Origin of the sequence: Nocardioides sp. NPDC051685 (genome assembly GCF_044453405.1) — a bacterium.
In the GTDB taxonomy this organism is placed as follows: domain Bacteria; phylum Actinomycetota; class Actinomycetes; order Propionibacteriales; family Nocardioidaceae; genus Nocardioides.
Window position 1 is genome coordinate 275,705 of sequence record NZ_JBITCR010000006.1, and the last position, 50,974, is coordinate 326,678.

A 50,974-nucleotide genomic window follows, 5' to 3' on the forward strand; every position below is an offset into this window, starting at 1 on the left:
ACGTCACCGCGGTGACATCTCGGCCGACGCGAGTGACGCCTCGGCCGGCGGGGGTGACGCCTCGGCTATACGGGGGTGGCGGGGCCGCCCTCGACGGGAGCGGTGAAGTCGACGGTGCGCTTGGCGTTGGCGAGGGCGGTGACGGTGGCGGTGCCGATGGTGCCCTCGCGGTCGAAGACCTCGGCGGTGCCGACGGAGATGCCCTCGTGGGCGACGTGGTCGATGGTGGCGAGGCCGACCTCCATCCCGGCCGGTCGGCGGGCGAGGGCGAGCGAGATGTCGGTGTTGATCCACTCGACGCCGTTGCTGCCCCAGTTGGTGACCATCGAGGTCGCGTCGGCGATGGACGCGACGGTCTGGAACGGGGTCATCGGCTCGCCGGCGACGGTCGGAACCGCGACCTGCCAGGTGACGTGACGCCCCGCGTTCTGGTGCTTGCCGAAGTCGTCGGACCAGGGGTTCTCGGAGACGAAGAAGGGTACGTGCGGCTCGGAGGTCGGGGGTGCGACCGAGAGCGGCGGGGGAGTGGCACGCTCGGTCGCCGACCAGACCTCCCCGGCAGGGTTCTCGCCGGCAAGTAGGTAGGTGCAGGTCGCCCGCGCCACGACCTGCTCCGAGCCGTCCGCGGACGACTGGACCATCTCGGCATCGAGCAGCGCGATGCGGGGGCCGTTGCGTACGACGCTCGTGCGGATCCGCGTCGGCACCATCCGCGGCGGTCGGAACAGGTCGACGTGATAGCGCGAGGGCACCAGCTCAGCAGCGCGGCCCAGCAACTCGATCTGGTCCTCGAGCCCGCGGGCGATCAGGCCGCTGGCGGCCACTCCGTGCATGTGGTCCTCGGCCCACATGCTGCGAGCCATCGGCGTAGGCTCGAAGCCGTCATCGGTGCGCCGGAAGAATGCGAGATCCATGCGGACATTCTAGAACGTGTCCTAACTTCGGATTCAGTTGCGAAAACCGGGAAAGAGTAACGATTCCGTCATCACAACCGATCTAAAACCACGTACCATCGCATCAAAGCAGCCCCGATCGAAGAGGATGACGATGAGCACCACGCCTCCCTACCAGGTGACCGACCCCGCTACCGGCGAGGTGATCGAGACCTTCCTGTTCGCCACCGACGCCGAGGTGGAGGAGGCGTTGGCGCGGTCCCAGGAGGCGTACGCAGCCTGGCGCTCGACCCCGATCGAGGAGCGTTCCGCGATCGTGAAGCGTGCCGCGGACCTCTTCACCGAGCGCGCCGCGGAGCTCGGCAGGATCATCCGCACCGAGATGGGCAAGAAGGCCTCCTCGGGAGCTGGCGAGGCGGAGTTCTCCGGCGAGATCACCGCCTACTACGCCGACCACGGCCCCGAGCTCCTCGAGGAGACCGACCTGCCCGGCCACGAGGGCAAGGCCGTCATCCAGCGCCTGCCGCTCGGCCCCGTGCTCGGCGTGATGCCGTGGAACTACCCCTACTACCAGGTCGCCCGCTTCGCCGCGCCCAACCTCGTCGCGGGCAACACCGTGATCCTCAAGCACGCCGAGAACTGCCCGCGCTCCTCGGCCGCGATCGCGAAGATCTTCGAGGACGCCGGCCTTCCCGAGGGTGTCTACCAGAACCTCTACGCCACCCACGAGCAGATCGCGACGATGATCGCCGACCCGCGGGTCCGCGCGGTGTCTCTGACCGGCTCCGAGCGCGCCGGCACGGCGGTCGCCGAGGCCGCCGGGCGCAACCTGAAGAAGGTCGTCCTCGAGCTCGGCGGCTCCGACCCCTACATCATCCTCGACTCCGACGACATCGACGAGGCCGCCGAGACCGCCTGGGCAACCCGGATGGAGAACGTCGGCCAGGTCTGCAACGGCAACAAGCGGATGATCGTGAACGAGGGCGTCTACGACGACTTCGTCGCGGCCCTCACCAAGCGTGCGGCCGCGATGACGCCGCTCGAGGGCGAGGACGGCGACGACACCGTCTACTCCCCGCTGGTGGCCCGCAAGGCGGCCGAGGCGCTGCACGCCCAGATCCAGGACGCCGTCGACAAGGGCGCCACCCTCCACGCCGGCGGCGAGATCTCCGACGGGCCCGACGCGTTCTTCGCCCCTGCCGTCCTCACCGGTGTCACGCCGGAGATGCGCGCCTACACCGAGGAGCTCTTCGGCCCGGTCGCCGTCGTCTACAAGGTGAGCACCGACGAGGAGGCCGTCGAGCTGGCCAACGCCGTGGAGTACGGCCTCGGCGGCGCCGTCTTCTCCACCGACGAGGCGCGCGCGATCGCCGTCGCCCAGCGGCTCGAGGTCGGCATGGCCAACGTCAACACCCCGGCCGGCGAGGGTGCCGACGTCCCCTTCGGCGGCACCAAGCGCTCCGGCTTCGGCCGCGAGCTCGGGCCGCTCGGGATCGACGAGTTCCTCAACAAGCGGCTGTTCTACGTCGAGCGCTGACGGTCGTCGGAGCCTGTCGAGACCTGATGGTCTCGACAGGCTCGACCACCCGCGTCAGGCGACCTTCGCGTCCCAGTCGATCGCGTAGCGCTGCTCCTCCTCGGCCACGCGAGCCACCGCCGGCGCCCGGAAGACGAGCGGCAGCACCAGCGGCATCAACCGCCGTGCGAGTGGACCGGGCGCCTTCGCGTGGCTGATCTTCGCCCCGCGCGCCGCGATCTTCTCCACCCGCGTACGCCGCAGGCCCTCGTACGCAGCGAACGCCGACTCGACCGACGGCAGGTCGCGCAGGCAGCGGGCCAGCTGGATGCCGCTCTCGATCGCGAGCGAGGCGCCCTGCCCGGTGCTGTTCGACGGTGCGTGCACCGCGTCGCCCACCAGCACCATCCGGCCGCGGTGCCAGTGCGGCACCGGCGGCATGATGTGCAGCGCGCCGACCACCTGCAGCGACTCGGCCGACGTCGAGGCGGCCAGGAGCGCACCGGGGTCGTCGTCGGCGTACACCTCGCGGAGCGTGCGCAGCCACTCCTCGGGTGGTGTCCGGCGGGCTTCGGTGAGGCTGAGGTAGGGCGAGGGCAGGTTGACGCCCCATGCCACCCGGCCGTCGCCGTGGCGCCAGTAGAGGTAGTAGGCGCGCCGCCCGAACGCGAAGGTCATCGTCGCCGGCTCGACATCGAGGTCGACGTCGGCGTACCCACCGAAGCCGAGCAGCCCGGTGTAGCCGGCGCCGGGCGCGCCCGGGTCGATGAGCGTACGCACGGTCGAGCGCACCCCGTCGGCGCCGACGAGCACGTCACCGCGCGCCGAGGACCCGTCGTCGAAGTGCGCCACCACGCCATCGGCGTCCTCGGAGACCGAGACGAGCCGCCGCCCGTGCTCGAGACGTACGCCGGCCGCGACCGCCTGCTCACGCAGGACGCGGTGCAGGTCGGCGCGTTCGATCGCCTGCCGCGCCGGCAGCCCGGACGGCGAGGCGACCAGGTCGAACGTACGGCCGCCGATCGCCATCCGGGAGCGGGTGATCGGGGTGCCGGCGTCGAGCACACCGGTGGCAGCGCCGATGGTGTCGAGGGCGACGACGCCGTTCGGCTCGAGCGCGAGCAGGCCGCCGATGCCCTCGGTGGGCTCGGGGTAGGCCTCGTAGACGGTCGCCTCGATACCGGCCTTCGCCAGTGCGGCCGCGGTCACGGGACCGGCGACGCCGCCGCCGATCACGAGTGCTGATGAGATGGATGCCACGGTTCTACTCCTTGGTGAGGGACCGCGGCGTCGGGCGGATAGTCTGCTCAGTGCCATCCGAGCCGTGTCGCCGTTGCCGCGGTGCCGGTTCTTTTCGGTGGGCCTGGTGGCGGTGTTGCCGCACCGCCGCCAGGTCGTTCTTGGTTCAGTCCTGCTCGGCGCCCCGCTCCGCGAGCTCGGCGAGATCGGCCGGCATCGCACCGCTGCGGTGCCACTCCCGCCACTCCTCGACGAGCGGGTAGGTGCCCGAGGCGAGGTCGGCCTGCAGCGCACGGACCCAGGCGGCCTCGGCCTCGCGCATCGCGATCGCGTACTCCATCTCGACCAGGAAGAGGCGCGGGACCTCCGCCTCCTCGTACGCCGCCCGCAGCTCGCGCACCATCTGCTCCAGCGCGGTCAGCCGGTCGTGCAGCGCGTCGGCGACCTGGTCGGGGGTGAGCGCGGCCATCATCGAGAGCCCGGCGACGAAGCCGGACTGCTCGCTCACCGGGGTGGTGAGCAGCTCGCGGGTCCACTCGACCAGCTCCGTGCGCCCCGCCTCGGTGATGCGGTAGATCGTGCGCTCGGGGCGCGCGCCCTGGCGGTCGGTGCCGGCGACCTCGAGCAGCCCGTGCTTCTCGAGGCTCGCCACCACCGTGTAGAGCGAGCTCCACTTGATGTCGACGTCGTCGCCCTTGCCGCGGGCGCGCATGAGCGAGGCGATCTCGTAGCGGTGCATCGGCCGTTGCACCACGGTGCCGAGCACCGCGAGCCCGGTCAGGTTGTTCACCTTGCGTCGGGCCATCACTCACCTCCGTATATTCGTAGACGAATATACGGTCACGACTATGTCGTCGTCCAGTGAAATTCGGCACGGGTACTCGCACGTAGCGCCCCGGCGCGCGACGATGTGGCACGTGGCAACAGAAAAGGTGTGGTTCAAGAGCACGTCCGGGCCGAAGCTGGCCGGTCTGATCGACCTCCCGGAGGGTGAGGTACGCGGCTGGGGAGTCTTCAGCCACGGCTTCACTCTCGGCAAGGAGTCGCCGGCAGCTGCGCGGATCTGCAAGCAGCTCGCCGCCGAGGGCATCGGCATGCTGCGCTTCGACAACCTCGGGCTCGGCGGCTCCGAGGGCGACTGGGGCGACGGTTCCTTCACCCACAAGGTCGCCGACACCGTCGAAGCCACCCGTTTCATGGCCGAGCGCGGCACCCCGGCCGAGCTGCTCGTCGGCCACTCCTTCGGCGGCGCGGCCGTCCTGGCCGCGGCGACCGACGCGGTCGGGGTCGATGCGGTCGCCACCGTCGGTGCTCCGTTCCAGCCGGCCCACGTCGAGCACAACTACGACGCGGTGCTCTCCCGGGTGCTCGAGGACGGCCAGGCCCCGTGGATGGCCGGCGGCAAGTCGCTGATCCTGCGCAAGGCCTTCGTCCAGGACGTACGCCGCGCCGACCTGCGCCAGAAGATCATGCAGCTCAAGAAGCCGCTCCTGGTCATGCACAGCCCCACCGACACCACCGTCGGCATCGAGAACGCCTCCGACATCTTCAACACCGCCCGTCACCCGCGCTCCTTCGTGGCGCTGGAGGGCTCCGACCACCTCCTCACCAAGAAGGGCCAGGCCCAGCGTGCCGCCCGGATCATCTCGGCCTGGGCGGACCAGTACCTGATCGACTGAGTCGTAGCGCCGTAGCCGGGCCCTCCTCGGATAGGTTCGGCCCATGATCAAGAAGCCGAAGTTCCCGCTCAAGGAGCTGATCAAGGCGGGTCCGGCGGCACCGCAGGTGCTGGTCGGGCACCTGGTCGCCACCCAGGGCCCGGACATCGCCGAGAAGGTGGCTGCGGACCGCGCGGCGCCCGGCTTCGACCCTGAGGCGTACGTCGACGAGCTGATCCACAGGCACCGCTGGTTCGCCCGCCTGCAGGGTGCCGGCGGCGGCGCGATGATCGCGGTCGCCGAGGTGCCTGCCGTCATCGGTGGTCCAGCTGCGGTCGTGGCCGCCGCCGGCACGGCGATCCTGGGGGACCTGGTCGCGCTGGCGTGGATCGAGCAGCGCCTGGTGATGCACATCGCCTCGGCGTACGGGCACGATCTCGAGGACCCGGCCCGGATCGACGAGTTCCTCAGACTGGCCGGCGTGGATCTGCTCTTCGACGGTGGCGGCACCGCGGTGGGGGCCACCGGCAGCCGGTTCGGCGTCCGCGCCGCCTCCCGCTGGGCGACGAGCAAGACCGTCGAGGCGACCAAGTCGATGGCGCAGCTCGTCGGTGCGCGGGTGGCCCGGCGTGTCGTCCTGCGCGGCATCCCGGTACTCAACATCCCGCTCGGTGTGGTGCTCTCCGACGTCGCCACCAAGCGTCTCGGAAGGCGCGCACGCGAGTTCTACCGGGCTCGTCCGAGGCCGTCCTGACACCCGCGTTTGATCAATTGACAGAAAACGCCCAACGAGACTTCCACTAACAGGTGTGGGTGGGGTTACACTCGCTGCAAGCGCCCGGCTCGTGGACGTTCGTCGTGGGGACCGAATGAGTCACTGGCCCGGTCGATGAGGCGCCGATCGCGCGTATCCGCTGTTTGGCACGCGGTCGTCAGTCGTCTGCCATCGATCTGCGTGAGCCCTGGGAGGGCGACCGGCCGATGAGGGTCGGCATTTGGACATGCCACTCACCCGTGCGTGGCCCCAAGGAGGATTCAGTTGGCTCAGGGAGCCGCTACCCGGCGCAACAACCGGTCCGGCCGTTCGCGAAGCAACGGCAACGTCGGCAGGTCCGGGCAGAACGGTCGCCGCAAGGGCGTCCACAAGGACAACGAGGGCATCATCCCGGTGCTCGCTCAGGTCGTCCGTGAGGTGGAGTCGGCGGTGCAGCGCCGCTCGGCCATGCCCGACGTACGCACCAAGTTCCAGGTCGTCGCGCTCCTCGCCCGAGACGAGCGCCACCGTGTGCTCGAGGACGAGACCCTCAACGACGGACGACGCGCCGAGCAGCTCAAGCGTCTCGACGGGATCGCCACGATCCTCGCCAAGACCGCGACCATGGACTCGCGCCTGTTCGAGCTTCTCGCCGAGGACGCGGAGATCTCCGACGCCGCCGTCGACCTCAAGCACGAGCTGATGGCCCGTGGTGGCGTCGACGTCCCCGAGGACGAGGAGGAGGACGAGGACGAGACGCCCGCCGTCGTGGTCCCCGACAAGCGCGTGGTCCCGACGAGCGTCATCCAGCGCCAGCTCTCCAACCCGTTCCTGGTGCCCGACTTCACCAACGCCCGGCCGCCGGTCCACGCCCGCCGCCTGTCCGGCTGGGAGCTCCTCGGGCCGCTGTTCCGAAGCTTCGAGTACGCCGACTCCGGGCCCTCCTGCATGCCGCTGCCCGACCCGCCGGCCTACGGCCCCGGCCACGTCGACGCGCCCGGCACCCGCGAGCTCATGCACCACCAGGCCCAGCTGGTCGCCTCGGCGGCCGAGGGCCACCGCTCCTACCTCCTGGCCGACGAGCCCGGCCTCGGCAAGACCGCGCAGGCCCTGCTCGCCGCCGAGGCGGCCGACGCCTACCCCCTGCTCGTCGTCGTGCCCAACGTCGTCAAGGCCAACTGGGCGCGCGAGGTCAGCCTGTGGACGCCGTCCAAGAAGGCGACCGTCGTGCACGGCAACGGCGAGGACATCGACGGCTTCGCCGACATCATCGTGGTCAACTACGAGATCCTCGACCGCCACGTCGGCTGGCTCGGCGACTTCGGCTTCAAGGGCATGGTCGTGGACGAGGCCCACTTCATCAAGAACAAGTCCTCCCAGCGCTCCCAGCACGTGCTGGCCCTCTCGGCGAAGATCCGGCAGCGTACGGCCAACCCGCTGCTGATGGCGCTGACCGGCACCCCGCTGATCAACGACATCGAGGACTTCCGGGCGATCTGGCAGTTCCTCGGCTGGATCGACGACGTCAAGCCGCTCAACGGGCTGCTCGAGGGGCTCGAGGAGACCGGGCTGACCCCGCAGGACAACAGCTTCTACGGCGCTGCCCGCCGCGTCGTCGTCAACCAGGGCATCGTGCGCCGCCGCAAGATCGACGTCGCCAGCGACATCCCGGCGCGGCGCGTGGCCGACCTCCCGGTCGAGCTCGACGATGCCGAGGGCCGCTCGATCCGGGCCGCCGAGGCCGAGCTTGCCAAGCGGATGATGCAGCGCTACGACACCGCGATCGAGACCCGGGTGACCGGGGCCAAGCCGGCGCCGGGCGAGCTCGACCTCGAGCTGATCCGCCGCGTGGCCACCTGGGAGCGCGAGGACCAGGACGCCTCCACCGGCGAGAACGTCTTCGGCATGATGCGCCGCATCGGTCGTGCGAAGGCCTCCCTGGCCGCCGACTACGCCGCCCAGCTGGCCCGCAACGTCGGCAAGGTCGTCTTCTTCGCCAAGCACATCGAGGTGATGGACACCGCGCAGAAGCTCTTCGAGGAGCGCGGCATCCGCTACTCCACGATCCGTGGCGACCAGACCTCGAAGGCGCGCGAGAAGGCGATCGACGAGTTCATGAACGACCCCGAGGTCGAGATCATCGTCTGCTCGCTCACCGCGGCCGGCGTCGGCGTCAACCTCCAGGCCGCCTCCAACCTGATCCTGGCCGAGCTCTCCTGGACCGACGCCGAGCAGACGCAGGCGATCGACCGGGTCCACCGCATCGGCCAGACCGAGCCGGTCACCGCGTGGCGCATCATCGCGAGCCAGACCATCGACACCCGGATCGCCGAGCTGATCGACTCCAAGGCCGGCCTCGCCGCTCGTGCCCTGGACGGCTCCGACGAGGAGGTCACCGACTCCGCCGACGTGCAGCTCGAGGCACTGGTCTCCCTGCTGACCGACGCCCTCCGCAAGCGCGAGTCGGGCCGCCGGGGTCGCCGCGCCGCCTGAGGCCGACCCGGGACCCGACCAGGCCTCATCTCAGGGACAATCCTGAGGTGGGGCCTGGGTGCTGCGGCGTACGCTCGGAGCATGACGTTCTTGATCATCCTGCTGGTCGTCGCGGCGGCTGTCGGTGGATATGTGTTCCGGGTGCCGATCGTCGCCAAGCTGACCGGGCAGCCACGCAGCCGTATCGAGCGGCACATCGGCCCGAAGGCCAAGCGCCTTCCCTGATCCCCGCGGGGAATCCCTGGTGGGGCAGGTGCGTTGTGACGTACGTGCCCGCCGGCCGGCGCGCACACGACTCCAGACCGGAAGTGAGAGCCCCATGCCCACCGTCGAGCTCGGCGCAGAGAACTTCGAGAGCACCGTCAGCGACAACGAGATCGTCCTCGTGGACTTCTGGGCATCCTGGTGCGGCCCGTGCCGCCAGTTCAGCCCGATCTACGACGCCGCCTCCGAGGAGCACCCGGAGATCGTCTTCGGCAAGGTCGACACCGAGGCCGAGCAGGCGCTCGCCGGTGCCGCCAACATCACCTCGATCCCGACGCTGATGGCCTTCAAGAAGGGCAACCTCGTCTTCTCCCAGCCCGGCGCGCTGCCCGCGCCCGCGCTCAAGCAGGTCATCGACGCCGTCGTCGAGCTCGACATCGACAAGGCGCTCGCCGAGCACGCCTCGAAGGAGTCCGGCGAGTAAGACTCGTCGTGGCTCCGGGGCAGACATCGGGTTTGATAGCGCTGTGACCGAACCCGATAGCGCCGCCCACGAAGAGCTCCTCCGTCTGCGCGGCAGCATCGACAACCTCGACGCCGCTCTCGTCCATCTGCTCGCGGAGCGCTTCAAGTGCACCGAGCAGGTCGGCCGGCTCAAGGCGCGCGCGGGCTTCCCGCCGGCCGATCCCAGCCGCGAGGCGGTCCAGATCGAGCGGCTCCGCCGGCTCTCCGACGACGCCGGCCTCGACCCCGAGTTCGCCGAGAAGATCCTCAACGTGATCATCGCCGAGGTGATCCGCAACCACCGCCAGTTCGTCGAGGACTGAGCCCCTCAGCCGAGGACGCGGGCTAGGCCGTGTCTCCCAAATCCACGCCCGCTACGCGACGTTTCGCATCCGATCTGGCTGCGTTGCCGCCGCGCGACATCCTCCAGGATGCCTTCCCTCCGGAGGTCTGAACGAAGCGGCCTTTGCCAGATCGGCCCGAAACGCCGCTCGCGGCCGCCGTGTCTTTAGGAGACACGGCCTAGCCAGGCGTTCCAGAACCGGCGGTCGGGGTCGAAGCGGCGTACGAGGTCCTTGAAGTCGTCCCAGCGCGGAAAGCCGGCACCGGGATCGGTGGCGGCGAAGAGCTTGCCCCAGTGCGGCCGGGTGCCTGCCGGGAGCCGCTCCTCGAGGTCGGGCAGGAGCGCACCGACGCCGGCCGGGTCGGCGTTCCAGGTGAAGTGCAGCGCCAGCGTGTCGGTGCCGTAGGCGGGGGAGAGCCACAGCTCGTCGGCGGCGACGGCGCGGATCTCGCCGACCTGCAGCAGTGGCTGGACCCGGTCGGCGAGCGACCGGACGGCGTCGACCGCCTCCTGGGCGCGTTCGAGCGGCACCAGATACTCGCTCTGCAGCTCCGCGCCGACGCTCGGCTGGAACTCGAGCCGGAAGTGGGGCAGCCGCTCGTGCCACGGACCGGGCACGCCGAGCTGCTCGGTGCACGGCGCCGGGTCGAGGCCGGGGACGACGTGGCGAGGCTGGGTCGCGGGCACCGTCCCCGGGATCTCCGGGGTCGTCGCGCGGGACTTCACCCAGACCCGGCCGACGGACCCGTCCGGCTCGTCGCCCCATCGCGTGAAGATCGACACCGAGTAGGCCGCGGCGAGGATCTCGGTGAGGTGTTCTCGCAGGTCGGCGTAGGTGAGTCCGTCGTGGACCGTCTGCGCGATCTGGTAGGTCGGCGAGGTCAGCAGCTCGAGATGGGTCACGATCCCCAGAGCGCCGAGCCCCACCACGGCTCCGTCGAAGTCGGGTGACCCGGCCTCCAGGCGCACCAGGTCGCCGCGGCCGTCGACGATCTCCAGCGCGGTCACCGAGGTGGCCAGCGAGCCGTTGCGGACCCCGGAGCCGTGAGTGCCGGTCGCGATGGCGCCGGCGACCGAGATGTGGGGGAGCGAGGCGAGGTTGGGAAGCGCCCGTCCGTGCTCCTGCAGCCAGGCGGCGAGCTCGCCGTAGCGCATCCCGCCGGGAACGCGGACCACGTCGCCCGCCAGCGTCGGCGGCCCCGCCAGCCCCTCGAGCGACACCAGGACCCCGGAAGTGTCCGCGAGATCGGTGAAGGAGTGCCGAGACCCCAGCGCGCGCAGCCGTGGCTCGCGCAGCACGAGGTCGCGTACGTCGTCCACGGAACGCGGCCGCACGAGCTCGCGCGCGGTGTAGTCGTAGCTGCGAGCCCACGTCGATCCGGGCTCCTCAGGGGGGAGGCGCATATGACGGATCGTAGCGATGACATCCGCGTGTGTCGGTGGTCTACTGGACTCCGAGTACGTCGATCCGAGCACGTCGATCTGAGCGAGGGCAGATGAGCGAGCACGCAGCAGAGGCAGACCTCGAGGAGCAGGCGACCGATGTCGTCGAGGAGACCGTCGACGACGAGGCGCCGCTGGACGCCGAGGAGACGGTGACCTCGACACCTGACGACGTCGACGAGGCCGACTACGCCGAGCAGAAGCTCGACGCAGGCAGCCCTGACGACGACTACGACTACTAGTCCCCGGAGTCCCTAGGAGTTCTGCGGGAACCCCAGGTTGATCCCGCCGTGCGACGGGTCCAGCCACCGGGTGGTGACGGCCTTCTCGCGGGTGAAGAAGTCCAGACCCGCGGGGCCGTACGCCTTCGCGTCCCCGAACAGCGAGGCCTTCCAGCCGCCGAAGGAGTGATAGGCGACAGGCACCGGGATCGGCACGTTCACGCCGACCATCCCGACCTGCACCTCACGCTGGAACCGGCGGGCGGCACCGCCGTCGTTGGTGAAGATGGCGGTGCCGTTGCCGAACTGGCCGGAGTTGATCAGCTCCAGGCCCTCCTCGTAGCCGGAGACACGGACCACCGAGAGCACCGGACCGAAGATCTCCTCGGTGTAGACGGTCGAGGTGGTCGGCACGCGGTCGACGAGCGTCGGCCCGACCCAGAACCCGTTGGGATCACCGTCGACCTCGATCCCACGTCCGTCGACGACGACCTCGGCGCCGTCGGCCGCGGCAACGTCGACGTAGCTCGCCACCTTGTCGCGGTGGGCGCCGGTGATCAGCGGGCCCATGTCGGTGCCGCGGGTGCCGTCGCCGGTCTTGAGCGTTGCCATCCGGGAGGTGATCTTCGAGATCAGGGTGTCGGCGACCGAGTCGACGGCCAGCACCACCGAGATCGCCATGCAGCGCTCGCCTGCCGACCCGAAGCCCGCGTTGACCGCGGAGTCGGCGACCAGGTCGAGGTCGGCGTCGGGCAGCACGAGCATGTGGTTCTTGGCGCCGCCGAGCGCCTGGACGCGCTTGCCGGCGGCGGTGCCGCGCTCGTAGACGTAGCGGGCGATCGGGGTGGAGCCGACGAAGGAGATCGAGGCGACGTCGGGGTTGTCGAGGAGCGCGTCGACGGCCTCCTTGTCGCCGTGGACCACGTTGTAGACACCGTCGGGCAGCCCCGCCTCGGCCCACAGCTCCGCGATCCAGCTGGACGCGGTCGGGTCCTTCTCCGAGGGCTTGATCACGACCGTGTTGCCGGCCGCGATCGCGATCGGGAAGAACCACATCGGCACCATTGCGGGGAAGTTGAACGGGCTGATGATGCCCACCACGCCCAGCGGCTGCTTGAGCGTGGTCACGTCCACGCCGGAGGAGACCTGCTCGGAGACGGTGCCCTTGAGCAGGTGGGAGAGCCCGCAGGCGAACTCGACGACCTCGAGACCGCGGGCGATCTCGCCGGCGGCGTCCGAGAGCACCTTGCCGTGCTCGGCGGTCAGGATCTCGGCGAGCTCGCCCTTGCGGGCGTTGAGCAGCTCGCGGAACTTGAAGAGCACGGCGGTACGCCGCGTGAGCGAGGTCTCGCTCCACTCTTCGTAGGCCTTCTTGGCCGCGGAGACGGCGGTGTCGACGTCGGCGGCCGAGGCGAAGCGTACGTGCTTCTGGACGGTGCCCAGCGCGGGGTTGTAGACGTCGCCGAGACGGGTGCCGGTGCCGGGGTTGGTGGCGCCGCCGATCCAGTGGTCGAGGATGGGGAGATCGGTCATGTCATGGGTCCTTAGAGAGCTGTTTACAGCGAGCCGAGCACGTCGTCGTAGATCGAGATCGCCTCGGCGACCTCGTCGGGGGTGACGACGCACGGGGGCACCACGTGGATGCGGTTTTCCATGGTGAACGGGATCAGGCTGCGGGCGATCAGCTCGGACTTGATCCGGGCCATCGTCGCGGCCGGCAGCGGCTCCCGCGTCCCGCGGTCGGTGACCAGCTCGAGGGCCCAGAAGACCCCGGTGCCGCGCACCTCGCCGATCACGTCGTGCTTCTCGGCCAGCGCGGCGAGGCCGGGGGCGATGTGGTCGGTGCCGATGGTCGCGGCGTTGTCGACGATGCCCTCCTCGTTCATCGCCTCGATGGTCGCCACGATCGACGCCATCGCGAGCGGGTGGCCGGAGTAGGTGAGGCCGCCGGGGAAGACCTGGTCGTCGAAGGTCGCCGCGACCGGGTCGGAGATGATCACCCCGCCGGCAGGTACGTAGCCGGAGTTGACCCCCTTGGCGAAGGTGATCAGGTCGGGGACGACGTCGTAGGCGTCCAGGGCGAGCCACTCGCCGGTGCGGCCGAAACCGGCCATCACCTCGTCGAGGATGAGCATGATCCCGAACTCGTCGGCCAGGGCCCTGACCCCGGGGAGGTAGCCCGGCGGCGGGATCATGATCCCGGCGGTGCCGGGGATGGTCTCGAGGAGGATCGCCGCGATCGAGGCGGGTCCCTCTGACTCGATGACCCGCCGCAGGTGGTGCAGGGCGCGCTCGGCCTCCTGCTCCGGCGTGGTCGACCAGAACTCCGAGCGGTAGAGGTAGGGGCCGAAGAAGTGGACGTGGCCCCGGGCGTACTCGTTCGGGATCCGTCGCCAGTCGCCCGTCGCGACGATCGCCGCGCCGGTGTTGCCGTGGTAGGAGCGGTAGGTCGAGAGCACCTTGTCGCGGCCGGTGTGGATGCGGGCCATCCGGATCGCGTTCTCGACCGCGTCGGCGCCGGCGTTGGTGAAGAAGACCTTGTTGAAGCCCACCGGCGCGATGTCGGTGATCCGCTCGGCGGCCTCGCCACGAGCCAGGTTGGCCGTCGTCGGCGCGATCGTGGTCAGGGTCTCGGCCTGCTTCTTGATCGCCTCCACCACCCGGGGGTGCTGGTGGCCGATGTTGGTGTTGACCAGCTGGGAGGAGAAGTCCAGGTACGTACGCCCCGAGTGGTCCCACACCCGCGAGCCCTGGCCGCCGGCGATGACCAGCGGCTTCAGCGCCGCCTGGGCGGACCAGGAGTGGAAGACATGGGCCCGGTCGAGGTCGTAGGCGCGGGCATCGAGGACGGGGTCGGGGGTGACCCCGGCTGACGTGGTTTCGGCGCTGGTCAAGGCTTCCCCCTGGGATGCGTGGGCGGATCGGGATCGGCTCTCACTCTACGCCGGAAACGGCAACGTAGCCGCCGAACCGGAATACCGATTACGACGGTATATCAGGTCAGCGGCTACGTTTTCGTTACATAACGGTGCCAAACACGACTGAATCACGCGCCGCCTGCGGTCACCTCCACGTCCAACGGCTTGAAGTCGCTGCCCTTGGTGTCGACCTCGTCGCCGAGCTCATCGAGCGCCTTCTCGATGTACTCGTTGGAGTAGGCCGTCTCCGGCGGCGCCTTGGTGATCAGCTTCTCGCCCTTCTCGTTGGTCGCCGCGAGCGCGCCGTCGACGGTCTGCTTCCAGGCCCCCTCGTCGATGACCCCGATCCCGTTCTCGGACGGCCAGATGAGCTTGTTGGTCTCGTTGAGCATCCACAGCTCGTGCGCGGGACCCCAGGTGGACTCGTGCTCGGCCATGGTCGGGGCGACGTCCTCGGCGTTGTCGCGTGCGTGTGCCCAGCCCTTGACGACCGCCTTGAGGAACTTGACGGTCGTCTCCTCGTAGTCCGCGTCCGACGAGAGCCGCTCGGTGTCCGCCCAGAGCGCGTCCTGGAGCATCGCGCCTTCGGTGTCCTCATACGAGATGACGTTGAAGTCCGTGGGCTGATAGAGCTCGCCGGTCTTGGGGTTCTCGGCCTCGAGCAGCTGGGCGTACTCGTTGTAGGTCATCGCCTGCGCCGCGTCGATGTCGCCCTGCAGGAAGGCGTTCATGTTGAAGTCCTGCGTGATGATCGAGACGGACTTGGAGTCCAACCCCTCCGCGGCCATCGCGGCGAAGATCTCCCACTCGTTGCCGAAGCCCCACGAGCCGATCTTCTTGCCCTCGAAGTCGGCGACCGACTCGATGCCGGAGTCTGCCCAGGAGACCTGCAGCGTGCCCGAGCGCTGGAAGATCTGGGCGATGTTGGTCAGGTTGGCGCCGCCTTCGATCGACCCCAGCACCTTCGGCACCCAGGCGACCGCGTAGTCGACGTCGCCGTTGGCCAGGGCGTCCTGCGGCACGATGTCGCCACCCGAGGGGATGATCTCGACGTCGAGCCCCTCGTCCTCGAAGAAGCCCTGGTCCATCGCCGCGTAGTAGCCGGCGAACTGCGCCTGCGGCAGCCACTGCAGCTGCAGCTTGACCTGGGTCAGGTCGCCGTCGCCATCACCCTCGCTCCCGGAGCCGCCGCACGCGGCGAGCCCCAACGTCAGTGCCACGGCTGCGGCGGCAGCGATCCCTTGTCGTATGAAACTGTTCATTTCTCCTCCGGTGGTCGAGCTTGTCGAGGACCTCCGCGCGACACTGCGAGTAGGAGGCCGTACGCCGCCTGGCGACCAAGGGTCGCTAGCGGCTCTCTCCTGACGGGTAGGCCCTGCGCGCCAGCCGCTCCAGTGCAGCCGTGATCGCGAAGACCAGCAGGCCGAGCACGATCGCGCCCCCGACGTACGCGAATGCCCGGGCGTGGTTGGAGGTCGCGGCGTTCTTGATCGCGCTGCCGAGACCGTTGTTGACCCCGCCGAAGTACTCCGCGACCAGTGCGGAGATGACCGCCAGCGAGCCGGCCAGGCGCAGCCCGGTGAGGGCGTACGGGATCGCGACGGGGAGCGTGACGGTTCGGAAGCGCTGCACCGGACCGGCGGCGTACGTCCTCATCAGATCGCGCTGCAGCGGAGTGGTCTGCCGCAGGCCACGCAGGGTGTTGACGAAGACCGGTACGAACGCGGCGATGCCGCCGATGATGCGTCGCGGGGTCTCCTGGTCGGTGCCGAGCATGGTGTAGAGCAGCGGCGCGATCGCGACGATCGGGACGACCGCGAGGACCGCGACCATGGGCCCGAGCATGCCGTCGAAGAGGCGAGTCGTGGCGGCGACGCCGGCGAGCGCGACGCCGAGGACCGCGCCCGCCGCCAGGCCCCACAGCGAGTTGACGGCGGTGACCCAGAAGGCGGCGCGGATCGGCTCCCAGCTCTCGCCGAGAGTGGTGGCGACCTCGCCCGGGCCGGGGAGGAAGAAGGTGCCGATGCCGAGTACGTCGACGGTGACCGCCCACAGCGCCAGGCCGAGCAGCCCGACGACGAGCGGTGCCAGCACGCGCGAGAGGGACGGGGTCATGAGCCGGCTCCGTCGGAGGCGGGCCTGGAGTGCAACGCCTCGCGGACCTCGGTCACCAGCTCGTAGAAGCGCTCCGACTCGCGCAGCGCCTCGTCGCGCACGACGTCGGGCCCGAGCCCGGTCGACACGATCCGGGTGATCCGGCCCGGTCGCGGCGACATCACCACGACCCGCTCGGAGAGGAAGACCGCCTCCGGGATCGAGTGGGTGACGAACACGACCGCGGCACCGGTCTCGCGGACCAGCCTGGACAGCTCGGTCTGGAGGCGTTCGCGGGTCATCTCGTCGAGCGCGCCGAACGGCTCGTCCATCAGCAGCAGCCGAGGCTGCTCGGCCAGGGCCCGGGCGATCGCCACCCGCTGCTGCATGCCGCCGGAGAGCTGGTCGGGGTAGTGCCCGGTGAACTCTTCCAGCCCGACCAGGGCGGCCAGCTCCGCGACCCGCTCCTGTCGCCTGCGCCTGGAGATCTTGTGCAGCTCCAGCGGCACCGCGATGTTGTCGGCGACCGTACGCCACGCCAGCAGCCCAGACTGCTGGAAGGCGATCCCGTAGTCCTGGTCCTTGCGGGCGCGCGTCGCCGTCTTGCCGAACACCTGCACGGTCCCCGCCGACGGAGTCTCGAGATCGGCCACCAGCCGCATCAGCGTCGACTTGCCGCACCCCGAGGGCCCGATGAGCGAGACGAACTCGCCCGGGGCGACGCTCAGGTCGATGTCGGCGAGCGCGTGCACCTGGCCCTGCTTGCTCGGGAACTTCTTGGTCACCCCGGCAAACAGGACGGCGGGCATGGCTGGATCCTCGCGGGTCGAGGGGGATTCAGGGGTCACGGTGGCCTTTCCGTCGTCGATCACGTCGCCTCACCCCGCCGATAGCGCCGCAGCGCGACGCCGATGAGCCAGACCACTCCGGCGGCGAGCAGACCCAGCACGGCCGCGCCGAAGATCGGCGCCCAGGCCTTCGCGGGGTCGCCGGAGGCCTGGCCGCCGTAGCCGATCAGCTTGCGACCGATGCCGTCCATGTAGGCGATCGACCCCTCGGCCACGACCGTTCCGACCACGGCGGCGGCCGCGGCCAGGCGCAGCGCGGAGAGCAGGTAGGGCACGGCAGCGGGCAGCTTGACCTTGCGCAGCGTGGCCCAGTGGCCCGCGTCGTACGTCACGAAGAGCTCGCGCTGCTGGACCGTCGGTGACTGGAGTCCTCGCAGCGCTCCCACGGCGACCGGGAAGAAGGCGAGGTAGGAGGCGATCACGGCGACCGACATCCACGCCGGCCACTCCCAGGCGCCGATGGCGATGTTCGAGCCCCACGACTTCACCATCGGCGCGAACGCGATCAGCGGCACCGTCTGGGACAGCACGATCCACGGCAGCAGGCCGTGCTCGGCGGGCCGGAACCGGTCCATGACCAGCGCCAACCCGAGTCCGACGACGGTGCCGACGAGCAGCCCGACACACGCGATCCCCAGTGACACCAGGGCCGCCTGGAGGACGACCAGCCACAGCGGTGACGAGGTCGAGGCGGAGGTCTCCGGCTCGAGGAGCCGCGTGGCCATCTCCCACACGTGCGGCATCGCCAGGTCGGTCGCCCGCGGCAGGATCCGCGCTTCCCCGATGCCCCAGCCCGACTCGGGCCCGAACTGCTTGTAGCCCTCCCACAGTGCCACCACCAGGGCCAGCCCGAGCACTCCGGCGACCATCCGGGCGACCCCGGTGACGATGCGGCCCACCCGTCACGCCTTAGCCGTCGCCGGCCGGTTGACCCGGGGGATCACCAGATCGCCGTACGCCGCCAGGGTCTGGTCCATCGCGTCGTGCTGCAGGTAGACGGCGAACTGGTCGACGCCGAGGCTTTTGAGCTGCTCGAGCTTGGCGACCTGCTCCTCGACCGAGCCGAGGAGGCAGAACCGGTCGACGATCTCGTCGGGCACGAACTGGGTGTGGGTGTTCCCGGCCCGCCCGTGCTCGTTGTAGTCGTAGCCCTCGCGGTTCTTGATGTAGTCGGTGAGCGCCTGCGGTACGGCACCGCTGCCGTACTTCGAAACGATGTCGGCGATGTGGTTGCCCACCATGCCGCCGAACCACCGGCACTGCTCGCGGGCATGATCCAGCGCCTCGGGCGACCCGTCGGTGACGTACGCAGGGGCAGCCACGCAGAAGGTCAGCGACTCGGGGTCCCGGCCCGCGTCGGAGGCGGCCTTCTTGACCGCCCCGATCATCCACTCGGTGATGTCGGGGTCGGCCAGCTGCAGGATGAACCCGTCGCCGACCTCCCCGGCCGCCTTCAGCGCGAGCGGGCCGTAGGCCGCGATCCACACCTCCAGCTCGGAGCGCTTTGCCCACGGGAACTGCAGCGTGGTGCCGTTGATCTCGACCGGTCGCCGGTTGGCCAGCTCGCGGATCACCCGGGTGGCCTCGCGCATCTCCCGGATCGTCGACGGCTTCCCGTTCAGCACCCGCACCGCCGAGTCGCCACGGCCCATCCCGCACACGGTGCGGTTGCCGTACATCTCGTTCAAGGTCGCGAAGACCGACGCGGTCACCGTCCAGTCACGGGTCGCCGGGTTGGTCACGAACGGACCGACCTTGATGGTGTGGGTCTCGGCGAGGATCTGGCTGTAGATGACGTACGGCTCCATCCACAGCAGGTGGCTGTCGAACGTCCACACGTAGTCGAAGCCGTACGCCTCGGCCTGCTTCGCCAGGGAGACGACCCGCCAGGCGGGCGGGTTGGTCTGGAGGACGACACCGAAGTCCATCACGTCACACCAGGTACTGGGAGAGGTCGCGCTTGAGATAGCTGCCGTGGCTCTTGGTGCCCTTGAACTCGCCGTCGGCGACGACCACGGATCCGCGGGAGAGCACCACGTCGACATGCCCGTCGATCTCGTAGCCCTCCCAGGCGGAGTGGTCCATGTTCATGTGATGGGTCTTGCCCTCCCCGATGCCGATGGAGGTGTGACCGGCCGGGTCGTAGACGACGATGTCGGCGTCCGCTCCCGGCGCGATGACGCCCTTGCGGCCGTAGAGTCCGAACATCCGCGCCGGCGTGGTCGCGATCAGCTCCACCCACCGTTCGAGGGTGATCTGCCCGGTCACCACACCCTGGTAGAGCAGGTCGACGCGGTGCTCGATCGAGCCGATCCCGTTGGGGATGGCCCGGAAGTCGTCCTTGCCGAGCTCCTTCTGCTCCTTCATGCAGAAGGGGCAGTGATCGGTCGAGACCATCTGCAGGTCGTTCGTACGCAGCGCCTGCCACATCGCATCCTGGTGGCCCTCCGCGCGCGAGCGCAGCGGCGTCGAGCAGACCCACTTGGCCCCCTCGAAGTCACCCCACTCCTCCGAGGACGCGCCGAGCTGCTCCTCGAGGGAGAGGTAGAGGTACTGCGGGCAGGTCTCGCCGAAGACGTTCTTGCCGCGGTCCCGGGCGCCGGCGAGCTGCTCGACGGCCTGCTTGGCGCTGACGTGCACCACGTAGAGCGGCGCCCCGGTCACGTCGGCGAGCATGATCGCCCGGTGGGTGGCCTCCTCCTCCATCTGCCAGGCGCGTGCGATGCCGTGGTAGTAGGGGGAGGTCTTGCCGGACTCCGCCAGCTGCGCGGCGAGCACGTCGATCGCCGGCCCGTTCTCGGCGTGCATCATCGTCAGCAGCCCGTGGTCGGTCGCCTTCTGCATCGCCCGCAGCACCTGCGCGTCATCGGAGTAGAAGACGCCCGGGTAGGCCATGAACAGCTTGTAGGAGGTGATCCCCTCGTCCACGAGGGTGTCCATCGCCTTGAGCGCGTCGTCGTCGACCCCGCCGATGATCTGGTGGAACCCGTAGTCGATGGCACAGTTGCCGGCGGCCAGCTCGTGCCAGTGCGCCAACCCGTCCTGTACGCGTTCGCCGTAGCGCTGCACCGCGAAGTCGATGATCGTCGTGGTGCCGCCCCAGGCCGCGGCCCGGGTGCCGGTCTCGAAGGTGTCGGAGGCGTTGGTGCCGCCGAACGGCAGCTGCATGTGGGTGTGGGCGTCGACGCCGCCGGGGATGACGTACTTCCCGGTCGCGTCGATGGTGACGTCGGCGTCGATCGTGCCGAAGGGGCTGGCGCCGGGCGAGATGAGCGCGACGATCTTCTCGCCGTCGACGAGCACGTCGGCCTGCGTGCGCCCGGTCGCGGAGACGACCGTGCCGCCCGTGATGAGCGTGGTGGTCATGCGGGCCTCCTCAGGGCCGGGGGATGGCGGTGTACGAATCGGGTCGCCGGTCGCGGTAGAACTGCCAGTCGTCGCGCATCTCCTGGACCATGTTCATGTCCAGATCGCGTACGAGCAGCTCCTCCTTCTCGCCCGAGCCGAGCTCGCCCACGTAGTTGCCGCGGGGGTCGACCACCTGCGACTTCCCGTAGAAGTTGACCGCCTCCGCGCCGTACTCGTTGTCCTCCAAGCCGACCCGGTTGGGCGCGAGCACGAAGTAGCCGTTGGCGACCGCCGCGGCCGGCTGCTCGATCTCCCACAGTCGGTTGGAGAGCCCGGGCTTGGTGGCGTTGGGGTTGAAGACCATGTGGGCCCCGTTGAGCCCGAGCTCGCGCCAGCCCTCGGGGAAGTGGCGGTCGTAGCAGATGTACATCCCCACCTTGCCGACCGCGGACTCGAAGACCGGGTAGCCGAGGTTGCCGGGGCGGAAGTAGAACTTCTCCCAGAACTTCTCCACGTGCGGCAGATGGTTCTTCCGGTACTTGCCGAGGATCGTGCCGTCGGCGTCGACCAGCACGGCGGTGTTGTAGTAGATCCCGGTGTCGGCCTCTTCGTAGATCGGCAGCACCATCACCATGCCCAGCTCCTTGGCCAGGCTCGCGAAGCGCTGCACGATGGGTCCGTCAGCAGGCTCGGCGTAGCGGTAGTACTTCTTGTCCTGGGTGATCCCGAAGTAAGGCCCGTAGAAGAGCTCCTGGAAGCACATCACCTGGGCACTCTGCGCGGCGGCGTCGCGCGCGAAGCCCTCGTGCTTGTCCAGCATGGAGGCCTTGTCCCCGGTCCAGGTGGTCTGGCTGATTGCGGCTCTGACGATGGTCATGCAACTACCTCCCGGTCGTGAACCCGCGGCGCTACGAGTCCGCAATCGTTCCTGGGATTCGTTTCCTCCGGGTTACCCGTTAAATACAAACATGCCGCCGAGGCCCGTGGGGCCGCGACGGCAATTTTGTTTGAAACTATCTCCTGCCTGAAACTTTTCTGGCTTACCTGGCGCTCGCCGGATGACGTACGACAACGTGCTCGACCGCTCTGGCGAGCTCCTCGCGGAGTTCGGGCGCGAGCTGCGGGCAGTCGACGGAGAGGAACAGCTCCATCGCGGAGCGGGTCGCGCGGGCGCGCTCGCCGGGCGTGCGCTCTGCAAGGGTGGGCGCGATCTCGGCGAGATGGGCGCTGGTCTCGACCACGGTGTTGCAGTCGTGCGGGGTGAGCGGCGCGCGGGCCTCCCGGCCGGCGCGGACGAGGACGCTGAGAACCTCCACCTTGGCGGCGGTGGTCAACGACATAGCGCTCCTCGACGAGTCGAACAGATGCGACCCCACACCGTCCGCGTTGTGCGACGACATGTATCTCCTCGGTGGGACGTGTGCCTCCCCCGAGGCACTCTCGCCCACTCCAACGAGCAGGGGAAGGGATCGGTGACGCCCTTGGGCGCTTTGTAACCCACCTGTGGGCCGACCCGTGAGTAACCTATAGAAACCAGGGTCCTGGTGTTGCAGTCGCCGTCGCGTGGGGCGACCCGGCACAATTGAGCCCATGAGTTCTCCTGGGGGCGCCGGGATCGGCGGTCTGATGGTCGAGACCGAGGCCGATGTCGTACGTCGCCAGGCACTGCGCCGCATGCGCATCGTCGCCACCGGCCTCCTGGTCGTGGCCGCGATCGTCTATCTGCTGACCCTTCGGATGGACGGGTTCTGGGGGTTCGTGAACGCCGGGGCCGAGGCGTCGATGGTCGGTGCGATGGCCGACTGGTTCGCGGTCACCGCGCTGTTCCGTCACCCGCTGGGGCTGCCGGTGCCGCACACCGCGCTCATCCCGAAGCGGAAGGACGAGCTGGGAGCCAGCCTGGAGGAGTTCGTCCAGGACAACTTCCTGCAGGAGGAGACCATCCGTGAGCGCCTCGGCGTCGCGATGCCGTCGCTGCGGCTCGCGCTGTGGCTCTCCGAGGAGCCCAACGCCAAGCGGGTCGTCGACGAGGTCTCCACCGTGGTTGCCGACGGGCTGTCCCGGATCAACAACCGGCACATCGTCGAGATCATCCAGGACGGGTTCGTACCCCGCCTGCGCGAGGAGCAGATCGCACCGCTCCTCGGCGGCACCCTGCAGGCGGCGCTGGACGACGGCGTACACCACGGGCTGGTCGACCTGGCCCTGGTCGAGCTGCACGGCTGGCTCGAGGAGAACGAGGAGATCGTCACCGAGGTGCTCGGGGAGCGGGCGCCGTGGTGGACCCCGCAGGTGCTGCGCGAGCCGGTGACCGCCCGCATCCACGTCGAGCTGGTCCGCTGGATCGCCGACATCCGCGACGACCCCGAGCACCGCGCCCGCAAGGCGATCGACACCATGCTCGCCGACCTCGCCGACAACCTGCAGCACGACGAGGCGACCATGGAACGCGCCGAGCGGCTCAAGGAGCGCGTGCTCGACCACCCCGGCGTGATCAACACCGCCATCTCGATCTGGGACGCCCTGCGACGTGCGCTGACCACGTCCCTGCGCGACCCCGACGGCGTCGTCCGCCGCCGCGCCCTGGACGAAGTCGTCCGCTACGCCCAGAAGGTCGTCCTCGACGAGACCCTCCAGCGCCGCTACGACGCCCTCGCCTCCGACGTGGCCGTCTACGTCGTCAAGCGCTACGGCCGCGAGGCGACCACCGTCATCACCCACACCATCCAGCGCTGGGACGGCAAGCAGGCCGCCCGCCGTATCGAGCTCTTCGTCGGCCGCGACCTGCAGTTCATCCGCATCAACGGCACCATCGTCGGTGGCCTCGTCGGCGTCATCATCCACACCGTCGCCGTCCTGATGGCCTGACCCGCCGAGGCGTCAGGTACGTCGGCCGAGGCGTCAGGTACGTCGGCCGAGACGTCAGGTACGTCGGCCGAGACGTCACCGCGTGCCAACTCGGCCGACCGCAGTGACGTGTCGACCGACGCGGGTGACGCCCCGACCGATTTACCTGACGCCTCGGCGCGGGGGAGGATGGCGGGGTGAGTGAGCCCTTCGACGTACCCATCACCGACGAGATAATCCGGCTCGGTCAGTTCCTGAAGCTGGCCAACCTGATCGAGACCGGCTCCGAGGCGCGCCCGGCGATCACCGCGGGCGAGGTGAAGGTCAACGGTGAGATCGAGCTCCGCCGCGGGCGTCAGCTCAGGGTCGGCGACGTCGTCGAGTACGCGGGCCAGGCGGCCCGCGTCGCCGACGACGCCGACTTCGACGTCCCCTGGTAGACCTGGCGGAAATGGGAGCGAGGCGGTGACCCGGAAGGGTCACCGCCTCGCTGCGTACGAACTGCTTACTTCTCGACCTTGACCAGGTCGCAGACGAAGATCAGGGTCTCGCCGGGCTTGATCGCGCCGCCGGCGCCGCGGTCGCCGTAGCCCAGGTGGGGTGGGATGACGAGCTGGCGGCGGCCGCCGACCTTCATGCCGAGGATGCCCTGGTCCCAGCCCTGGATGACCTGGCCGATGCCGACGCGGAAGTCGAGCGGCTCGCCGCGGTTGTAGGACGCGTCGAACTCCTCGCCGGTGGACAGCGCCACGCCGACGTACTGGACCGAGACCCGGTCGCGCTCGGTGGCCTCCTCGCCGTCACCGATGGTGATGTCCTTGATGACGAGGTCGGTCGGAGGGGTGGGGTCGACGAAGTCGATCTCTGGCTTCTGGCTCATGACGTCAGTCTATGTATCGAGACTCGTTCGGGCACACCGCGGCCGGGTCGGCCTCGGAGCCGATCGGTGGGTTGTAACCAGGGGTCAGGCCGTCGGCTCGCTGCCGGCCGAGGTTCCACTCGAGCCAGTCGCCCTCGCGGTCGTTGGGACCGAGCACGCATCGGCGAAGGTCGTCCGGGAGCTCCTCCAGAGCAGGCACGGCGTCGTCGGAGAGCCCGCGGAGGAAGTCGGTGTCGATCTTCCCGGTCTCCTCGTAGCGCGAGACGTTGTGCTCGGCGATCCACGCGTCGGGGTTGATCGCGGCGATCCCGAGCAGGGCGACCGCCCCGCTGACCAGCGCGAACCGGCCGAGCCAGAGCCCGCCGCCGATCGCGGTGCCGGTCACCGCGGCGACCAGCCCGGCGATCACCAGCAGACCCAGCCAGGCCTCGAAGACATCGACGAGCATCCGGAGCTGCGTGAAGCCGTACGCCTCCTGGTAGAGGTGCATCCGATACAACGCCGACCCGACGACGACCAGGGCCTCGGCGGCCAGCAGCCCGAGCGCGACCCGCAGCCACAGCCGGTCGGCGGCGGTCTGCACCGGCGCCTTCCGCGCCGCCGCCCAGATCACCAGCAGGGTGAGGGCGGTCGCGACGGTGAGCTGGCCGAACCCCTGGTGGACGTACTCGGCGTAGGTCAGCCCCGTGGTCTTCCGCAGATAGTCCTCGCCGCCGAAGACGGCGGTCGCCTGCGCGACCAGGAACGCGGCGAAGACAGCCACGACGACACCGACCGGGGCCAGCCATTCGTAGCGGTTGGCGACGGGCTGGGACGTACGCTCGTCGCGGTCGATCCGTGGCGGGTTCACGGCCAGGTACGCCGCGGCCAGCACCACCCCGAAGACGAAGACGGTCATGAAGATCCGAGCAGCGAAGGTGTCGGGGCGTACGTCCGGCACGAACTTGTCGACCCAGCTGCCCAGCACCGCGTCGGCGGTGGTGAACAGGAGCCCGAAGATCACCAGACCGAGCAGCGAGAGCACCGTGGTGCGGGCGACCGCCGCCCCGTGACCCTTGCCGGAGACGCTGGTGAGCGTACGTCCCAGCCACGGGATCCCGCGCAGCCCGGCCAGCGGCCAGGAGATCCCGGTCAGCATGATGCCGAGCAGTGTCTTCGCCCGGGTCGAGGCGCACAGGAGCACCGCGACCGCCGTGAGCAGGCACAACGCGACGATCCATTCGGCGTCGCGCAGCACCGCGACCGCGGAGAGCAGCGTGAACAGCACGTAGCAGACGATCGGGAACCAGCCACGGCGCTCCTTGCCCGCCATCATCACGACCCCTCCGGCGGCGAGCATGACGACGACCGTTCCGAGCCCGGCGTTGCGATCAGGGATCAGGAGGCCGCCGAGCAGGCCGGCGACCACGGCACCGATGAAGAGCCCGAACCTGCCCACGACACCGGAGTCGGGCCAGTAGGTGCCGAAGATGTCGTCGAGAACCGACGGGGTGGCGTCGGCGGCCTTGGCGTCGGCCGGGGTGGTCGTGGGAGCGACCGGCTCGGCCGGTTTCGCGGGCTCGGCGGGTTCGGCCGCCGGGGGAGTGGTGGTGGGCATCTGGCTCTCCTCGTGGGTGGGGGTGAGATGACTGGCAACGGTGCGTGCGGGGGGCCGCAGCGGAAGGTCGACGCGCACCCGGGCACCAGCAGCAGCCCCCGGAAACGGGTCGAGGAACGCGATGGAGCCGCCGTGCAGGTCGGTGACCCACCGGGCGATGGCGAGCCCGAGCCCGGTGCCACCGCCCTCGCCGGAGGCGCTGAGCGTGCCGAACGGCTCGAAGACGCGACCCCGGTCGGCGACCGGGACACCTGGCCCGGAGTCGAGGACCTCGAGGTGGTAGCCGTCAGGCTCGTCGAGCCCGGCGCGCACGGTCACGACGCCGCCGCGGGGGCTGTGCCGGGAGGCGTTGTCGAGCAGGTTCACGACGAGCTGGCTGAGCCGATCGGCGTCGGCGTCGACGACAAGAGAGACCGGGACGTCGATCTCGTAGGAGACCGGGCGCCCGTTGGCCCGAACCTCCGCCACACAGGCCTCCAGCAGCGGGCCGAGGTCGACCGAGGCGGTGCTGAGCGGCGCCTTGCCGGCGTCGACGCGCGCCAGGTCGAGCAGGTCCTCGACGAGCCGGCTCAGCCGCTCGGCCTGGCCGAGCGCGGTCTGGAGCGCTGCGGGCTCGGAGCCGACACCGTCCACGAGGTTCTCCAGCACGACGGTGAGAGCAGCCAGTGGCGTACGCAGCTCGTGGGAGACGTTGGCGACCAGATCGCGGCGCTGGCGGTCGACCGCGCCGAGGTCGCTGGCCATGGTGTTGAACGCGCGGCCCAGCTGACCGACCTCATCGGCCCCGACCGCCGGCACCGAGACCGAGTAGTCGCCCCGCGCCATCCGCCGTGCGGCAAGGGTCATCTGCCGCAGCGGCGAGGTCATCCCGGCCGCCAGCAGCTGGGTGACCGCGAGCGCGATCCCGATCGTGACCGGGATCGAGATCCACGGCGAGACCCCGGCTACCCGCCCGAGGGAGGCGACGACGGCCGCCACCAGAGCGCTCGCGGCGACCAGGAGACCGAGCTTGACCTTGATCGAGGAGACCCGTTCCAGCGGCGTCATTCGCCGGCCTCCAGGGCATAGCCGACGCCGTGCACGGTCCGCACCCGCGCGGACCCGATCTTGGCCCGCAGCCCCTTCACGTGGCTGTCGACGGTGCGGGTCCCCGAGGCGTCGTTCCAGCCCCAGACCTCGGCGAGCAGACGCTCACGGGTGACCACGGCCCCCGGATCGGCCGCCAGGCAGACCAGCAGGTCGAACTCGGTCGGGGTCAGCCGGACCTCGGACCCGTCGACCCACACCCGCCGGGCGGCCGGATCCATCCGCAGCCCCCCGATCTCGGCCGTACGCCGCGGCGACCCGGCCAGCTCGGCCGCCCGCTCCACCCGCCGCAGGAGCGCGTTGACCCGGGCGACCAGCTCGCGGGCACGGAACGGCTTGGTGAGGTAGTCGTCGGCCCCGACCCCGAGCCCGACCAGGACATCGGCCTCGTCGACACGGGCGGTGAGCATGAGCACCGGCACGGGACGTACGGCCTGGATCCGGCGGCACACCTCCAGGCCGTCGTAGCCGGGCAGCATCACGTCGAGGATGACCAGGTCGGGCGAGGTCTCCTCGAAGCAGGAGACGGCTCCGGGGCCGTCCCACGCCCGCACGACGTCGTACCCCTCCGCCGCGAGACGGTCCGAGACGGCCTGGTTGATGACCGGCTCGTCCTCGACGACGAGGACCCGGCGGGCGACGGTCAGTTGTTCTGGCACATGCTCAGGCTAGAAGTCCGAGTCGCCGGAAAGGCTGCAGAAGTTGTGCAGGTCCTGTGAAGAACCTCTACGTCTGGTGGACGTACGCCTCGAGCTGGTCCCGCTCGAAGGCGAGCTGGTCGATGCGGTGCTTGACCAGGTCGCCGATGCTGACGATGCCGACCAGGCCACCGTCGGCGGAGACGACCGGCATGTGCCGGATCCGGCGCTTGGTCATGATGCCCATGATCTCGTCGATGGTGGCCTCGGGGGCGCAGGTCTCGACCTCGGTGGTCATGATCGAGGAGACCTCGGCGGCGAGCAGCGCATCGTTCTCGTGGAGACGCCGCACCACGTCGCGCTCGGAGACGATGCCGGCGACCTCGGTGCCGTCGCCGCTGACGACGCATGCCCCGATGCCGTGCTCGGCGAGCACACCGAGCAGATCACGCACGGTGGCGGTTGAAGCGATCGTGACCACCTCGGCGATCGCCTTGCGAGTGAGTACGTCCGCGATCTTCATGCACCAACGGTAGCGGCTGTGACAGGCGTCACGCCAGGGTCTGGTGTGACGGTCCTACTCGCTGGCCGGACGGCGGAACGCCGTGACCGACCCGGGCTGTGCGGCCGGCCAGTCGGCGTCGTTGCTGCCGTCGGGCAGCCCGCCGAGGAAGGAGAGCACCGCGTCGTGCAGGTGCCCGTTGGTGGCCAGCGCGTTGCCGCCCCACGGCCCCGGGTCTCCGGCCAGCGACGTGAAGGACCCGCCGGCCTCGCGCACGATGATGTCCAGCGCGGCCATGTCGTAGACCTCGAGCTCGGGCTCGACCGCGATGTCGACCGCACCCTCGGCGACGAGCATGTAGGACCAGAAGTCGGAGTAGGCCCGGGTGCGCCAGCAGCTGCGCATCAGCGCCAAGAAGTCCTCGAGCCGCTCGCGCTCCTCCCAGCCGTGCAGCGAGGAGTAGGACATGGAGGCGTCCTCCAGGCGACGTACGTCCGAGACCTGGCACCGCGTCGACTTCATCAGCGACTTGCCGGTGTGGGCGCCCTGCCCCTTCGCCGCCCACCAGCGTCGTCCGAGCTGAGGCGCGGAGACGACCGACATCACGACCTCGTTGTCGACGGCGAGCGCGATCAGCGTCGCCCAGACCGGCACGCCGCGCACGAAGTTCTTCGTGCCGTCGATCGGGTCCACGATCCAGCGCCGGCTGGAGGAGCCGGACGAACCCGACTCCTCGCCGGTGATCGCGTCCCGCGTGCGCGCGCGGGAGAGCGTGCGCCGGATCGACTCCTCGACGGCCTTGTCCGCGTCCGAGACCGGGGTGAGGTCGGGCTTGGTCATGACATGCAGGTCGAGCGCCTTGAACCGCGACGTCGACAGCGAGTCGGCGTCGTCGGCCAGCAGGTGCGCCAGCCGCAGGTCGTCGTTGTAGTCAGGAGTGCTCGCCACGAGGGATCACTCTAGTGGCTACGGCTCCGGAGCGAACCCTCCCCTGGTAACCGGTTGCCCACGAAAACACCGGCCGGGGCATGGGAAGTCGCCCCAGGTCAGAGCGAGTACGCCGGCACCGACCGCGCCTCGAGCAGCCGACGGAACGAGGCGACCCGTTCGGGATCGAGGTCGCCGGCCTCGACGGCCGCGTCCAGACCGCACTCGGGCTCCTCCGCGGCGTGAGTGCAGCCGCGCGGGCACTCGGCCGTCGCCTCCTGCAGATCGGGGAAGGAGACGATGAGCCGTTCGGGCTCGACGTGGGCCAGCCCGAACGTACGGATCCCCGGGGTGTCCACGATCCATCCGGCGTCGTCGGGAAGCCTCAGCATCAGGGCCGAGGTGGAGGTGTGCCGTCCTCGTCCGGTGACCGCGTTGACGTGCCCCACCTCGCGCCCGGCATCGGGAACGATGGCGTTGACCAGCGTCGACTTGCCCACGCCGCTGTGGCCGAGGAGCACCGACGTACGCCCTTCGAGCTCTGCCTGCAGCGCGCTCATGTCGCCGCCCCGCTGGGTCACCACCCACGGCACCCCCAGCGACCGGTAGACCGAGACCAGCGACTCCGGGTCGGCCAGGTCGGCCTTGGTGATGCACAGCAGCGGATCGATGCCCGCCTCGTAGGCGGCCACCAGCGCGCGGTCGATGAATCCGGTGCGCGGCTCGGGGTCGGCGATCGCGGTCACGATCACCAGCTGGTCGGCGTTGGCGACCACGACCCGCTCGACGGGGTCGTCGTCATCGGCCGTACGCCGCAGCACCGTCTCCCGGGGCTCGAGCTCGACGATCCGGGCCAGTGCGCCCTCCGCGCCCGAGGTGTCGCCGACGACCTTGACCCGGTCGCCCACCACGACGCCCTTGCGGCCGAGCGGGCGGGCCTTGACCGCCCACACCTCGACCTCGGGGGCCTCGTCCATGACCAGCGTGAACCGGCCACGGTCGACCGTGATCACCCGGCCGAGATCCGCGTCGTCATAGCTGGGCCGGTCCTTGGTCCGTGGCCGGGTGTGGCGCCGGGGACGGTCGTAGTGCTCGACGTCCTCGGTGCCGTAGCGACGCTGTGCCTTCGCCATCAGATGCTCAGAAGAGACCAGCCCAGAAGGGCGCGAAGTCGGTGAAGGTCTTCGAGGTGGTGGTGATGTTCTCGACCAGGACGTCCTCGACGGCAGCCCCGATGATCACGCCGGCATGAGCCATCCGGTGGTCGGCGTAGGTGTGGAACACGCCGCCGTGCAGCGTCGCCGGGCGGATCGTCAGCCCGTCGGGATGCTCGGTGACGTCGGCCCCGAGCGCCCCCAGCTCACGGGCGAGCGCGGCGAGGCGGTCGGTCTCGTGGCCACGGATGTGGCCGATGCCGGTCAGGTGCGAGGGTGTCTCCGCCAGGGCGCAGAGCGCTGCGACCGCCGGGGTGAGCTCGCCGATGTCGTGCATGTCCAGGTCGATCCCGGTGAGCCGCTCGGGCCCGGTCACGGTGAGCCCGTCGTCGCCCACCCGAACCTCGCAGCCCATCAGCGAGAGCACCTCGCGCAGCTGGTCGCCCGGCTGGTCGGTGGCCTCCGGCCAGTCGCGGACCGTCACCGTCCCACCAGAGACCGCCGCCAGCGCCAGGAACGGAGCCGCGTTGGACAGGTCCGGCTCGATGGTGCGGTCGAGCGCCCTGATCGGCCCCGGCGCCACGGTCCAGCGGTTGGCGTCCGAGTCGTCGACCGCGACGCCGTGCTCACGCAGCATCGCGACGGTCATGTCGATGTGGGGGAGGGAGGGCACCGGCTTGCCGTCATGGCGTACGTCCACCCCCTGCTCGTAGCGGGCACCCGCCAGCAGCAGCGCGCTGATGAACTGGCTCGAGGCCGACGCGTCGACCACCACGGTCCCGCCGGGCACCGCACCGGCGCCGCGGATGGTGAACGGCAGCCCGTCGCCCTCGATGTCCACGCCGAGATCGCGAAGCGCCCGCAGCACCTCGCCGACCGGCCGGTTGCGCATGTGCGGGTCACCGTCGAAGGCGACCGTGCCGGTGGAGAGCGCAGCCACCGGAGGTACGAACCGCATCACCGTCCCCGCCAGCCCGCAGTCGACGTCGGCATCGGTGCCGAAGGCACCCGGCGTGACGACCCAGTCGTCGCCCGAGGTGTCCACCCGCGAGCCCAACGACGTCAGCGCTGCCGCCATCAGCAGCGTGTCGCGGGACCGCAGCGCACGACGTACGACGCTGGGCCCGTCGGCGATCGAGGCCAGCAGCAGCGCCCGGTTGGTGAGCGACTTGCTCCCGGGCAGCGACACCGTCGCCGTGACCGGCCCGCGCGCTCGGGGCGCCGGCCAGGGGTCGGCGATGTCTGCGGCACGGTCGGTCGTCGTAGTCACGCCTCAACCTTAGTGGCTACGACCTGCGAAAACCGCAGCGCGTCCGCCGGCCGAGGCCGACGGACGCGCGGTGAGCCGGTGTGGGATCAGCCGATGCCGATCGCCTTCAGGAAACCCTCCCAGGTCAGTGCCCCCGTGTGGGCGCTCGCCTCGGACTCGGAGGGCTCGTCGTCGGGAACGTTGCCCGGGCCGGCGCTGTCGCTGGGCTCCTCAGGGTCTTCGGGCAGCGAGGGACTTTCGCTCGGAGTGCCCGGGTCGCTGGGCAGGTCCGAGGGGGTCGGCACCTGGGGTACGTCCGGAGTCGTCGGTGGCGCGGGCACCTGCGGGACGTCAGGGGTCGTCGGCGGAGTGGGCACTTGAGGGACGTCCGGGGTCTCGGTGGGAGAGGGCGTCGGAGTCGGCGTGGGCTCCTGGCCGGCGGACCCGGAGACGCTGCCGTGATTGTTGCTCGCGTTGCTGTCTTCGTAACCATCCGGCACGATGCGGGCGTCGAAGGTCCACGTCTCGCCCGCCTTCGGGATGAAGTTGACCCGTGCCGCTGTGCCGTCACCTGCCAGCTCGCACTCGTAGGAGTAGGTGCTGCCCGACGGCGGCGGAGCGAAGTCGCCGCAGGCCTGCCAGCCGAGGTAGGCCGGCTCCATGCCCGTCACCGTGATCACCAGCTTGGTCGACCGACCGGCCGTGGCCTCGGGGAGGCCGGTGACCTCTGCGGTGGCGGCCACATAGCTCGCCCACCCGGACAGACCGAGGAACGACGCACCGAACCCGCCGTCCTGCTGGGTGGCGCTAACCTCGACTTTTGGGTCGTTCTTCGGAGCTTCCTCGAAGGTCACCTCCACAGCACCGACGTCCTCGCCGCCGTGGCCGTCCGAGATCCGATAGGTGAAGGTGTCGCCGGCCCCGTCGTAGCCGGGGTCCATGGTGTAGACCACCTTGCCGTCGACGATCTCGGCGGTGCCGTGCGCCGGCTGCTCGACGATCTCGCGCAGCTCGAGGGTGTCGCCGTTGTCGTCGGTGTCGTTGGCGAGTACGTCGATGCTGCCCTGCGCCGTCGACGGCTGGTTGCCGTTTCCGTTGCCGTTGTTGCCCTGACCGTTGCCGTTCGACCCGGGAGTCCTGGTCAGGGTCGCGGCGTCGCCGACGGCCTTGGGATCGGCGTTGGGCGTGGTCACGTCCACGGTGCCGGCGACCTCGCCGCCGTTGCCGTCGGTGAGGACGTACTCGATGGTGTCGGTGCCTCGCCAGCCTTTGTCGGCCTGGTAAGTCACGGTGGTGACGGGGTCACCGGCCATCCGCAGGCCGGCGAAGATCGCGCCGCTGGGGCGGCCTCCCTTGCCGCCGCCCGAGGTCGAGGTGCCGCCCAAGGTGACGGCGCCGTGGGCGGGGGCGCGGACGCTGGCCTCCTTGACCGAGAGCGAGTCGTCGTTGGCGTCGGACGCGCCCTGGGTCAGGTCGATGACGGCCTTGCCGCCGGGGGACACCTCGACCTCCGGGATAGGCGTCGTGATCACCGGCGCCTGCTCCGTCTGCGCGGGCGGCTGGTCGGCCGGCTGGTCGGTTGGCTGGTCCGCGGGCTGGTCAGCCGGCTGGTCGGCCGGAGGCGCCGCTGCTGGCGGAGCAGCGGGGTTGTCGGCGGGCGGCGCCGCCGGGTCGGCCGGAGCGGCCGGAGCCGGGTCGGCCGGCGCTTCGGCGGCAGGCTCGTCGGCGGCCGGCTCCTTCGGGGCCGGGTCACCGCCGGTGAGCGCGAACCCGGCGACCACGGCGGCAGCGGCCGCGACACCGGCACCACCCGCGACCGTACGTCCCACTGGGTCGCCCAGCGCCCAGTCCCTGACCCGCCCGAAGAAGAGCAGCACGCCACCCTTGGCGGCGACGCCACCACCGACGGCGAGGTAGCCCGCGCCCGCGGTGCCGAGCAGGGCCGGAGCGAGCCAAGCACCCATCCCGGAGTTGACCTCGGTGAGCTCGAGGTAGATCGCGGTGCACGGACGGCAGTCCTGCAGGTGGTCGTCGACCTTCTTGGCGTCGCGCTTGGAGAGGCCGTTGCGGATGTAGGCACCCAGGTTGGCGCGCGTGGTCGCGCAGGCCTCCTCGCCGGCGTCCTGCGCGTGCATCGAGATGAACGCCTGCTTGAGGCCCTCGCGAGCCCGGTAGGCGAGCGCGGAGACCGAGTTGGCCGACATACCCAGCATCGGCGCGATCTCGGCCGGCTTCTGGCCCTCGACCTCGGTGTGCCACAGCACCTGCTGCCAGCGCTCCGGGAGCTGCTGGAACGCCTTCGCGGCGGCCTGGTTCTCGAAGCCCGACACCGCGGTGTCCTCGAAGGGCACGCCCGGGTCGAACGGCGTCAGGTCGTCGGTCGTGGTCAGCTTGGAGGCGGCGCGGATCTTGTCGACGTGGAGCCGGCGCAGCGACGTCAGCAGGTAGGCGCGGAACGCCAGGTCCGGACCACCGCCCCGCTGCAGCACGTTGAGCACCTTGGCGAACGCCTCGGAGACGAGGTCGTCGACATCTCCGGACGACACCAGCTGCCGGGCGAGGCGGCGGGCGGCCTCGACATGGCGCTCGAACAGCGTCCCGTACGCATCCAGGTCACCGCCGCGGACAGCGGTGATCAGCTCGGCGTCGCCGGGGGCGTCGAGGGTCGGAAGAGAGGTGGGGGTCGATTCGCTCACAGCACCAGAGACGTTAGAAGGACCGAGGTATGACGCGGGTTGCGCCAACAGGAGACATGCGCTGTGCTAACGACTGCGGCGGTCGGCACGTCACGCCCCCTTCCCGGGATCGGACAACAAGTTTCGAGAAACCCGGAAAAGGCGGGTCACTATCGCGTCATGTTTGCCGATTTCGCGCGTCAAGTCCATGTGCACGCGCGGTCGGCCAGCGCGCGCACCACTGTATCCATCACCCGACGATTTCGAACGAGGAACCGCAGCAACGCCAGGAAACACGAGGAAAGAGGTGAGTCGTGCGGCTGTTCTCCCGGGGTAGGCGTGCGCGTGCGTCCACCCCGCCTGAGACCACGGAGCTCTCCGAGGAGCAGCGGGCGGCGCTGCCGCCCCGGTTCGAGGCTGTCGCCGAGGCGCTGGCCGAGCGGAGCAGCTACGTCGCCGAGGCCTGCTGGGTGGTCGGTCACGACCTCGCCGAGACCGGTGTTTCGCTCGGGGAGAGCCTCGAGGACCTCCGGATGACGACGCAGACCGTCGACAGCCGCGACCCGGCCTTCGCCGAGGTGCACGCACTCTCCGTGGCCTGGAGCGAGGCGACGCTCGGCTACCTGCACACCATCTCCTGTGCCGACCCGCTCACCGGTCTCTCCACCCTCGCGCACGTACGTGAGCGCATCTCCGAGCTCTACCGCGATGCCCGGGCGCGCAGCCATGCCCTGGTCGTCACCGACGCCCATCTCCCGGGGCCGCCCGGAGGCAGGACCGACAGCATCGCCACCGCTCGCCGGATGTCGTTGCTGGGCCAGACCGCGCGCTCGGTCTTCGCCGGCGCGGCCGTCGTCGGCCAGGTCGGCCACAGCCGCATGGTTGTGGTCGCCCCGCGCGACGAGACCCTGGTCAAGCGGCTCGGGCTCCTCAAGCGGATGGTCGAGCACAGCGCCGACCGGATCTGGATCGAGGGGCTCCCGGAGAACGACACCTCCGCGGGCTTCCTGCTCGACGAGCTCGCCCGCGGAGCCTGACCAAATACCCCGGAACACCATCGTCACGCGGCGCTAAGGTGAACGTATGTGCGGTCGTTACGCGTCCAGCCGCCAACCCGACGAGCTGGCCGAGGAGTTCGAGATCGATGAGCTGCGCCTGCAGGAGCCGCTCACCGAGAGCTACAACGTGGCCCCGACCGACGATGTCTACGCCGTTCTCGAGCGCCCGCCGCGCGAGGATGACGCCCCCACCGAACGCCAGCTCCGTTCCGTACGTTGGGGCCTGGTCCCGTCCTGGGCCAAGGACGTCAAGATCGGCAACCGGATGATCAACGCCCGGATGGAGACGGTCGGCGACAAGCCCGCCTATCGCCGGGCCTTCGCCAAGCGCCGCTGCCTGCTGCCGGCCGACGGCTACTTCGAGTGGTACGCCACCGACGCGAAGGACGCGAAGGGCAAACCCCGCAAGCAGCCCTACTTCATCACCCCGAAGGACGGGGGAGTGCTGGCGATGGCCGGTCTCTACGAGCTGTGGCCCGACCCCGCCAAGGCCGAGGACGACCCCGGCCGCTGGCTGTGGAGCTGCACGGTGATCACCACCGAGGCGGAGGACTCCCTGGGGCGGATCCACGACCGGATGCCGCTCATGGTGGAGCGTGAGCGCTGGGACGAGTGGCTCGACCCGACCCGTCCGGGCGATCTGGAGCTGCTGACCCCGGCGGCGCCCGGTCGGCTGGAGGCCTACCCGGTCTCGACACTGGTGAGCAACGTACGCAACAACGGCCGTGAGCTCATCGAGCCGCTGCCGCTCGAGGAAGCCTGGGGATGACATGGGTGGAACCACGACGCAGATGATCGGCACGCCCTACGGGGATGGGCGGCTCTATACCCGCCGGGCGCGGCGACCACAGGCGACCCTGCTGCTCTCCCACGGCGCGGGCAACGGCATCGACACCCACGACCTGATGGCGCTCAACGACGCGCTGCCGGCCCAGGGGATCACCGTGGTCCGCTTCGAGCAGCCCTGGCGGGTCAAGGGGAAGCCGGTGGCCACGCCGCCGAAGTCCCTCGACGCAGCCCTGACCATCGCCGCCAACTGGATGCGGGTGCGCACCCCGCTGGTGGTCGGTGGGCGCTCCGCCGGGGCCAGGTCGGCGGTCCGTACGGCGCGCGGTTTCGGCGCTGCCGGGGCGCTCTGCCTGGCCTTCCCGCTGCACCCGATCAGCAAGCCCCAGATCTCGCGCGCCGACGAGCTGCTGGAGGCGAGGGTGCCGACGCTCGTGCTCCAGGGCACCCGGGACAGGTTCGGCAGGCCCGAGGAGTTCCCCGAGGGGATCGAGGTCACCCCGATCCCGGGTGCGGACCATTCCCTCATCGTCGGCAAGCGGGGCCCGATCACGCAGGCCGACGCCGACGCGATCCTGGTCGAGTCCACCCTGGAGTGGCTGGTCCGCGAGGTCATCCCCTAGCCGGAACGTCGGCGGGAATGTTTGGCCGCCGTCGCGGCGTTCACGCATCATGACCATCGTGCTCGAACGCCCCACGGCAAACGTGTCGACGATGAGCGCCCCTGTGCTCACGCGCGTACCCTGGGACGTGATGAGCGACAACAACGATGAGGTCGACCTGGCCACCGACACGCCCGAAGCGAGGTCGGGCGGCGAGTTTGCTCGTCCGCTCGCGCCGAGCGAGGAAGTAACCGAGCGAAGCGAGGAGACGCCCGAGGAGCGCGCGCTGCGCTTCGAGCGGGACGCGCTGCCCTTCCTCGACCAGCTCTACTCGGCGGCTATGCGGATGACCCGCAACCCCTCCGACGCGGAGGACCTGGTGCAGGAGACGTTCGCGAAGGCGTACTCGTCCTTCCACCAGTTCAAGCCCGGCACCAACCTGAAGGCCTGGCTCTACCGCATCCTCACCAACACCTTCATCAACACCTACCGCAAGAAGCAGCGCCAGCCGCAGCAGTCGATGTCCGAGGACGTCGAGGACTGGCAGCTGGCGCGGGCCGAGTCGCACACCTCGACCGGTCTGAAGTCTGCGGAGATGGAGGCGCTCGAGCACCTGCCCGACTCCCAGGTGAAGGACGCGCTGCAGCGTCTCCCGGAGGAGTTCCGGCTCGCTGTCTACCTCGCCGATGTCGAGGGATTCGCCTACAAGGAGATCGCCGAGATCATGGAAACCCCGATCGGCACCGTGATGTCGCGGCTTCACCGCGGCCGGCGTCAGTTGCGCGATCTTCTCTCCGACTACGTTCGCACCAACGACCTCACCGGCGCTCGCGGAGGTGCGTCATGAGTGCCCACAAACACGACGCCTCACCCAGCGACTGCGCTGACTTCCTCGAGCAGATCGTCTTCCTGATCGACAACGAGCTCGCCGAGGCGGACGCCGATCAGGTCAAGCGCCACCTGCAGACCTGCAACCCCTGCCTGGAGACCTACGACCAGCAGCGGATCGTCAAGGCGGTCGTGGCGCGCTCGTGCACCGAGGTCGCCCCGGGCGAGCTGCGCGCGAAGATCATGGTCCAGATCCAGGAGCTCCGCACCAGGTCCTGACGCGGCCACAGACGCGACGAGAGCCCCAGCCGAATCGGCTGGGGCTCTCACGTCTTGTCACAGCTGGTGTTCAGCTGTTGGGGCGCTTGCCGTGGTTCGCGCCCTTCTTGCGGCGCGCGCGGCGCTTGCGGCCGGTCTTGCCCATGATGATCTCCTCCATTGGGGTACGTGGACCCCGAGGGGCCTCGAGACAGTCTCTCAAACCGAGGCGCGTGAGGGCCAATCTGGGCCCGCGGTCAGGTCAGATAGGCCCTGTTGGACTTCTTCAGGGCGGCCACCACGACCAGCAGCAGGTCACCGCGGATCTGCGGGATGTCGTTGCTGAGCGCGAGCTGGATGTAGAGGGCCCGTAGGAACGCCTCGGCGTTGCCGGTGAGCAGGAACGGGTCGCGGTCGGGCGTCTCCGGGGTGGCGGTGGCGACGGTGACGATGCGGTTGATCCACGGCTCCATGATGTTGAGCGGGACCAGGTTGCGGCGCAGGACCGACATCGTGGCGGCCGCCAGCCGGTCGGGCTCGCCGTGGGCGTAGATGGTGTCGCCACGGGCGAGCACCCGGTCGGCCACGACGTCGAGGATGACCGTCAGCTCCGGCTTGCCGAGGTGCTCGGAGGCGGCCAGGGTGCCGAGCGCATCGGCGCCGCGAGCGACCGCGTGCGCCCAGCCGCGCTCGGGGACGAAGGCACGCAGGTCTCGCTCGCGCAGCAGCCAGGTGGCGATCCGGTCGCCCCACTCCAGCACCTTCTCCGCCTGCACCAGCGAACGAGCGTTGTCGCGGGCGATGCACTCGGCCAGGGCCTCGACCGAGGAGGCCCGGCGGAAGACGCCGTTGTTGCCGGAGTCGCCGAGCCCGACCACGAGGCCGGCGGCCATCCCGTCGCCCAGACCCGCGAGCAGGTCGTCGTAGACGCCGCGCTGGATCCACGTCGACAGGGCAGGCACGGCCAGGCCGCTGCGTACGTCCGGATCGGGGTCGCCGAGCATCCGGGTGAGCTCGATCGTGAGATCGCCCAAGGGCCGGTCCGTGGGTACGGCGAGACCGGTCGAGTGAACCTCCCGCCAGTACGCCTCCGACATGGGGAACATCCTGCCAAACCCGTCCACGCGCGTACCACCGACCCGCTCAATGCTCATACCTTGGTCTACATCTACGCTGTCCGCGTGCCCACCCTGAGTGAGCTCGCCCAGAGCCACACCGACCTCGACAGCGATGATGTCGAGTGGCTTCAGCTGCTCATGGCCGACTGGCAGATCCTGGCCGACCTCTCCTTCGCCGACCTGGTGCTGTGGCTTCCGGACAAGTCCGGCAACGGCTTCTGGGCGGCCGGTCAGATGCGTCCTACGACCGGTCCGACGGCCTACGTCGACGACATCGTCGGCATGTTCGTGCCGAAGGGGCGCCACGCCACCCTCGACGACGCCGTCGACGCCGGCCGGCTGGTGCGTGAGGGCGATCCCGAGTGGCGCGACGACCTCCCGGTGCGGGTCGAGACCATCCCCGTACGCCGCGCCGGCCGCATCATCGCGGTGCTGAGCCGCAACACCAACCTGCTCGGCGTACGCACGCCCTCCAAACTCGAGCTGTCCTACCTGCAGACGGCTGCCGACCTGACCCAGATGGTCGCCAACGGCTACTTCCCGGCGGTCGGCCAGCGCAGCGACCACACCGACACCCCTCGGGTCGGGGACGGGTTCGTGCGGGTGGATGCCGACGGAGTCGTCGACTACGCCAGCCCCAACGCGCTCTCGGTCTTCCGCCGGCTCGGCCTCTCCGGCGACCTCGCGGGCCAGTCGCTGGCCGGGATGACCCGGGCCCTGGTGCCGCCGCGCAAGCGCCCCGACGAGGAGACGCTCAGCGCGGTCCTCGGTGGGCGGGCGCACCGCGACACCGAGATCGACACCGGGGTGATGGCGATCATCATGCGCTCGATCCCGCTGCGCCCACGTGGCGAGGCGATCGGAGCGCTGGTGCTGCTGCGCGACGTCACAGACCTGCGCCGACGCGATCGTGAGCTCGTCACCAAGGACGCGACGATCCGCGAGATCCACCATCGGGTGAAGAACAATCTACAAACCGTGGCCGCGCTGCTTCGGATGCAGTCGCGCCGGGTCGACTCCGGCGTCGCGCAAGACGCCCTGAACGAGGCCGTACGCCGCGTCGGGTCGATCGCGCTGGTCCACGAGATCCTCTCCCAGCAGGCCGTCGAGGAGACCGTCGAGTTCGACGAGATCGCCGACCGGCTCGCCTCCATGGTCGGGGAGGTCACCTCGGTCGGCGTCGCGGTGCGGGTGCGCCGTGAGGGCTCGTTCGGGCTGCTGCCCTCGGAGGTGGCCACGCCGATGGCGATGGTCGTCACCGAGCTCCTGCAGAACGCAGTCGAGCACGGCTACCGCGGCAGCGGTCCCGGCGATCCCGAGACGGGCACGATCGTGATGTCCGTACGACAGCAACCCGCCGGGCATCTCCAGGTGACCATCGAGGACGACGGTCATGGACTACCCGACGGGTTCAGTCTCGACACATCGACAAACCTTGGGTTGTCGATCGTGAAGACTCTCGTCGAAGGCGAGCTCGGTGGCCGGCTCTCGTTGGGGCCCCGGCCTGACGGCCATGGGGCAAGAGCTGCGGTCGAGCTGCCGTTGGAGCTCTAGTGGTGGTGGCCTCTAGGGGTTGATCAGACGGCGGTGCGGACACGCGAGCGGGCGTTGCGGCGCTTCAGCGCGCGACGCTCGTCCTCGCTCAGTCCACCCCACACGCCGTGGTCCTGACCGGCCTCAAGAGCCCACTGAAGACACTGCTCGCGAACGTCGCAACGTCGGCAGACCTGCTTGGCTTCCTCGATCTGGAGGATGGCCGGGCCGGTGTTGCCGATGGGGAAGAACAGTTCCGGGTCTTCATCGAGACAAGCCGAACGGTGGCGCCAATCCATGGCTGGGTAGACCCTCTTTCTGACGTAGGATGGGCAAGGCCCTGGTGCTTCGAGACCCTGCGAGTCGGCACGTGGCGGGGATGTGTGAATGTCTTCACGTGCGTGCTGGTCTCTAGAGTTCCAAGAAATGGACTCCGAAACAACCCCTAACCAGTGTCTGGTTCGTCACCGGACCGTAACACTCAGTCTTCCTGGGGCTAGACAATTCGGTAACGCGGTGAGTTACCCGCAAAACCGGTGGTGTATGCTCTCGCCGTTTTCACGCCCGTGAAGGTCCAGTGTACGGGCATGGCCTAGGCTGCTGAAGTGACCGCGCCGCATCGCCCCTGGACTCTCTTGCTGACCGTGTTCGCTGCAGGCATCGAGGCCGCGGCGATGCTGTTCTGGGGAGCGCTGGAGTTCGTACGCATCCCCGACGCAGCCTCGCTCACGACCGCGATCGCGGGCGGCGTGTTCTTCCTGCTCTGCGCGGCCGGCATCGGCTGGTGCGCCTTCATGTTCTGGCGCCTGGAGTCGTGGTCGCGGGCACCGCTGGTGCTCGTCCAGCTGATCGTGCTCGGTCTGGCCTGGAACCTACGTGAGGATCTCGCCGTCGCGGGCGGGCTCGCGCTGGTCGCCGTGGTCGCCCTCGTCGGCATCTTCGCGCCGCCGAGCATCGCCGCGCTCGAGCAGCGCTAGACGTCAGTCCTCCTCCAGCGCCTTGCGGAGCTGGGTGAGCGAGCGGTTGAGCAGCCGGGAGACCTGCATCTGGGAGACCCCCAGCTCGGCCGCGATCTCGGTCTGGGTCTTGTTGCGGAAGAACTTCAGCATCAGCACCTGCTTCTCGTGCGCCGAGAGGCTGTCGAGCACCGGCTTGATCGACTCGCGCACCTCGACGTCGTCGAGGCGCAGGTCGTGGGCGGTCAGCGAGTCGAGCATCGGCGCCGTCTCGTCGCTCTCGGAGTCGAGGGACAGCGCGGCGTACGCGTTGCTGGACTCCAGGCCCTCGATGACGGTCTCGAGGCTGACGCCGAGGCGGGCGGCGAGGTCGCGGGCGGTGGGGGAGCGGCCCAGCTCCTGGGAGAGCTCGGCGGTCGCGTCGCGGAGGTTCTGCTGCAGGTCGCGAAGGCGACGGGGGACGCTGACGGCCCATCGGCTGTCGCGGAAGTAGCGCTTGATCTCGCCGAGGATGGTGGGCACCGCGTACGTCGAGAACTCCACGTCGCGGGAGAGGTCGTAGCGGTCCACGGCGTTGAGGAGGCCGACCACACCGACCTGGACGAGGTCCTCGTGCGGTTCCCCGCGACCGTAGAACTGGGAGGCGCAGTACTCGACCAGCGCCATGTTGAGGTGGACCAGCTCCTCGCGTGCGGCGATGCGCTCGGCGTCGCTCAGGTCCGGGCCGGCGAGGGTCGTGAAGAGCTCACGGGAGCGTGCGCGGGCGTCCTCCACCTCGCTCGAGCTCCTGGACCTCGACGACCGGATCGTCTCCTGCGCCATGTCAGCGCGCGGCTCCAAGCGGGGTCGCTCCGGCGACCAGCGAGATCCTGAGCTGGTCGCCGTCGGGGGTGGCGGTGACCTCCCTGGCCAGCGTGGTGAGCACCTGCCAGGCGAAGCTCTCCTCGTCGATCTCGGCCTCGGCGTCACAGGTCGTGGTCACGGTGACCCCGATGGTGTCCTCGCCGAGGTCGAAGACGACGTCGAGGTCTGCGGTCTCCGAGGCGCACTCGAGACAGATCGCGGCCGCTTCGCTGACCGCCATCCGCAGGTCCTCGATGTCCTCGAGGGTGAAGTCGAGGCGCGCGGCGAGAGCGGCGGTCGTCGTACGCAGCACGGAGACGTAAGCACCTTCTGCGGGAAGGCGCAGCTCGACCTGGGGCATCTGTGTGGTCAGTCCTTCCGTGGGAGTCCCGACGATTATGCAACGAGACGGGTCTCGCCGGGCCGATAACCCACCGCAGCCGCTCCGAGGACGGAGCGGCTGCGGCGTACGGGCTGATGTGAGAAGGGCTCAGGCCTTCTTGGTGGCCCAGAAGATCTCGGCGATCTCGTCGATCTTGGCGAGGAGCTGGTCGGCGACCTCGAGGTCGAGGGTGCCCTTGGTGCCGGCGGCGCCGGCGAGCTTGGTGGCCTCGTTGACGAGGGTGTGGAGCTGGGGGTAGGCCTCGAAGTGCGGGGGCTTGAAGTAGTCGGTCCACAGCACCCAGAGGTGTTCCTTGACCAGGTTGGAGCGCTGCTCCTTGATCACGATGGCGCGGGTGCGGAAGTCGGGGTCGTCGCTGTCCAGGGCCTTGGCGATGACGGCCTTGACGGACTCGGCCTCGATGCGGGCCTGGGCGGGGTCGTAGACGCCGCAGGGCAGGTCGCAGTGGGCCGAGACCTCGATGGTGGGAGCGAAAAGTCGCGCGAACATGCGGGTCCTCTCAAAGAGTGTTCATGTGTCCTACGGATTGCGACACTACTCCGCATGGATGACACCGCGGCCAGGGCACCCCGACACTCCTGGGGGATGGCGAAGGTCGTGGGGGTCTCGATGGAGCCCACGCTGCGGGCCGGGGACCGGTTGTGGGTCTCCTACGGACGTACGCCGGTGGCCGGCTGCGTGGTCGTCGCCCGCCTCGCCGACGGGGCGGTCGTGGTGAAGCGGGCCGTGGAGCGGCGTACGACCGCATCCGGCCGCTCCGGGTGGTGGCTGCTCTCGGACAACCCGGCCGCTCCCGGGGTGATCGACTCCCGTCATCGCGGGCCCGTCGCGGACGCCGATGTTCTCGGGGTCGTGGTGGGCCGGCTGTGGCCACGGCCCCGTGTCCTGGGTGCTGCTCTGCAGGAAGACTCCAGATGAGGGGTTCGTCACCTGTAGGAAACATCAACCGCTTCCTCCGGTAGCCTGTGGGAAACTTGCCATCCGGGCATCACATCCCTGTAGATGGCGCCTTGCGCGGCTCCACCCTTCGGCTCGCGTTCGACCGCCCGACGTCCCGAGTCCGTAGTTTTCTGGAGGCCCCCAATGACCGAGTCCACCCTGTCCACCGAGACCAGCGCCTATGACGGCGACCCGGTGTTCGAGCTTCACCGCGGCGGCAAGATGGCGATCGCGGCGACCGCATCGGTTTCCGACAAGGCCTCGCTGTCGATGGCCTACACCCCCGGTGTCGCTCGGGTCTGCACCGCGATCGCCGAGAATCCTGAGCTGGCCCACACCTACACCTGGGTGCCCAACACCGTCGCGGTCGTGACCGACGGCACCGCGGTGCTCGGCCTGGGCGACATCGGTCCGGCCGCCGCGATGCCGGTGATGGAGGGCAAGGCGGTGCTGTTCAAGGAGTTCGGCGGCGTCGACTCGATCCCGATCTGCCTGGACACCACCGACGTCGACGAGATCGTCGAGACCGTCATCCGGATGGCGCCGTCGTTCGGCGGGATCAACCTGGAGGACATCTCCGCGCCGCGTTGCTTCGAGATCGAGGACCGCCTCAAGGAGGCGCTCGACATCCCGGTCTTCCACGACGACCAGCACGGCACCGCCGTGGTCACCCTGGCCGCGCTGATGAACGCGCTGAAGCTGACCGGCCGCAACCCGGAGTCGACCCGCGTGGTCATCTCCGGAGCCGGTGCCGCCGGCGTGGCGGTCGCCAAGATCCTGCTCGAGTTCGGCATCAAGGACCTCGCCCTGCTCGACCGCAAGGGCGTCATCTCCTCGACCCGCTCGGACCTGACCGCCTCGAAGAAGGCGATCGCCGAGGTGACCGCCGACGTCACCGGTCGCTCCGGCTCGCTGGCCGAGGCGCTCGCCGGCGCCGACGTCTACGTCGGTGTCTCCGGCGGCACCGTTCCCGAGGAGCTCGTCGCGACCATGGCGGACGACGCGATCGTCTTCGCGATGGCCAACCCGAACCCCGAGATCCACCCCGACGTCGCGCACAAGTACGCCAGGATCGTCGCCACCGGTCGCTCGGACTTCCCCAACCAGATCAACAACGTCCTCGCCTTCCCCGGGATCTTCCGGGGCGCGATCGACGTCCACGCCTCCTCGATCACCGAGGGCATGAAGCTCGCTGCCGCCCAGGCGCTGGCCGCTCTGGTCGGCGAGGAGCTGACCGAGTCGAAGATCATCCCCGAGCCGTTCGACCCGCGCGTCGGTCCCGCGGTCGCCGCTGCGGTCGCGGAGGCTGCTCGGGTCGACGGGGTGGCTCGCGCCTGAGCGTTCCTTCGGCAAGGGATGCAGGCGAACTCACGCATCCCCAGCGGAGCTCCGCTGGGGATGCGTTCCGCCATCTGCGTACCTTGATCGAGGAACCGCAGAGATCGGTAAGGTCGGGCGCATGTTCGCTGCCTACGCCGAGAAGTTCTCATCCGACGACCCGATCTCCGGCCTCGTGCTGGGGGAGCGGCCCGAGCCGGTAGCGCCGGACGGGTGGACGACGGTCACCGTCAAGGCGGCCTCGCTCAACCACCACGACCTGTGGTCGCTGCAGGGGGTCGGGCTCAAGGCCGAGGCGCTGCCGATGATCCTCGGCTGCGACGCGGCCGGGCTCGACGAAGACGGCAACGAGGTCGTGGTCCACTCGGTGATCTCCTCGCCCGACTGGACCGGCGACGAGACCCTCGACCCGAAGCGGTCCCTGCTCTCCGAGCGCCACCAGGGCACGTTCGCCGAGAAGGTGATCGTGCCGCGCCGCAACGTCGTGGCGAAGCCCGCCGGGATGTCCTTCGTGGAGGCCGCGTGCCTGCCGACGGCATGGCTGACGGCCTACCGGATGCTGTTCACCCAGGGCGGGCTCAAGGCCGGCGACTCGGTGCTGGTGCAGGGCGCCGGCGGCGGCGTCGCGACCGCCGCGATCACGCTCGCGCGCGCGGCCGGCCTGAAGGTCTACGCCACCTCGCGTGACGAGGCGAAGCGGAAGCGTGCCCTCGAGCTCGGTGCCCACGAGGCCCTGCCGTCGGGGGAGCGGCTGCCGGTCAAGGTCGACGCCGTGATCGAGACCGTCGGCCGGGCGACCTGGACGCACTCGGTCCGCTCGCTGCGTCCCGGCGGGGCGATCATCATCAGCGGCACCACGTCTGGTCCGAACCTCGACGACGCGATGCTGACCAACATCTTCTTCCTGCAGCTCAAGGTGATCGGCTCGACGATGGGCACCCGCAACGAGCTGGCGAGTCTGGTCTCGCTGCTCGAGGCGACCGGCACCCGCCCGCTGATCGACCGCACCATGCCGCTGACCGAGGCCAAGGCCGGCTTCGAGGCGATGCACGCCGGTGATCTCTTCGGGAAGGTCGTCTTCACCCTCTGACACCGGCCACGTGCCGGCGGTCTGCGTGACGGCGGTCTGCGTGACGGCGGTCTGCGTGACGGCGGCTGTGTGACGGCGGCTGTGTGACGTACGGAATATCGTTCGACTCTCCCCGGTTCGGCAAGGGACCATTGAGTGTCACTGCCGGGGGGCTCGAAAAGTTTCTCGTGGCGTGATGTCGAAATCGGCACCGCCCGTTCGATCTATGTATGAGAGCGGGCGGCACCGGGCCCCTGCGTACGACCCGAGGAACTCGTCATGACTGCTGCCGTCACAACATCGCATCGTCCACTCGATGGTGAGAAGCGGCGTACCCCTGCTGTCATCACCCTGCTCGTGCTGGCCACTTTCGTGGTGATCCTCAACGAGACGATCATGCTCAACGCGATCCCGAACCTGATGAAGAGCTTCGAGGTCACCGAGCACGCCGCCCAGTGGGTCTCGACCGCGTTCATGCTGACCATGGCGTCGGTCATCCCGGTGACCGGCTGGTTCCTGCAGCGGGTGACGACCAGGACTGCGTACGCCACGGCGATGGGTGTCTTCATCGCCGGCACCGTGATCTCCGCGATCGCGCCGGTCTTCGGGATCCTGCTCGCCGGCCGGGTCATCCAGGCGGCCGGCACCGCGGTGATGATGCCGCTGCTCATGACCACGCTGATGACGGTGGTCGACGAGAGCGACCGTGGCCGGGTGATGGGCAACGTCACCATGGCCATCTCGGTCGCTCCGGCGCTCGGGCCGACGCTGTCCGGGCTGATCCTGGGCTTCGGCTCGTGGCGGCTGCTCTTCCTGCTGGTCCTGCCGATCGCCGTCGTCGTCGCCTGGTCCGGATTGCGCCGCCTGGAGAACGTCAACGAGCCCGCCGAGTCGAGCGTGGACTGGGCCTCCGTGGTCATCGCCGCGCTCGGGTTCGGGTCGCTCGTCTACGGGCTGAGCCGGTTCGCCGAGGGTGAGGTCGGGATCCCGCTGATCATCGCCGCCGTCGGTGCGGTGCTGATCCTCGGGTTCGTGCTCCGCCAGCTCCGGCTGCAGCGCATCGGCTCGCCGCTGCTCGACCTGCGCGCCTTCCTGCACGGCACCTTCACCAAGTCGCTGGTCCTGATGTCGATCGCCTTCCTGGCGATGATGGGCTCGATGATCCTGCTGCCGCTCTACCTGCAGAACGTGCGCGGGCTCTCCCCGCTCCTCACCGGCCTGCTGGTGATGCCGGGCGGTCTCGCGATGGGTCTCCTCGGGCCGACCGTGGGCCGGATCTTCGACGCGTACGGCGGCCGGGTGCTCGTCATCCCGGGCTCCCTCGGCATCGTGGTCGCTCTCGGCGGGCTCTCGCAGATCTCGCTGACCACGCCCTACTGGCTCGTGCTCGTGCTGCACATCGTGCTGATGGTCAGCCTGGCCTCGGCCTTCACCCCGGTCTTCACCCTCGGTCTCGGGGCGCTGCCGATGCACCTCTACTCCCACGGCTCCTCGATCCTGGGCACGCTGCAGCAGGTCGCGGCCGCGTTCGGCACCGCGCTGGCGGTGACCGTGATGTCCGTACGCAGCGATCAGGTGGTCGACAAGGTGGGTGTCGTCGAGGCCCACGTGAGCGGCCTGCAGGCCGCGTTCCTCGTCAGTGCCGGCCTGGCCCTGATCGTGGTAGTGATGGCGATCCTGCTGCCGGCCCGGGCCGAGGGGCACGCGGAGCCTGCCGAGGAGCCTGCTGATCAGCCGGAGGCGGATCTCGACGCCGAGCTCGCCGAGCTGTGCGAGCACGGGCTCGAGCCTGCGGTGTGCGGCTGCTGAGTGGCGTATTCCTACGCCTCCGAGCGCCACTGATAGACCCCGATCAGCAGCATCCTCAGCTGCGTGCGCACACCGGCGATGATCTGCTCCTCCTGCTCAGGGCGCGTGGTGGAGAGGATCTGCTCGGCAGTGGCGACGAGGACGGTCACGAACAGCGACGAGAGCACGTGCAGGTCCTTGGCGGTCCAGGTGTCGGTGCCGGTCATCAGCGCGAGGTCGGTGGCGAGCTCGCGCTCGCAGAGCTCGATCTCGCGCCGGATCGCCTCGCGCACCGAACGCGGCCCGGCGACCCGCTCGCGGGCGATGAACCCGAAGTGGTCGCGGCGCCGGTGGACGTGGTCGACGAGGGCATCGATCGAGCCGTCGACGATATCCTGGTCGGCCCGGGCGTTGCGGCGTACGTCGCGGAAGAGGTCGCGCAGCGAGTCGAAGGACTCCTCGACCAGTGCCAGCCCGAGCGACTCGATGGAGTCGAAGTGGCGGTAGAACGCGGTCGGCACGATGCCGACCTGCTTGGCGACCTGGCGTAGCGAGAGCGCGGTCAGCGAGCTGTCGGAGCACAGCTCCAGCGTCGCGTCCAGGATCGCTCGCCGGGTCCGGAGCTTGCGCTCCGCACGGCTTTCCGGCTCCGCCCCTGTCTCGATCACGCGCCCATCCTATGGGCAACGGCCTGCGAGACGTCAGGTGCACACCTGTACACCGTGATCTGGACCACGTGCGCGGTGTCTTGACGCGTGCTGGTGCGACCCGCCATGGTTGTCGGTGTACAGATGTTCACTGAAAGGCGAAACACATGGCACTCGACCTCGGCGGCCGGATCCTCCGCTCCCGCACGGTTGCGGCGCTCGCCTCACCGCACGGCATCGACCGCTATCTGACCCAGATCAACCCGATGCTGGCCGCGCACGAGGTGCGGGCCCGCATCACCGACATCCACCCGGAGGTCAGCGCGCCCGGCGCGCCCCGGGTGGCGACGGTGACCCTCCAGCCCACCTCGACCTGGCGCGGTCACCGCGCCGGCCAGCACGTGAGTGTCGGCATCGACACGGGGGAGGGGCGCCGGACCACCCGCGTCTTCACCGTGTCCAACACCGAGGGCAAGGCGGGTGAGCCGCTGACCATCACGGTGCGTGCCCACGACGACGAGTACGCGACCCCCTACAGCATCTCCAAGTACCTGACCGAGCGGGCCACCGTCGGCACCCTGGTGCACCTGTCCCAGGCCGAGGGTGACTTCGTCCTTCCCGACCGCGTGCCCGAGCACATCATCCTGATCTCGGGCGGCTCCGGCATCACTCCGGTGATGTCGATGCTGCGCTCCCTGCAGCGGCGTACGCACCGGGGCAAGGTCACGTTCCTGCACTGGGCGCCCAGCGCCGATCGCCAGATCTTCGCCGACGAGCTCGAGGAGATCCGGCACCAGGGCCACGGTGTCGACCTGCACATCCTCCACACCGCCGACGGGGCGCCCTATCTCTCCCCGGCACTCCTGGAGAAGCTCGTCCCGGGCTATCGGGAGGTGCCGACCTGGGCCTGCGGGCCGGCGTCGCTCATCGAGGCGGCCCAGGCTGCGTACGACGGCACGGACTCGCTCCGCGTGGAGTACTTCAAGCCTCCGAAGACCGCCGGCGTGGCCGGTGGCGAGATGGAGTTCGCGCGCACGGGCACAACCGTCGCCAACGACGGCGCCACGATCCTCGACCAGGCCGAGGCCGCGGGGCTGACCCCCGAGTCCGGCTGCCGCATGGGGATCTGCTTCTCCTGCACCACCAACAAGAGCTCCGGGCGGGTCCGCAACATCCTGACCGGCGAGACCTCCGAGCTCCCCGACGAACAGATCCGGATCTGCGTGAGCACGCCCGAGGGCGACTGCTCCGTGGACCTCTGACGATTCCTTCAAGGAGACACCCCCATGACCACTGTTGAGAAGACCGGAAACCGCCGACTGAGCCCCCAGGAGCTAGAGGCGTTCGGCGCCGAGATGGAGGCCATCCGCCAGCGGATCGTCGCCGACCTGGGCGAGAAGGACTCGGCGTACATCTACGACATCGTCAAGAAGCAGCGCGCCTTCGAGCTTGCCGGCCGCGCGCTCTTCTACGTGCCCGTGATCGGCTGGGTGCCGGCCGTCGCGTGTCTGTCGATCTCCAAGATCCTCGACAACATGGAGATCGGGCACAACGTCATGCACGGCCAGTACGACTGGATGGGCGACCCCGACCTCAACTCGCGCATGTTCGAGTGGGACACGATGGCGCCGGCCGAGAACTGGAAGTACGGCCACAACTACATGCACCACACGTTCACGAACATCGTGGGCAAGGACCGCGACGTGGGCTACGGCATCCTCCGGATGGACGAGGACCAGAAGTGGCACCCGTACTACCTCGGCAACCCGCTGTACGCGTTCCTGCTGATGACGTTCTTCGAGTGGGGCGTGGCGATGCACGACCTCGAGGTCGACGAACTCGTCGCCGGTCGTCGCACGTGGGCCGAGAACAAGGAGATCGGCGCCCGGATCTGGCGCAAGGTGAAGAAGCAGACGCTGAAGGACTACGTCCTCTTCCCGCTGCTCACCGGTCCGCTCGCGCCGCTCACCTTCGCGGGCAACTTCACCGCCAACATCATCCGCAACCTGTGGACCTTCAACATCATCTTCTGCGGCCACTTCCCGGCCGGCGTGGCGTCGTTCTCGCAGGAGGAGTGCGAGGACGAGACCCAGGGTCACTGGTACTACCGCCAGCTCCTCGGTTCCGCCAACATCACCGGCGGGCGCATCTTCCACATCATGTCCGGGAACCTGTCCCACCAGATCGAGCATCACCTCTTCCCCGACCTCCCCGCCCGCCGCTACCCGGAGATCTCCGAGGAGGTCCGCGAGATCTGCGAGCGCTACGGCCTCTCCTACAACACCGGTCCGCTGCACCAGCAGCTGTGGGGCGTCTTCAAGAAGATCTGCAAGTACGCCCTCCCCGACCGCAAGCGCCCCGCGGCCCAGGGTGTCGAGGCCGCTCCCGCCCTCGAGGGGGTCGCGGCATGACGCCTGACCAGCCACAATGGGTTGTCATGGAGCCTGAGCTGAGCAAGAGCGAGATCCGCAAGGATGTCGCGCAGAGCGCCGTCGAGGTCACGGCCACGACCGTCGGCCAGGTGGCGGTCATCATCACCGGCGCCGTACGAGACGTAGCTGGTGCCATCGGCGGCCTCGCCACCGAGCTCTTCGAGCTCCGTGCCGCTGCCAAGCGTGCCGAGAAAGACCTCGGCGACTAGGTAGTTCTGGCGGCCGAGTCCGCAGTTGTGGGGGGGGCGACCAAAGGGTTGTGGGGGCCCAAACACATTTTTAGTGGGGCCGACAGAATAGTGTGGGGGTGTGTGGGTTGTGGGGGGGGGGGGGGGGTGGGAGGGG

At 69.5% G+C, this 50,974-nt stretch carries 53 protein-coding genes; 24 read left to right on the top strand and 29 right to left on the bottom strand.

What is annotated here, in order from left to right:
- Window positions 1-65: 65 nt before the first annotated feature.
- A complete protein-coding gene (locus ACIA03_RS19315) occupies window positions 66-914 on the bottom strand; it encodes an acyl-CoA thioesterase domain-containing protein (RefSeq protein WP_396985429.1) in 849 nt (282 codons plus the stop codon).
- 133 nt (window positions 915-1,047) lie between these two features.
- Here ACIA03_RS19315 and ACIA03_RS19320 point away from each other — a divergent pair, with 133 nt between their 5' ends.
- Window positions 1,048-2,430, top strand: a complete 1,383-nt coding sequence (locus tag ACIA03_RS19320) for an NAD-dependent succinate-semialdehyde dehydrogenase (protein WP_396985431.1) — start codon at window positions 1,048-1,050, stop codon at window positions 2,428-2,430.
- A gap of 54 nt (window positions 2,431-2,484) precedes the next feature.
- On the opposite strand, the gene ACIA03_RS19325 is transcribed toward ACIA03_RS19320, so the two are convergent.
- Complete coding sequence (locus ACIA03_RS19325) at window positions 2,485-3,669, bottom strand: FAD-dependent monooxygenase (protein ID WP_396985433.1); 1,185 nt, start codon at window positions 3,667-3,669, stop codon at window positions 2,485-2,487.
- 145 nt (window positions 3,670-3,814) lie between these two features.
- On the bottom strand, window positions 3,815-4,453 hold the full coding sequence (locus ACIA03_RS19330; RefSeq protein ID WP_396985435.1) for a PadR family transcriptional regulator: 639 nt from the start codon (window positions 4,451-4,453) through the stop codon (window positions 3,815-3,817).
- A 112-nt stretch (window positions 4,454-4,565) separates the two neighbouring features.
- Between ACIA03_RS19330 and ACIA03_RS19335 the strand changes: the two genes are divergently transcribed.
- The 6 genes from ACIA03_RS19335 to ACIA03_RS19360 all read left to right on the top strand — a co-directional run bounded on the left by ACIA03_RS19335 (window position 4,566) and on the right by ACIA03_RS19360 (window position 9,584).
- Entirely contained in the window at window positions 4,566-5,327 is a 762-nt protein-coding gene (locus ACIA03_RS19335) for an alpha/beta hydrolase family protein (protein ID WP_396985437.1), read from the top strand.
- 43 nt (window positions 5,328-5,370) lie between these two features.
- A complete protein-coding gene (locus tag ACIA03_RS19340; protein WP_396985439.1) occupies window positions 5,371-6,060 on the top strand; it encodes a hypothetical protein in 690 nt (229 codons plus the stop codon).
- A 285-nt stretch (window positions 6,061-6,345) separates the two neighbouring features.
- Window positions 6,346-8,553, top strand: a complete 2,208-nt coding sequence (locus ACIA03_RS19345; RefSeq protein ID WP_396985441.1) for a DEAD/DEAH box helicase — start codon at window positions 6,346-6,348, stop codon at window positions 8,551-8,553.
- Window positions 8,554-8,634: 81 nt separating this feature from the next.
- Window positions 8,635-8,778: a hypothetical protein gene (locus tag ACIA03_RS19350; RefSeq protein WP_396985443.1), complete on the top strand. Its 144-nt coding sequence runs from the start codon at window positions 8,635-8,637 to the stop codon at window positions 8,776-8,778.
- A gap of 94 nt (window positions 8,779-8,872) precedes the next feature.
- Entirely contained in the window at window positions 8,873-9,241 is a 369-nt protein-coding gene (gene trxA, locus ACIA03_RS19355; protein WP_396985445.1) for a thioredoxin, read from the top strand.
- Between the two features lie 43 nt (window positions 9,242-9,284).
- Window positions 9,285-9,584, top strand: a complete 300-nt coding sequence (locus ACIA03_RS19360; RefSeq protein WP_141795423.1) for a chorismate mutase — start codon at window positions 9,285-9,287, stop codon at window positions 9,582-9,584.
- A 185-nt stretch (window positions 9,585-9,769) separates the two neighbouring features.
- On the opposite strand, the gene ACIA03_RS19365 is transcribed toward ACIA03_RS19360, so the two are convergent.
- Window positions 9,770-11,008 carry an FAD-binding protein gene (locus ACIA03_RS19365; protein WP_396985447.1) on the bottom strand — a complete coding sequence of 413 codons (1,239 nt, stop codon included), beginning with the start codon at window positions 11,006-11,008 and terminating at the stop codon, window positions 9,770-9,772.
- 92 nt (window positions 11,009-11,100) lie between these two features.
- Here ACIA03_RS19365 and ACIA03_RS19370 point away from each other — a divergent pair, with 92 nt between their 5' ends.
- A complete protein-coding gene (locus tag ACIA03_RS19370; protein WP_396985449.1) occupies window positions 11,101-11,289 on the top strand; it encodes a hypothetical protein in 189 nt (62 codons plus the stop codon).
- Window positions 11,290-11,301: 12 nt separating this feature from the next.
- Here the strand turns inward: ACIA03_RS19370 and ACIA03_RS19375 are convergent, their stop codons facing one another.
- The 10 genes from ACIA03_RS19375 to ACIA03_RS19420 all read right to left on the bottom strand — a co-directional run bounded on the left by ACIA03_RS19375 (window position 11,302) and on the right by ACIA03_RS19420 (window position 21,816).
- A complete protein-coding gene (locus tag ACIA03_RS19375) occupies window positions 11,302-12,801 on the bottom strand; it encodes a CoA-acylating methylmalonate-semialdehyde dehydrogenase (RefSeq protein ID WP_396985451.1) in 1,500 nt (499 codons plus the stop codon).
- Between the two features lie 23 nt (window positions 12,802-12,824).
- The gene (locus ACIA03_RS19380; protein WP_396985453.1) at window positions 12,825-14,162 is read right to left on the bottom strand and encodes an aspartate aminotransferase family protein; all 1,338 of its coding nucleotides are present in this window, start codon (window positions 14,160-14,162) and stop codon (window positions 12,825-12,827) included.
- A 152-nt stretch (window positions 14,163-14,314) separates the two neighbouring features.
- A complete protein-coding gene (locus ACIA03_RS19385) occupies window positions 14,315-15,448 on the bottom strand; it encodes an ABC transporter substrate-binding protein (protein WP_396985455.1) in 1,134 nt (377 codons plus the stop codon).
- A gap of 85 nt (window positions 15,449-15,533) precedes the next feature.
- Window positions 15,534-16,301 (bottom strand): ABC transporter permease, encoded by a 768-nt coding sequence (locus ACIA03_RS19390; protein WP_396985458.1) that lies wholly within the window; start codon window positions 16,299-16,301, stop codon window positions 15,534-15,536.
- Window positions 16,298-17,089, bottom strand: coding sequence for an ABC transporter ATP-binding protein (locus tag ACIA03_RS19395; RefSeq protein ID WP_396985460.1), 792 nt, complete (start codon window positions 17,087-17,089; stop codon window positions 16,298-16,300). The genes ACIA03_RS19390 and ACIA03_RS19395 overlap by 4 nt, the downstream gene beginning before the upstream one ends.
- Before the next feature lie 59 nt (window positions 17,090-17,148).
- Window positions 17,149-18,027: an ABC transporter permease gene (locus tag ACIA03_RS19400; protein ID WP_396985462.1), complete on the bottom strand. Its 879-nt coding sequence runs from the start codon at window positions 18,025-18,027 to the stop codon at window positions 17,149-17,151.
- A 3-nt stretch (window positions 18,028-18,030) separates the two neighbouring features.
- Entirely contained in the window at window positions 18,031-19,056 is a 1,026-nt protein-coding gene (locus ACIA03_RS19405; RefSeq protein WP_396985464.1) for a TIGR03842 family LLM class F420-dependent oxidoreductase, read from the bottom strand.
- A gap of 4 nt (window positions 19,057-19,060) precedes the next feature.
- Complete coding sequence (gene hydA / locus ACIA03_RS19410; RefSeq protein WP_396985466.1) at window positions 19,061-20,494, bottom strand: dihydropyrimidinase; 1,434 nt, start codon at window positions 20,492-20,494, stop codon at window positions 19,061-19,063.
- Window positions 20,495-20,504: 10 nt separating this feature from the next.
- On the bottom strand, window positions 20,505-21,353 hold the full coding sequence (locus ACIA03_RS19415; protein ID WP_396985469.1) for a nitrilase-related carbon-nitrogen hydrolase: 849 nt from the start codon (window positions 21,351-21,353) through the stop codon (window positions 20,505-20,507).
- Between the two features lie 163 nt (window positions 21,354-21,516).
- A complete protein-coding gene (locus ACIA03_RS19420; protein ID WP_396985471.1) occupies window positions 21,517-21,816 on the bottom strand; it encodes a hypothetical protein in 300 nt (99 codons plus the stop codon).
- A gap of 250 nt (window positions 21,817-22,066) precedes the next feature.
- On the opposite strand from ACIA03_RS19420, the gene ACIA03_RS19425 reads away from it, so the two are divergent.
- Complete coding sequence (locus ACIA03_RS19425) at window positions 22,067-23,344, top strand: DUF445 domain-containing protein (RefSeq protein WP_396985473.1); 1,278 nt, start codon at window positions 22,067-22,069, stop codon at window positions 23,342-23,344.
- Window positions 23,345-23,520: 176 nt separating this feature from the next.
- Complete coding sequence (locus tag ACIA03_RS19430; protein ID WP_396985475.1) at window positions 23,521-23,763, top strand: RNA-binding S4 domain-containing protein; 243 nt, start codon at window positions 23,521-23,523, stop codon at window positions 23,761-23,763.
- A 65-nt stretch (window positions 23,764-23,828) separates the two neighbouring features.
- Here the strand turns inward: ACIA03_RS19430 and ACIA03_RS19435 are convergent, their stop codons facing one another.
- From ACIA03_RS19435 to ACIA03_RS19470, 8 genes are all read right to left on the bottom strand, one after another.
- Window positions 23,829-24,203, bottom strand: coding sequence for an FKBP-type peptidyl-prolyl cis-trans isomerase (locus ACIA03_RS19435; protein WP_396985476.1), 375 nt, complete (start codon window positions 24,201-24,203; stop codon window positions 23,829-23,831).
- 4 nt (window positions 24,204-24,207) lie between these two features.
- Complete coding sequence (locus ACIA03_RS19440) at window positions 24,208-26,847, bottom strand: DUF4153 domain-containing protein (protein ID WP_396985478.1); 2,640 nt, start codon at window positions 26,845-26,847, stop codon at window positions 24,208-24,210.
- Complete coding sequence (locus ACIA03_RS19445) at window positions 26,844-27,545, bottom strand: response regulator (RefSeq protein WP_396985480.1); 702 nt, start codon at window positions 27,543-27,545, stop codon at window positions 26,844-26,846. The genes ACIA03_RS19440 and ACIA03_RS19445 overlap by 4 nt, the downstream gene beginning before the upstream one ends.
- 67 nt (window positions 27,546-27,612) lie before the next feature.
- Complete coding sequence (locus ACIA03_RS19450) at window positions 27,613-28,047, bottom strand: CBS domain-containing protein (protein WP_396985482.1); 435 nt, start codon at window positions 28,045-28,047, stop codon at window positions 27,613-27,615.
- A 54-nt stretch (window positions 28,048-28,101) separates the two neighbouring features.
- The gene (locus ACIA03_RS19455; protein WP_396985484.1) at window positions 28,102-28,974 is read right to left on the bottom strand and encodes an inositol monophosphatase family protein; all 873 of its coding nucleotides are present in this window, start codon (window positions 28,972-28,974) and stop codon (window positions 28,102-28,104) included.
- Between the two features lie 98 nt (window positions 28,975-29,072).
- Window positions 29,073-30,086 carry a ribosome small subunit-dependent GTPase A gene (gene rsgA, locus ACIA03_RS19460; protein ID WP_396985486.1) on the bottom strand — a complete coding sequence of 338 codons (1,014 nt, stop codon included), beginning with the start codon at window positions 30,084-30,086 and terminating at the stop codon, window positions 29,073-29,075.
- Between the two features lie 7 nt (window positions 30,087-30,093).
- On the bottom strand, window positions 30,094-31,377 hold the full coding sequence (gene aroA / locus ACIA03_RS19465; RefSeq protein WP_396985488.1) for a 3-phosphoshikimate 1-carboxyvinyltransferase: 1,284 nt from the start codon (window positions 31,375-31,377) through the stop codon (window positions 30,094-30,096).
- An 86-nt stretch (window positions 31,378-31,463) separates the two neighbouring features.
- Window positions 31,464-34,052, bottom strand: a complete 2,589-nt coding sequence (locus ACIA03_RS19470; RefSeq protein WP_396985490.1) for a sigma-70 family RNA polymerase sigma factor — start codon at window positions 34,050-34,052, stop codon at window positions 31,464-31,466.
- A gap of 293 nt (window positions 34,053-34,345) precedes the next feature.
- On the opposite strand from ACIA03_RS19470, the gene ACIA03_RS19475 reads away from it, so the two are divergent.
- The 5 genes from ACIA03_RS19475 to rsrA are packed head-to-tail and all read left to right on the top strand — an operon-like array spanning window position 34,346 to window position 37,584.
- A complete protein-coding gene (locus ACIA03_RS19475; RefSeq protein WP_396985492.1) occupies window positions 34,346-35,068 on the top strand; it encodes a hypothetical protein in 723 nt (240 codons plus the stop codon).
- 46 nt (window positions 35,069-35,114) lie between these two features.
- Window positions 35,115-35,858: an SOS response-associated peptidase gene (locus tag ACIA03_RS19480; protein WP_396985494.1), complete on the top strand. Its 744-nt coding sequence runs from the start codon at window positions 35,115-35,117 to the stop codon at window positions 35,856-35,858.
- Between the two features lies 1 nt (window position 35,859).
- Window positions 35,860-36,498 carry an alpha/beta family hydrolase gene (locus tag ACIA03_RS19485; RefSeq protein ID WP_396985496.1) on the top strand — a complete coding sequence of 213 codons (639 nt, stop codon included), beginning with the start codon at window positions 35,860-35,862 and terminating at the stop codon, window positions 36,496-36,498.
- A 49-nt stretch (window positions 36,499-36,547) separates the two neighbouring features.
- The gene (locus tag ACIA03_RS19490) at window positions 36,548-37,324 is read left to right on the top strand and encodes a sigma-70 family RNA polymerase sigma factor (protein WP_396985498.1); all 777 of its coding nucleotides are present in this window, start codon (window positions 36,548-36,550) and stop codon (window positions 37,322-37,324) included.
- Entirely contained in the window at window positions 37,321-37,584 is a 264-nt protein-coding gene (gene rsrA / locus ACIA03_RS19495) for a mycothiol system anti-sigma-R factor (protein ID WP_396985500.1), read from the top strand. The genes ACIA03_RS19490 and rsrA overlap by 4 nt, the downstream gene beginning before the upstream one ends.
- A gap of 70 nt (window positions 37,585-37,654) precedes the next feature.
- Here rsrA and ACIA03_RS19500 read toward each other — a convergent pair whose 3' ends face one another.
- A complete protein-coding gene (locus ACIA03_RS19500; protein WP_370249596.1) occupies window positions 37,655-37,729 on the bottom strand; it encodes a 50S ribosomal protein bL37 in 75 nt (24 codons plus the stop codon).
- A 91-nt stretch (window positions 37,730-37,820) separates the two neighbouring features.
- The gene (locus ACIA03_RS19505; RefSeq protein WP_396985502.1) at window positions 37,821-38,660 is read right to left on the bottom strand and encodes a DUF2785 domain-containing protein; all 840 of its coding nucleotides are present in this window, start codon (window positions 38,658-38,660) and stop codon (window positions 37,821-37,823) included.
- 84 nt (window positions 38,661-38,744) lie between these two features.
- Between ACIA03_RS19505 and ACIA03_RS19510 the strand changes: the two genes are divergently transcribed.
- Window positions 38,745-40,235, top strand: coding sequence for a sensor histidine kinase (locus ACIA03_RS19510; protein ID WP_396985504.1), 1,491 nt, complete (start codon window positions 38,745-38,747; stop codon window positions 40,233-40,235).
- A gap of 23 nt (window positions 40,236-40,258) precedes the next feature.
- On the opposite strand, the gene ACIA03_RS19515 is transcribed toward ACIA03_RS19510, so the two are convergent.
- The gene (locus tag ACIA03_RS19515) at window positions 40,259-40,513 is read right to left on the bottom strand and encodes a WhiB family transcriptional regulator (RefSeq protein ID WP_008362075.1); all 255 of its coding nucleotides are present in this window, start codon (window positions 40,511-40,513) and stop codon (window positions 40,259-40,261) included.
- 306 nt (window positions 40,514-40,819) lie between these two features.
- Here ACIA03_RS19515 and ACIA03_RS19520 point away from each other — a divergent pair, with 306 nt between their 5' ends.
- On the top strand, window positions 40,820-41,191 hold the full coding sequence (locus ACIA03_RS19520) for a hypothetical protein (protein ID WP_396985507.1): 372 nt from the start codon (window positions 40,820-40,822) through the stop codon (window positions 41,189-41,191).
- Between the two features lie 3 nt (window positions 41,192-41,194).
- On the opposite strand, the gene ACIA03_RS19525 is transcribed toward ACIA03_RS19520, so the two are convergent.
- The 3 genes from ACIA03_RS19525 to sodN all read right to left on the bottom strand — a co-directional run bounded on the left by ACIA03_RS19525 (window position 41,195) and on the right by sodN (window position 42,905).
- On the bottom strand, window positions 41,195-41,944 hold the full coding sequence (locus tag ACIA03_RS19525) for a SigB/SigF/SigG family RNA polymerase sigma factor (RefSeq protein ID WP_396985509.1): 750 nt from the start codon (window positions 41,942-41,944) through the stop codon (window positions 41,195-41,197).
- Between the two features lie 49 nt (window positions 41,945-41,993).
- Window positions 41,994-42,374 carry an anti-sigma factor gene (locus tag ACIA03_RS19530; RefSeq protein WP_396985511.1) on the bottom strand — a complete coding sequence of 127 codons (381 nt, stop codon included), beginning with the start codon at window positions 42,372-42,374 and terminating at the stop codon, window positions 41,994-41,996.
- 129 nt (window positions 42,375-42,503) lie between these two features.
- Complete coding sequence (gene sodN, locus ACIA03_RS19535) at window positions 42,504-42,905, bottom strand: superoxide dismutase, Ni (protein ID WP_141795452.1); 402 nt, start codon at window positions 42,903-42,905, stop codon at window positions 42,504-42,506.
- Between the two features lie 54 nt (window positions 42,906-42,959).
- On the opposite strand from sodN, the gene ACIA03_RS19540 reads away from it, so the two are divergent.
- From ACIA03_RS19540 to ACIA03_RS19555, 4 genes are all read left to right on the top strand, one after another.
- Complete coding sequence (locus ACIA03_RS19540; RefSeq protein ID WP_396985514.1) at window positions 42,960-43,334, top strand: S24 family peptidase; 375 nt, start codon at window positions 42,960-42,962, stop codon at window positions 43,332-43,334.
- Window positions 43,335-43,499: 165 nt separating this feature from the next.
- The gene (locus ACIA03_RS19545; protein ID WP_396985516.1) at window positions 43,500-44,693 is read left to right on the top strand and encodes an NADP-dependent malic enzyme; all 1,194 of its coding nucleotides are present in this window, start codon (window positions 43,500-43,502) and stop codon (window positions 44,691-44,693) included.
- Between the two features lie 121 nt (window positions 44,694-44,814).
- Window positions 44,815-45,783 carry a zinc-binding dehydrogenase gene (locus tag ACIA03_RS19550; RefSeq protein ID WP_396985518.1) on the top strand — a complete coding sequence of 323 codons (969 nt, stop codon included), beginning with the start codon at window positions 44,815-44,817 and terminating at the stop codon, window positions 45,781-45,783.
- Between the two features lie 258 nt (window positions 45,784-46,041).
- A complete protein-coding gene (locus tag ACIA03_RS19555) occupies window positions 46,042-47,571 on the top strand; it encodes an MDR family MFS transporter (protein ID WP_396985520.1) in 1,530 nt (509 codons plus the stop codon).
- Window positions 47,572-47,582: 11 nt separating this feature from the next.
- On the opposite strand, the gene ACIA03_RS19560 is transcribed toward ACIA03_RS19555, so the two are convergent.
- Complete coding sequence (locus tag ACIA03_RS19560) at window positions 47,583-48,218, bottom strand: TetR family transcriptional regulator (RefSeq protein ID WP_141795457.1); 636 nt, start codon at window positions 48,216-48,218, stop codon at window positions 47,583-47,585.
- A gap of 146 nt (window positions 48,219-48,364) precedes the next feature.
- Here ACIA03_RS19560 and ACIA03_RS19565 point away from each other — a divergent pair, with 146 nt between their 5' ends.
- Genes ACIA03_RS19565 through ACIA03_RS19575 form a run of 3 tightly spaced genes read left to right on the top strand, consistent with a single transcriptional unit; the run spans window position 48,365 to window position 50,838 of the window.
- A complete protein-coding gene (locus ACIA03_RS19565; protein ID WP_396985523.1) occupies window positions 48,365-49,459 on the top strand; it encodes a flavin reductase family protein in 1,095 nt (364 codons plus the stop codon).
- Window positions 49,460-49,483: 24 nt separating this feature from the next.
- Window positions 49,484-50,608, top strand: a complete 1,125-nt coding sequence (locus ACIA03_RS19570) for a fatty acid desaturase family protein (protein ID WP_396985525.1) — start codon at window positions 49,484-49,486, stop codon at window positions 50,606-50,608.
- 26 nt (window positions 50,609-50,634) lie between these two features.
- Window positions 50,635-50,838, top strand: a complete 204-nt coding sequence (locus ACIA03_RS19575; protein ID WP_396985527.1) for a hypothetical protein — start codon at window positions 50,635-50,637, stop codon at window positions 50,836-50,838.
- The last annotated feature ends 136 nt before the right edge of the window (window positions 50,839-50,974 follow it).

Bases quoted from the DNA above. Each gene is read 5' to 3' on its own strand.
- ACIA03_RS19315 (WP_396985429.1), bottom strand. From the start codon at position 914: ATGGATCTCGCATTCTTCCGGCGCACCGATGACGGCTTCGAGCCTACG.
- ACIA03_RS19320 (WP_396985431.1), top strand. From the start codon at position 1,048: ATGAGCACCACGCCTCCCTACCAGGTGACCGACCCCGCTACCGGCGAG.
- ACIA03_RS19330 (WP_396985435.1), bottom strand. From the start codon at position 4,453: ATGGCCCGACGCAAGGTGAACAACCTGACCGGGCTCGCGGTGCTCGGC.
- ACIA03_RS19340 (WP_396985439.1), top strand. From the start codon at position 5,371: ATGATCAAGAAGCCGAAGTTCCCGCTCAAGGAGCTGATCAAGGCGGGT.
- ACIA03_RS19350 (WP_396985443.1), top strand. From the start codon at position 8,635: ATGACGTTCTTGATCATCCTGCTGGTCGTCGCGGCGGCTGTCGGTGGA.
- trxA (WP_396985445.1), top strand. From the start codon at position 8,873: ATGCCCACCGTCGAGCTCGGCGCAGAGAACTTCGAGAGCACCGTCAGC.
- ACIA03_RS19365 (WP_396985447.1), bottom strand. From the start codon at position 11,008: ATGCGCCTCCCCCCTGAGGAGCCCGGATCGACGTGGGCTCGCAGCTAC.
- ACIA03_RS19370 (WP_396985449.1), top strand. From the start codon at position 11,101: ATGAGCGAGCACGCAGCAGAGGCAGACCTCGAGGAGCAGGCGACCGAT.
- ACIA03_RS19375 (WP_396985451.1), bottom strand. From the start codon at position 12,801: ATGACCGATCTCCCCATCCTCGACCACTGGATCGGCGGCGCCACCAAC.
- ACIA03_RS19385 (WP_396985455.1), bottom strand. From the start codon at position 15,448: ATGAACAGTTTCATACGACAAGGGATCGCTGCCGCCGCAGCCGTGGCA.
- ACIA03_RS19390 (WP_396985458.1), bottom strand. From the start codon at position 16,301: ATGACCCCGTCCCTCTCGCGCGTGCTGGCACCGCTCGTCGTCGGGCTG.
- ACIA03_RS19395 (WP_396985460.1), bottom strand. From the start codon at position 17,089: ATGCCCGCCGTCCTGTTTGCCGGGGTGACCAAGAAGTTCCCGAGCAAG.
- ACIA03_RS19405 (WP_396985464.1), bottom strand. From the start codon at position 19,056: ATGGACTTCGGTGTCGTCCTCCAGACCAACCCGCCCGCCTGGCGGGTC.
- hydA (WP_396985466.1), bottom strand. From the start codon at position 20,494: ATGACCACCACGCTCATCACGGGCGGCACGGTCGTCTCCGCGACCGGG.
- ACIA03_RS19415 (WP_396985469.1), bottom strand. From the start codon at position 21,353: ATGACCATCGTCAGAGCCGCAATCAGCCAGACCACCTGGACCGGGGAC.
- ACIA03_RS19420 (WP_396985471.1), bottom strand. From the start codon at position 21,816: ATGTCGTTGACCACCGCCGCCAAGGTGGAGGTTCTCAGCGTCCTCGTC.
- ACIA03_RS19425 (WP_396985473.1), top strand. From the start codon at position 22,067: ATGAGTTCTCCTGGGGGCGCCGGGATCGGCGGTCTGATGGTCGAGACC.
- ACIA03_RS19435 (WP_396985476.1), bottom strand. From the start codon at position 24,203: ATGAGCCAGAAGCCAGAGATCGACTTCGTCGACCCCACCCCTCCGACC.
- ACIA03_RS19440 (WP_396985478.1), bottom strand. From the start codon at position 26,847: ATGACGCCGCTGGAACGGGTCTCCTCGATCAAGGTCAAGCTCGGTCTC.
- ACIA03_RS19450 (WP_396985482.1), bottom strand. From the start codon at position 28,047: ATGAAGATCGCGGACGTACTCACTCGCAAGGCGATCGCCGAGGTGGTC.
- rsgA (WP_396985486.1), bottom strand. From the start codon at position 30,086: ATGGCGAAGGCACAGCGTCGCTACGGCACCGAGGACGTCGAGCACTAC.
- ACIA03_RS19480 (WP_396985494.1), top strand. From the start codon at position 35,115: ATGTGCGGTCGTTACGCGTCCAGCCGCCAACCCGACGAGCTGGCCGAG.
- ACIA03_RS19485 (WP_396985496.1), top strand. From the start codon at position 35,860: ATGGGTGGAACCACGACGCAGATGATCGGCACGCCCTACGGGGATGGG.
- ACIA03_RS19490 (WP_396985498.1), top strand. From the start codon at position 36,548: ATGACCATCGTGCTCGAACGCCCCACGGCAAACGTGTCGACGATGAGC.
- rsrA (WP_396985500.1), top strand. From the start codon at position 37,321: ATGAGTGCCCACAAACACGACGCCTCACCCAGCGACTGCGCTGACTTC.
- ACIA03_RS19505 (WP_396985502.1), bottom strand. From the start codon at position 38,660: ATGTCGGAGGCGTACTGGCGGGAGGTTCACTCGACCGGTCTCGCCGTA.
- ACIA03_RS19515 (WP_008362075.1), bottom strand. From the start codon at position 40,513: ATGGATTGGCGCCACCGTTCGGCTTGTCTCGATGAAGACCCGGAACTG.
- ACIA03_RS19530 (WP_396985511.1), bottom strand. From the start codon at position 42,374: ATGCCCCAGGTCGAGCTGCGCCTTCCCGCAGAAGGTGCTTACGTCTCC.
- sodN (WP_141795452.1), bottom strand. From the start codon at position 42,905: ATGTTCGCGCGACTTTTCGCTCCCACCATCGAGGTCTCGGCCCACTGC.
- ACIA03_RS19540 (WP_396985514.1), top strand. From the start codon at position 42,960: ATGGATGACACCGCGGCCAGGGCACCCCGACACTCCTGGGGGATGGCG.
- ACIA03_RS19545 (WP_396985516.1), top strand. From the start codon at position 43,500: ATGACCGAGTCCACCCTGTCCACCGAGACCAGCGCCTATGACGGCGAC.
- ACIA03_RS19550 (WP_396985518.1), top strand. From the start codon at position 44,815: ATGTTCGCTGCCTACGCCGAGAAGTTCTCATCCGACGACCCGATCTCC.
- ACIA03_RS19555 (WP_396985520.1), top strand. From the start codon at position 46,042: ATGACTGCTGCCGTCACAACATCGCATCGTCCACTCGATGGTGAGAAG.
- ACIA03_RS19565 (WP_396985523.1), top strand. From the start codon at position 48,365: ATGGCACTCGACCTCGGCGGCCGGATCCTCCGCTCCCGCACGGTTGCG.
- ACIA03_RS19570 (WP_396985525.1), top strand. From the start codon at position 49,484: ATGACCACTGTTGAGAAGACCGGAAACCGCCGACTGAGCCCCCAGGAG.
- ACIA03_RS19575 (WP_396985527.1), top strand. From the start codon at position 50,635: ATGGAGCCTGAGCTGAGCAAGAGCGAGATCCGCAAGGATGTCGCGCAG.